This is a genomic window from Diaphorobacter caeni (assembly GCF_015354245.1).
GTDB classification, from domain to species: domain Bacteria; phylum Pseudomonadota; class Gammaproteobacteria; order Burkholderiales; family Burkholderiaceae_C; genus Diaphorobacter_A; species Diaphorobacter_A caeni.
Map to the genome: position 1 here is coordinate 685,674 of NZ_JADKYZ010000001.1, position 56,915 is coordinate 742,588.

Annotated in this window: 53 protein-coding genes (2 of these 53 cut by a window edge); 36 read left to right on the forward strand and 17 right to left on the reverse strand. The window is 64.5% G+C overall.

Going from position 1 to position 56,915, the window contains the following annotated elements; all coding sequences use genetic code 11:
• The 3 genes from ISG32_RS02980 to ISG32_RS02990 form a co-directional block, all read right to left on the reverse strand.
• A protein-coding gene (locus tag ISG32_RS02980; RefSeq protein WP_194769504.1) for a BPSS1780 family membrane protein crosses the window boundary here: on the reverse strand, positions 1–123 show its beginning. It extends 708 nt beyond the left edge of the window; 123 of the gene's 831 nt are visible here — the first part of the coding sequence; the start codon lies at positions 121–123; its stop codon lies beyond the left edge, outside the window.
• A 184-nt stretch (positions 124–307) separates the two neighbouring features.
• Positions 308–1,258, reverse strand: a complete 951-nt coding sequence (locus tag ISG32_RS02985; protein WP_194769505.1) for a homoserine kinase — start codon at positions 1,256–1,258, stop codon at positions 308–310.
• A 150-nt stretch (positions 1,259–1,408) separates the two neighbouring features.
• Positions 1,409–1,798: a hypothetical protein gene (locus ISG32_RS02990; RefSeq protein ID WP_194769506.1), complete on the reverse strand. Its 390-nt coding sequence runs from the start codon at positions 1,796–1,798 to the stop codon at positions 1,409–1,411.
• Positions 1,799–1,910: 112 nt separating this feature from the next.
• Here ISG32_RS02990 and polA point away from each other — a divergent pair, with 112 nt between their 5' ends.
• The 6 genes from polA to ISG32_RS03020 all read left to right on the forward strand — a co-directional run bounded on the left by polA (position 1,911) and on the right by ISG32_RS03020 (position 8,803).
• Complete coding sequence (gene polA / locus ISG32_RS02995; RefSeq protein ID WP_194769507.1) at positions 1,911–4,718, forward strand: DNA polymerase I; 2,808 nt, start codon at positions 1,911–1,913, stop codon at positions 4,716–4,718.
• Between the two features lie 36 nt (positions 4,719–4,754).
• Positions 4,755–5,057: a hypothetical protein gene (locus tag ISG32_RS03000; protein ID WP_194769508.1), complete on the forward strand. Its 303-nt coding sequence runs from the start codon at positions 4,755–4,757 to the stop codon at positions 5,055–5,057.
• A 19-nt stretch (positions 5,058–5,076) separates the two neighbouring features.
• Positions 5,077–5,604: a carboxymuconolactone decarboxylase family protein gene (locus tag ISG32_RS03005; RefSeq protein WP_194769509.1), complete on the forward strand. Its 528-nt coding sequence runs from the start codon at positions 5,077–5,079 to the stop codon at positions 5,602–5,604.
• A 75-nt stretch (positions 5,605–5,679) separates the two neighbouring features.
• Positions 5,680–6,762: a hypothetical protein gene (locus tag ISG32_RS03010; RefSeq protein WP_194769510.1), complete on the forward strand. Its 1,083-nt coding sequence runs from the start codon at positions 5,680–5,682 to the stop codon at positions 6,760–6,762.
• 100 nt (positions 6,763–6,862) lie between these two features.
• A complete protein-coding gene (locus ISG32_RS03015) occupies positions 6,863–7,759 on the forward strand; it encodes a dienelactone hydrolase family protein (RefSeq protein ID WP_194769511.1) in 897 nt (298 codons plus the stop codon).
• 189 nt (positions 7,760–7,948) lie between these two features.
• Positions 7,949–8,803 carry a ZIP family metal transporter gene (locus ISG32_RS03020; protein WP_194769512.1) on the forward strand — a complete coding sequence of 285 codons (855 nt, stop codon included), beginning with the start codon at positions 7,949–7,951 and terminating at the stop codon, positions 8,801–8,803.
• A 183-nt stretch (positions 8,804–8,986) separates the two neighbouring features.
• Here ISG32_RS03020 and ISG32_RS03025 read toward each other — a convergent pair whose 3' ends face one another.
• On the reverse strand, positions 8,987–9,733 hold the full coding sequence (locus ISG32_RS03025; protein ID WP_194769513.1) for a LytR/AlgR family response regulator transcription factor: 747 nt from the start codon (positions 9,731–9,733) through the stop codon (positions 8,987–8,989).
• A 14-nt stretch (positions 9,734–9,747) separates the two neighbouring features.
• Positions 9,748–10,827: a sensor histidine kinase gene (locus ISG32_RS03030; RefSeq protein ID WP_194769514.1), complete on the reverse strand. Its 1,080-nt coding sequence runs from the start codon at positions 10,825–10,827 to the stop codon at positions 9,748–9,750.
• 52 nt (positions 10,828–10,879) lie between these two features.
• Between ISG32_RS03030 and argH the strand changes: the two genes are divergently transcribed.
• Positions 10,880–12,337: an argininosuccinate lyase gene (gene argH / locus ISG32_RS03035; protein WP_194769515.1), complete on the forward strand. Its 1,458-nt coding sequence runs from the start codon at positions 10,880–10,882 to the stop codon at positions 12,335–12,337.
• Positions 12,338–12,565: 228 nt separating this feature from the next.
• The gene (locus ISG32_RS03040) at positions 12,566–13,543 is read left to right on the forward strand and encodes a Bug family tripartite tricarboxylate transporter substrate binding protein (RefSeq protein WP_194769516.1); all 978 of its coding nucleotides are present in this window, start codon (positions 12,566–12,568) and stop codon (positions 13,541–13,543) included.
• A 32-nt stretch (positions 13,544–13,575) separates the two neighbouring features.
• Here ISG32_RS03040 and ISG32_RS03045 read toward each other — a convergent pair whose 3' ends face one another.
• A complete protein-coding gene (locus tag ISG32_RS03045) occupies positions 13,576–13,983 on the reverse strand; it encodes a hypothetical protein (RefSeq protein ID WP_194769517.1) in 408 nt (135 codons plus the stop codon).
• 275 nt (positions 13,984–14,258) lie between these two features.
• Here ISG32_RS03045 and ISG32_RS03050 point away from each other — a divergent pair, with 275 nt between their 5' ends.
• The gene (locus ISG32_RS03050) at positions 14,259–20,258 is read left to right on the forward strand and encodes an alpha-2-macroglobulin family protein (protein WP_194769518.1); all 6,000 of its coding nucleotides are present in this window, start codon (positions 14,259–14,261) and stop codon (positions 20,256–20,258) included.
• 555 nt (positions 20,259–20,813) lie between these two features.
• Complete coding sequence (locus tag ISG32_RS03055; protein WP_194769519.1) at positions 20,814–22,106, forward strand: tetratricopeptide repeat protein; 1,293 nt, start codon at positions 20,814–20,816, stop codon at positions 22,104–22,106.
• Between the two features lie 20 nt (positions 22,107–22,126).
• On the opposite strand, the gene ISG32_RS03060 is transcribed toward ISG32_RS03055, so the two are convergent.
• Genes ISG32_RS03060 through ISG32_RS03075 form a run of 4 tightly spaced genes read right to left on the reverse strand, consistent with a single transcriptional unit; the run spans position 22,127 to position 25,734 of the window.
• Positions 22,127–22,795 carry a GntR family transcriptional regulator gene (locus ISG32_RS03060; protein ID WP_228529544.1) on the reverse strand — a complete coding sequence of 223 codons (669 nt, stop codon included), beginning with the start codon at positions 22,793–22,795 and terminating at the stop codon, positions 22,127–22,129.
• Positions 22,796–22,820: 25 nt separating this feature from the next.
• Positions 22,821–24,425 (reverse strand): gamma-glutamyltransferase family protein, encoded by a 1,605-nt coding sequence (locus tag ISG32_RS03065; protein WP_194769520.1) that lies wholly within the window; start codon positions 24,423–24,425, stop codon positions 22,821–22,823.
• 39 nt (positions 24,426–24,464) lie between these two features.
• Positions 24,465–25,508, reverse strand: coding sequence for a Bug family tripartite tricarboxylate transporter substrate binding protein (locus tag ISG32_RS03070; protein WP_194769521.1), 1,044 nt, complete (start codon positions 25,506–25,508; stop codon positions 24,465–24,467).
• Positions 25,498–25,734, reverse strand: a complete 237-nt coding sequence (locus ISG32_RS03075) for a hypothetical protein (RefSeq protein WP_194769522.1) — start codon at positions 25,732–25,734, stop codon at positions 25,498–25,500. Before ISG32_RS03075 ends, ISG32_RS03070 begins: the two co-directional genes overlap by 11 nt.
• Before the next feature lie 160 nt (positions 25,735–25,894).
• Between ISG32_RS03075 and ISG32_RS03080 the strand changes: the two genes are divergently transcribed.
• The 6 genes from ISG32_RS03080 to ISG32_RS03105 all read left to right on the forward strand — a co-directional run bounded on the left by ISG32_RS03080 (position 25,895) and on the right by ISG32_RS03105 (position 33,225).
• Positions 25,895–26,770, forward strand: coding sequence for a methylglyoxal synthase (locus tag ISG32_RS03080; RefSeq protein ID WP_194769523.1), 876 nt, complete (start codon positions 25,895–25,897; stop codon positions 26,768–26,770).
• A 303-nt stretch (positions 26,771–27,073) separates the two neighbouring features.
• Positions 27,074–27,253, forward strand: coding sequence for a hypothetical protein (locus tag ISG32_RS03085; protein WP_194769524.1), 180 nt, complete (start codon positions 27,074–27,076; stop codon positions 27,251–27,253).
• Positions 27,250–29,574: a penicillin-binding protein 1C gene (pbpC, locus tag ISG32_RS03090; protein WP_194769525.1), complete on the forward strand. Its 2,325-nt coding sequence runs from the start codon at positions 27,250–27,252 to the stop codon at positions 29,572–29,574. The genes ISG32_RS03085 and pbpC overlap by 4 nt, the downstream gene beginning before the upstream one ends.
• Before the next feature lie 122 nt (positions 29,575–29,696).
• Complete coding sequence (locus tag ISG32_RS03095; protein WP_194769730.1) at positions 29,697–30,554, forward strand: DMT family transporter; 858 nt, start codon at positions 29,697–29,699, stop codon at positions 30,552–30,554.
• 119 nt (positions 30,555–30,673) lie between these two features.
• On the forward strand, positions 30,674–31,852 hold the full coding sequence (locus ISG32_RS03100) for an alpha-hydroxy acid oxidase (RefSeq protein ID WP_194769526.1): 1,179 nt from the start codon (positions 30,674–30,676) through the stop codon (positions 31,850–31,852).
• A 260-nt stretch (positions 31,853–32,112) separates the two neighbouring features.
• Positions 32,113–33,225, forward strand: a complete 1,113-nt coding sequence (locus tag ISG32_RS03105; RefSeq protein WP_194769527.1) for an OmpA family protein — start codon at positions 32,113–32,115, stop codon at positions 33,223–33,225.
• 86 nt (positions 33,226–33,311) lie between these two features.
• On the opposite strand, the gene ISG32_RS03110 is transcribed toward ISG32_RS03105, so the two are convergent.
• Positions 33,312–33,878, reverse strand: coding sequence for a TetR/AcrR family transcriptional regulator (locus ISG32_RS03110; RefSeq protein ID WP_194769528.1), 567 nt, complete (start codon positions 33,876–33,878; stop codon positions 33,312–33,314).
• Positions 33,879–33,998: 120 nt separating this feature from the next.
• Here ISG32_RS03110 and ISG32_RS03115 point away from each other — a divergent pair, with 120 nt between their 5' ends.
• The 3 genes from ISG32_RS03115 to dinB all read left to right on the forward strand — a co-directional run bounded on the left by ISG32_RS03115 (position 33,999) and on the right by dinB (position 36,816).
• Positions 33,999–34,463 (forward strand): MaoC family dehydratase, encoded by a 465-nt coding sequence (locus tag ISG32_RS03115; protein ID WP_194769529.1) that lies wholly within the window; start codon positions 33,999–34,001, stop codon positions 34,461–34,463.
• 132 nt (positions 34,464–34,595) lie between these two features.
• On the forward strand, positions 34,596–35,546 hold the full coding sequence (locus ISG32_RS03120) for a DMT family transporter (RefSeq protein WP_194769530.1): 951 nt from the start codon (positions 34,596–34,598) through the stop codon (positions 35,544–35,546).
• Positions 35,547–35,652: 106 nt separating this feature from the next.
• Positions 35,653–36,816, forward strand: coding sequence for a DNA polymerase IV (gene dinB, locus ISG32_RS03125; protein ID WP_194769731.1), 1,164 nt, complete (start codon positions 35,653–35,655; stop codon positions 36,814–36,816).
• A gap of 251 nt (positions 36,817–37,067) precedes the next feature.
• On the opposite strand, the gene queF is transcribed toward dinB, so the two are convergent.
• From queF to ISG32_RS03145, 4 genes are all read right to left on the reverse strand, one after another.
• Positions 37,068–37,934, reverse strand: coding sequence for an NADPH-dependent 7-cyano-7-deazaguanine reductase QueF (gene queF / locus ISG32_RS03130; RefSeq protein WP_194769531.1), 867 nt, complete (start codon positions 37,932–37,934; stop codon positions 37,068–37,070).
• Between the two features lie 48 nt (positions 37,935–37,982).
• On the reverse strand, positions 37,983–38,849 hold the full coding sequence (locus tag ISG32_RS03135) for a 2OG-Fe(II) oxygenase (RefSeq protein ID WP_194769532.1): 867 nt from the start codon (positions 38,847–38,849) through the stop codon (positions 37,983–37,985).
• Between the two features lie 41 nt (positions 38,850–38,890).
• A complete protein-coding gene (gene yaaA, locus ISG32_RS03140) occupies positions 38,891–39,673 on the reverse strand; it encodes a peroxide stress protein YaaA (RefSeq protein ID WP_194769533.1) in 783 nt (260 codons plus the stop codon).
• A 147-nt stretch (positions 39,674–39,820) separates the two neighbouring features.
• A complete protein-coding gene (locus tag ISG32_RS03145) occupies positions 39,821–42,973 on the reverse strand; it encodes an Rne/Rng family ribonuclease (RefSeq protein WP_194769534.1) in 3,153 nt (1,050 codons plus the stop codon).
• Between the two features lie 212 nt (positions 42,974–43,185).
• On the opposite strand from ISG32_RS03145, the gene ISG32_RS27745 reads away from it, so the two are divergent.
• The 5 genes from ISG32_RS27745 to ISG32_RS03165 all read left to right on the forward strand — a co-directional run bounded on the left by ISG32_RS27745 (position 43,186) and on the right by ISG32_RS03165 (position 46,712).
• A complete protein-coding gene (locus ISG32_RS27745; protein ID WP_267254013.1) occupies positions 43,186–43,311 on the forward strand; it encodes a hypothetical protein in 126 nt (41 codons plus the stop codon).
• Positions 43,312–43,577: 266 nt separating this feature from the next.
• Complete coding sequence (locus ISG32_RS03150) at positions 43,578–44,603, forward strand: RluA family pseudouridine synthase (protein ID WP_194769535.1); 1,026 nt, start codon at positions 43,578–43,580, stop codon at positions 44,601–44,603.
• Positions 44,596–45,264, forward strand: coding sequence for an HAD-IIIA family hydrolase (locus tag ISG32_RS03155; protein ID WP_194769536.1), 669 nt, complete (start codon positions 44,596–44,598; stop codon positions 45,262–45,264). Before ISG32_RS03150 ends, ISG32_RS03155 begins: the two co-directional genes overlap by 8 nt.
• Before the next feature lie 18 nt (positions 45,265–45,282).
• Entirely contained in the window at positions 45,283–45,666 is a 384-nt protein-coding gene (locus tag ISG32_RS03160) for a Rieske (2Fe-2S) protein (protein WP_194769537.1), read from the forward strand.
• Complete coding sequence (locus ISG32_RS03165) at positions 45,666–46,712, forward strand: S49 family peptidase (RefSeq protein WP_194769538.1); 1,047 nt, start codon at positions 45,666–45,668, stop codon at positions 46,710–46,712. The genes ISG32_RS03160 and ISG32_RS03165 overlap by 1 nt, the downstream gene beginning before the upstream one ends.
• A gap of 122 nt (positions 46,713–46,834) precedes the next feature.
• On the opposite strand, the gene ISG32_RS03170 is transcribed toward ISG32_RS03165, so the two are convergent.
• Complete coding sequence (locus ISG32_RS03170; RefSeq protein ID WP_194769539.1) at positions 46,835–47,623, reverse strand: SAM-dependent methyltransferase; 789 nt, start codon at positions 47,621–47,623, stop codon at positions 46,835–46,837.
• Entirely contained in the window at positions 47,620–48,219 is a 600-nt protein-coding gene (locus ISG32_RS03175) for a Maf family nucleotide pyrophosphatase (protein WP_194769540.1), read from the reverse strand. Before ISG32_RS03175 ends, ISG32_RS03170 begins: the two co-directional genes overlap by 4 nt.
• 25 nt (positions 48,220–48,244) lie before the next feature.
• Here ISG32_RS03175 and ISG32_RS03180 point away from each other — a divergent pair, with 25 nt between their 5' ends.
• The 12 genes from ISG32_RS03180 to ISG32_RS03235 form a co-directional block, all read left to right on the forward strand.
• Positions 48,245–48,799 carry a YceD family protein gene (locus tag ISG32_RS03180; protein ID WP_194769541.1) on the forward strand — a complete coding sequence of 185 codons (555 nt, stop codon included), beginning with the start codon at positions 48,245–48,247 and terminating at the stop codon, positions 48,797–48,799.
• A gap of 159 nt (positions 48,800–48,958) precedes the next feature.
• Positions 48,959–49,141: a 50S ribosomal protein L32 gene (gene rpmF, locus ISG32_RS03185; protein ID WP_013519991.1), complete on the forward strand. Its 183-nt coding sequence runs from the start codon at positions 48,959–48,961 to the stop codon at positions 49,139–49,141.
• A gap of 119 nt (positions 49,142–49,260) precedes the next feature.
• On the forward strand, positions 49,261–50,292 hold the full coding sequence (gene plsX / locus ISG32_RS03190) for a phosphate acyltransferase PlsX (protein ID WP_194769542.1): 1,032 nt from the start codon (positions 49,261–49,263) through the stop codon (positions 50,290–50,292).
• A 32-nt stretch (positions 50,293–50,324) separates the two neighbouring features.
• On the forward strand, positions 50,325–51,302 hold the full coding sequence (locus ISG32_RS03195; RefSeq protein ID WP_194769543.1) for a beta-ketoacyl-ACP synthase III: 978 nt from the start codon (positions 50,325–50,327) through the stop codon (positions 51,300–51,302).
• An 81-nt stretch (positions 51,303–51,383) separates the two neighbouring features.
• On the forward strand, positions 51,384–52,337 hold the full coding sequence (fabD, locus tag ISG32_RS03200; RefSeq protein WP_194769544.1) for an ACP S-malonyltransferase: 954 nt from the start codon (positions 51,384–51,386) through the stop codon (positions 52,335–52,337).
• Positions 52,334–53,080 (forward strand): 3-oxoacyl-ACP reductase FabG, encoded by a 747-nt coding sequence (gene fabG / locus ISG32_RS03205; protein WP_194769545.1) that lies wholly within the window; start codon positions 52,334–52,336, stop codon positions 53,078–53,080. Before fabD ends, fabG begins: the two co-directional genes overlap by 4 nt.
• 103 nt (positions 53,081–53,183) lie before the next feature.
• On the forward strand, positions 53,184–53,423 hold the full coding sequence (gene acpP / locus ISG32_RS03210; RefSeq protein ID WP_003058049.1) for an acyl carrier protein: 240 nt from the start codon (positions 53,184–53,186) through the stop codon (positions 53,421–53,423).
• Positions 53,424–53,460: 37 nt separating this feature from the next.
• Positions 53,461–54,705 (forward strand): beta-ketoacyl-ACP synthase II, encoded by a 1,245-nt coding sequence (gene fabF / locus ISG32_RS03215; RefSeq protein ID WP_194769546.1) that lies wholly within the window; start codon positions 53,461–53,463, stop codon positions 54,703–54,705.
• 83 nt (positions 54,706–54,788) lie between these two features.
• Complete coding sequence (locus tag ISG32_RS03220) at positions 54,789–55,268, forward strand: hypothetical protein (RefSeq protein ID WP_194769547.1); 480 nt, start codon at positions 54,789–54,791, stop codon at positions 55,266–55,268.
• Between the two features lie 58 nt (positions 55,269–55,326).
• On the forward strand, positions 55,327–55,959 hold the full coding sequence (rpoE, locus tag ISG32_RS03225) for an RNA polymerase sigma factor RpoE (RefSeq protein WP_194769548.1): 633 nt from the start codon (positions 55,327–55,329) through the stop codon (positions 55,957–55,959).
• Positions 55,960–56,000: 41 nt separating this feature from the next.
• Positions 56,001–56,693, forward strand: coding sequence for a sigma-E factor negative regulatory protein (locus tag ISG32_RS03230; protein ID WP_194769549.1), 693 nt, complete (start codon positions 56,001–56,003; stop codon positions 56,691–56,693).
• Between the two features lie 146 nt (positions 56,694–56,839).
• On the forward strand, positions 56,840–56,915 hold the 5' portion of the coding sequence (locus ISG32_RS03235) for a MucB/RseB C-terminal domain-containing protein (protein ID WP_228529545.1). Its footprint extends 923 nt past the window's final position; 76 of the gene's 999 nt are visible here — the first part of the coding sequence; its start codon is at positions 56,840–56,842; the stop codon falls past the right edge of the window.

The window sequence follows — 56,915 nt, forward strand, 5'->3', positions numbered from 1 at the left end:
CGACATGGCCGCCGTGGTCGTGAAGAACAGCAGGGTGAGCGCCAGCGGCTGGCGCCAGAAGACGCGTATGCCCTGACGAACCCAATCAACGCCAGTGCGAGCCGGAACAATATGCAGTTTCATGGGAAAACGTGGATGTGTGCGTGCGTCTGGGCCACGTCATGACGGTGGCTTGGGATCGCCGAGGGGACGTTGGCAGCCTGTGGGCACGTTCAGGCAGGGACTGTACCCCAAGTCGCCACGCCCCGTGGCAATTCAGGGCTATGGCGGATTGCCTGTCTATCGAGTCAAGCGCCTCAGGATAGCGTCACGGAACAATCGGATGCGCGATGCGTTCGCGCAGCACGCGTTCGAAGTGCGTGGGGTCGTGCGGCGTGAGCATCGACGCCTCGCGCGGCAGGTAGAAGTCCCACAGGCGCGAGATCCAGAAACGCAGCGCGCCCGCACGCAGCATTGCGGGCAGCAGGGTGCGTTCGGCCGCAGTCAGTGGGCGCACGGACTGGTAGGCGTCGAGCATGGCCTTGGCGCGTGCGGCGTCGTGCACGCCGGTGGGCAGGTCGATGCACCAGTCGTTCAGGCACACCGAGAGGTCGAACAGCCAGGTGTCCACGCCCGCGAAATAGAAGTCAAAGAAGCCGGTGAGCTCCTCGCCGTCGAACATCACGTTGTCTCGGAACAGGTCGGCATGCACCGGACCACGCGGCAGGGCGGTGTATTCCGAGGATTCCGCGATGTGGTTCTGGTAGGCCAGTTCGGACTGCAGCAGTTGCTTCTGCTCCTCGCCGATGTGCGGCAGCACGACCGGCACGGTCTCGTTCCACCAGGGCAGGCTGCGGAGATTGGGTTGGACGCGGTCGTAGTCGCGGCCCGCCAGATGCATGCGCGCAAGCGTCGCGCCAACGGCAGCGCAGTGCACGGCCTCGGGGGCGAGCTGGCTCTTGCCGCGCAGCTTGTTGACCACGGCGGCAGGCTTGCCCGCCACGCTGTGCAGGATGTCGCCGCTCTTGTTGGCCGCAGGGTCGGGCACGGGAATGCCGCCGTGCGCCAGATGTTTCATCAGGTGCAGGTAGAACGGCAGTTGCTCCGCCGTGAGGCGCTCGAACAGCGTGAGCACGAACTCACCCTGATCCGAGGTGAGAAAGTAGTTGGTGTTCTCGATGCCGCCCTCGATGCCACGCAGCTCCTTCAACGTGCCCAGTTGCAACCGGCGCAGCAATTCGCGCGCCTCTTTGTTGGAGACTTCGGTGAAGACGGCCATGGATCAGCAGGAATACAGAGGTGAGATGAAGAAACCGCGAAACCGGCACAGGGCCCGAAGGCCAGCCTGCATCGCGCAAAACCCGCTATTGTGCCGTCAGTCGGCCAAATCTGAGTGCAGGGCCACGGAATTTGCCCCTATGAAGCGCGATCAGAATTTGCGCAGTGTCCAGACGCGGGGTGCCTGGAACGAGTCTGCACCGGCCTTGCTCGGGCCGGCATCACGCACGCCGTTGTTGGGAATCACCTCGTATTCGGGGATGCCACCTTCGGCGGACTTGGGCTTGACCGTGATGCTCTTGGTCTGACCGCCCACGCGCAGTTCATCGACGCGGCTGCCGCCGTCTTCCACGGTGAGGCGTTCGATGCGCTGGTTCTTGCGGCCTTCCGCCTGTTCTTCCTGAGCCTCCTGCCGGGAGAGCGACTCCACCTGCGCGGGGCTGAGTTCTGCGGGCGCCGCAGACGGGGTCTGGGCGAGGGCGGCTCCGCTGGCCAGAACGGTCAGCAGCAGGGCGAAGGAGGTGACTTTGGCGGCGCTCATAGGCGCAATTGTAGAGCGGGCGCTCACCGATTTGTCATTTTTTGTGCCGTGATGGCTGTGCGGGCTCAACCGGGCCCTGCGCCAGACGGCCATGGCGCGGCACAATGGCGACATGAGCAATTCCAAGACACTGGTGCTGGTCGACGGTTCCAGCTACCTTTATCGCGCCTTCCACGCCATGCCCGACCTGCGTGCCGTGCCGGGCGATCCGACGAGCGCGGCTACCGGCGCGATTCGCGGCATGATCAACATGATGCAGGCGCTGCGCAAAGAAGTGACGGCCGACTACGCGGTCTGCGTGTTCGACGCGAGCGGCCCGACCTTTCGCGACGAGATCTACACCGAATACAAGGCGCAGCGCGCGCCCATGCCCGATGACTTGCGCTCGCAGATCGATCCGATCCACGACGTGGTGCGGATGCTCGGCTGGAAGGTCGTGGCGGTGCCCAAGGTCGAGGCCGACGACGTGATCGCCACGCTCGCGCGCATTGCCGCCGAGCAGGGCATCGACGTGGTGGTCTCGAGCGGCGACAAGGACCTGTCGCAGCTGGTCAACGAGCGCATCACCATCATCGACACCATGAACGGCAAGAAGCGCGACGTGGCGGGCGTGACCGAGGAGTTCGGCGTGCCGCCCTCGCTGATGATCGACTTTCAGGCGCTGGTCGGCGACACCGTGGACAACGTGCCCGGCGTCACCAAGGTCGGCCCCAAGACGGCATCGAAGTGGCTGCTCGAATACGGCTCGCTCGACAAGCTGATCGAGAACGCCGCCGACATCAAGGGCGTGGCGGGGCAGAACCTGCGCGACGCCATCGCCTCCGGCCAGCTCGCGCTCAGCCGCCAGTTGGTCACGATGAAGACGGATTGCGAGCTGGAAGACTACGTTGCCGGCCTGCCGGCGCTTGACGCGATCACGCTGGGCGAGCCCGACGGTGCGCAGTTGCTGCCGTTCTACGAAAAATACGGCTTCAAGGGCCTCGCGCGCGCGCTCGGCGCGGTGGACAAGCCAGCGTCTTCAACGAAGCAGGCCAAGCAGGCGGCGGATGATGGGCAGAATGATCTCTTCTCGACCGAAGACGCCATCACCACCGAGATCGCCGTGCAGGCCCAGCACCGCGACGTGGTCTACGAAACGCTGCTGACCGAAGCGGAACTTGACCGCTGGATCGCGAAGATCGACGCCGCCAGGCTCACGGCCATCGATACCGAAACCACCTCGCTCGACGAGCAGCAGGCGCGCATCGTCGGCATCAGCTTCAGCGTGGAGCCGGGCACGGCGGCCTATGTGCCGGTGGCGCATGACGGCCCCGACGCGCCCGAGCAACTGGCGCTCGATCTGGTGCTCGCCAGGCTCAAGCCCTGGCTCGAAGACGAGTCGAAGAAGAAGCTCGGTCAGCACATCAAGTACGACCGCCACGTGTTCGCCAATGAGGGCATCGACGTGCGCGGATATCAGCACGACACCATGCTCGAAAGCTATGTGCTCGAGGTGCACAAGCCGCACGGTCTTTCCAGCCTGGCCGACCGCCACACGGGCCGCAGCGGCATCACGTATGAAGACCTGTGCGGCAAGGGCGCCAAGCAGATTCCGTTCTCGCAGGTGCCGGTGGAGAAGGCGGCTGCGTATTCGTGCGAAGACTCGGACCAGACGCTCGACGTGCACAGCGTGCTGTGGCCGCAGCTCGAAGCCGACGACAAGCTGCGCGGCATCTATGAGCTGGAAATGCAGACCAGCGAAGTGCTGTTCCGCATCGAGCGCAATGGTGTGCTGATCGACGCGGCCGAGCTTGCCAGGCAGAGCAACGACCTTGGTCAGCGCATCGTGCAGCTTGAATCCGAAGCCTACGAGATCGCGGGCCAGCCCTTCAATCTGGCCAGCCCCAAGCAGCTCGGCGAAATCTTCTTTGACAAGCTCGGCATGCCGGTCGTGAAGAAGACCGCCACCGGCGCGCGTTCGACCGACGAGGAAGTGCTGGAAAAGCTGGCCGAGGATTATCCGCTGCCCGCCAAGCTGCTCGAGCACCGCAGCCTCAGCAAACTGAAAGGCACCTACACCGACAAGATCGCGCAGCTCGCCGATGCCAGGGGCCGCGTGCACACACACTATGCGCAGGCCGTGGCGGTGACGGGGCGTCTGTCGAGCAACGATCCGAACCTGCAGAACATTCCCGTGCGCACACCCGAAGGCCGCCGCGTGCGCGAGGCCTTCGTCGCGCCCGAAGGCCGCGTGATCGCCAGCGCCGACTACAGCCAGATCGAGCTGCGCATCATGGCGCACATCAGCGGCGACGAGTCGCTCCTGCGCGCCTTCCACGACGGCATCGACGTGCACAAGGCGACCGCCGCGGAGGTGTTCGGCGTCAGCGTCGATCAGGTCACGAGCGAACAGCGCCGCTATGCCAAGGTCATCAACTTCGGCCTCATCTACGGCATGAGCAGCTTCGGTCTCGCCAAGAACCTCGGCATCGAAACCAAGGCCGCGGCAGCCTACATCGACCGCTACTTCCAGCGCTATCCCGGCGTGAAGCAGTACATGGACGAAACCAAGCTGCAGGCCAAGGCGCAGGGCTATGTGGAGACGGTCTTCGGCCGCCGCCTGTACCTCCCCGAGATCAACTCGCCCAACGGCCCGCGCCGCGCCGGTGCCGAGCGCGCCGCCATCAACGCGCCCATGCAGGGCACGGCGGCCGACCTCATCAAGATGGCGATGGTCGCGGTGCAGAAGGAACTTGACGCGAAGAAGCCCGGCGTGCTGATGATCATGCAGGTGCACGACGAACTGGTGTTCGAGCTGCCCGAGTCGGAAGTCGACTGGGTGCGCACCGAGGTGCCGCGCATGATGGCCGACATCGCCCAGCTCAAGGTGCCGCTGCTCGCGGAAGTGGGCTTTGGGCCGAATTGGGAGAAGGCGCACTGAGGCGCTGCCGTCACAAGATGACAACCTGCTGAACTCATGCGATTCCTGCGTTTTGTTGCTTGGTATTTCGCGTTCAGTGGGTTGGCCGTTCTTTGCTGGCTTGTGATGAATTGGCCCAGACATCCGAGCAATGCGGACGATTGGCTGATGCTTGCCGTGGGCGCGTTGCCAGTCACCTTGTTGGGGGAGGGGCGGGGTACGTTGTTGTTCGGCATTCAGCGGCCTGGAACGAGATCACGATTTTCACCGCTTCGCGTACTGGTGGGGGTGGTGCTTCTTGCAGCAGTGGTCGTGCTGACTCTTGCCATCGTGATTTGGATGAATACAGCACTGGGTTGATTCAAGGAGCACAGAAACCATGGCACGCATTCCCTACGCCGATCCCGCCAACCCTGCCGTCAAGCCGCTGGCCGACCGCATCATCGCCGAGCGCGGGGGCATCCTGCATCTCTATCAGATGCTGCTCAACAGCCCGTCGGTCGCGGAAGGCTGGCTCAGCTATCTGACCGCGATCCGCCAGAAGTCCACGCTTGATGGCGCCCTGCGCGAGATGGTGATCATGCGCGTGGCCCATCTCAACCGAGCGCCCTACGAGGCCGATCAGCACGCTCCCATCGCGCTCAAGGAGGGGATGACGCAGGCGCAGCTTGATGCGCTCTCCGACTGGTCAACACATGCCGCGCTGTTCAGCGATTCGGAGCGCTCGGTGCTCGCCTATACGGACGCGATGACGCGCGACGTGCAGGTGACGGACGATGTGTTCGCCGCGGTTTCAAGCCATTTCGCACCGCAGCAGATGGTGGAGCTGACCGCCACCGTGGCGGCCTACAACATGGTGTCGCGGTTTCTGGAGGCGCTGCAGATTCATTCGCACGACGCGCGCTGACGGGCAAGGCGGCTGGCGGGTTGATACGATGCACGGAACATTTCCCGCATTCAACGCGCATCGACGCCTGATTTCATGTTCCAGAAATTGCTTGGCCGGCTGCTGCCTTCCGCAGCGTCGGCGCCAACCACAGACAAGGCCGAGGCCGACAGCGCGGCCGAGCTGCCGCGCATGATCGAGGCGGCAGGCGTGTCGCCGCTCGATTTCGAAAAGTTGCTGATTGTCGAGCAGGGCCTGCCGGTGCCCGATTGGGACGCGGTGCTGGAATGGACCGCCGGGATTCGGGATGCGGCCGAGCGTGATCGGGTCTGGGGCGAGATCGAGGTGGCGTGGCTGGTGCATCTGCGCGCGGCGCTTGGGCCCCATTACCGGCTGGTGCGGCGCGGCAGTGCGATTGTGCTGTCGAGCCTGGAGGGCGTGGTGGCAGTGGCTGCGGCGCAGTTCATCAATGCGGCGCAGCAGCGCATCGTCACGGTGCTCGACGGTGTGGCCGAAGCGCCCGGGGAGTGTGGCTACGACATTCTGGTGGTCTTCGATGACGAGGAGACCTACTACGACTATGTCTCACGCTACTACCCGCAGGAGGGCGAGTTCGCGTTCAGCGCAGGCATGTTCATCAATGACGGCTGCGGGCATTTCGTGACGCGCAAGGCCAATGATCTCAAAGACATCGAGCCGACCATCGTGCACGAACTGACGCATGCCAGCCTCACGCATCTGTCGATTCCGCTGTGGCTCAATGAAGGTCTTGCGGTGAACACCGAGGCTCACCTGAGCGGGGGACCGAACCAGCGGCATACATCCAGGCAGCGCGACGCCATGCACCGCAAGTTCTGGAACGAGCGCACGATCCAGGAGTTCTGGGCCGGGCATTCGTTTCATCGGCCTGATGAGGGCAACATGCTGTCCTACGATCTGGCGCAGTTGCTGGTCAGGCACCTGTCCGCCGACTGGCCGCAGTTCGCGCGGTTCGCGAATGCGGCCGACGCACTCGATGGCGGCGACGCGGCAGCGCGTGAGGCGCTCGGCGTGGATCTGGGCGAGCTGGTGAAGGCGCTGTTTGAAGTGGAGAGCGGTGAACCACAGGGCAGACCAACGCGCTGGAGCCCTGATCCGTCCTCCTGGGGCGGTGACGGAGCGGTCACGGAAACGTCGTGAAATAGCCAGAGCTCGCGGGGCCAAACATCCGGCCCGTCGTGCGGGAATGTAGACTGATCCACATCGCATCCACCACGTTCACTTCCTCAGGAGACAGAGCATGAATCATGATGACATGAAGCGCGACTTCGACGCGTTGTTGCCCGGCCAATCCAGCGAAGCGGGCGCGTCGCGCCGCACGGCGCTGAAAGTGGCGCTGGGCGTGGGGTATGCGGCGGCGGTGGTGCCGGTCTGTGCGCAGACGGCGATCAAGACGTCGGCGGAGGGCCTCACCGTGGGCGACGTGCAGTTCGACGTGAACGGCTTTCAGGTCAACGCCTACCGCGCCGCGCCCAAGGACAAGAAGAACGCGCCGGTGATTCTGGTGATCTCCGAGATCTTCGGGGTGCACGACTACATCGCCGACACCTGCCGCCGTTTCGCGAAGGAAGGCTACATGGCGATCGCGCCCGATCTGTTCGCGCGGCAGGGTGATCCGATGTCCTACGGCGAGATCGCGAAGATCCAGAGCGAGGTGATCTCCAAGGTGCCCGATGCGCAGGTCATGGCGGATCTGGACGCGACGGTGAAATGGGCCGCAGCCAATGGCGGCGACATCGGCAAGCTCGGCATCACGGGCTTCTGCTGGGGTGGGCGCATCACCTGGCTGTACTCGGCGCATGGCCCGGTCAAGGCGGGCGTGGCGTGGTACGGGCGTCTGGTGGGCGACTCCACGCAGAACACGCCCAAGCACGCGGTGGACATCGCTCCCATTCTCAAGGCACCGGTGCTGGGGCTGTATGGTGAAAAAGATGGCGGCATACCCCTTGACACGGTTGATAAGATGAAAGCGGCTCTCAAAGAGGGCTCTTCTGCGGCCAAGGCATCCGAATTCGTGATCTACCCGGATGCGCCGCACGCTTTCCACGCCGACTACCGCGCCAGTTTCCGCAAGGAGGCAGCTGAGGACGGCTGGAAGCGCGCCTTGGCCTGGTTCAGGACGCATGGGGTGAGTTGAGGACGGAGGTCTGCATTCAACGATCTCCCAGCGGCTGTCGGGGTCTGCCAAAACGAGGACAATGTGCCCCTTTGGTAGCTCCCCAGCTCAGCCAGCATCCAGCCAAGCAGGAGGAAGCAAAGCCCTACGGGGCTTTTTTTGTTGATGGAAGAAAACCATGCGGGTGCTGTCCGCCTGCGGAAATAAGCTATGCAATTAGTAGCAATTTTGATCGCCACACTGGCTGCTGGCATTGGGAGTGTCTGGATCGCGGCGTTGCTGATGCGCTTTGGGCTGGGCAACGGAAATCGCGTGGGCACGCAGCACCTGCTGAGCCTGGCTGCCGGGGCATTGCTGGCCACGGCCTTCATGCATCTGCTGCCCGAGGCCTTCGAGGAAGGTCATGCGCATGCGCACGAGCTGTTCCCGATTCTGCTGGTGGGGCTGGTGTTCTTCTTTCTGCTCGACAAGGCGGAGCTCTGGCATCACGGGCACGAGCACTACGATGCGCATCGCCAGGAAGCAAGCGCTCACAAGCACGATGCCGTGCATGAACATCACGGCCATGAACATCATGGGCACGACCATGGCCATGCGCATTCGCACGGCAAGCAAGGCGGCGGCTGGTCGATCCTCACGGGCGACAGCGTTCACTGCTTTGGCGACGGCGTGCTGATCGCCTCGGCCTTCATGGCCGACATGCGGCTGGGCATCGTCGCGGCGGTGTCGGTGCTGGCGCACGAAGTGCCGCACCATATCGGCGATCTGGTGGTCATGAGCCAGGGCAGCCTGGACCGCCGCATGGCGCTGATCAAGGTGTCTCTGGCGGGCGCGGTGACCGCTTTGGGTGGCCTGGCGGGCTATTTCCTGCTCAACCAGCTGCACGATGGCCTGATGTACCTGCTGGTGATCGCTTCCGCCAGCTTCATCTACGTGGCGCTGGCCGACCTGATCCCGCAACTGCAAAAGCGCCTGTCAGCGGCGGAGACCTTCGCGCAGATCGCGTGGCTCGTGGCCGGCATTCTGATCGTCACGTTTGTGAGCAAGGCCGCTCACGTTCATTGACAAGAAACAGCCCCCTGAGTCGCTTCGCGCCTTTCCCCGCTCTCGACACGCTTTGCGTTTCGGGCAGGGGACACAGCCAGCGCGGCGCGGCGGCCCTTGCGCGGCCGCTCTCTCATAGGATGCGCCAGTTTCGTGCGCTGTGCACCGGGCTGGTTGCGTTGAGAGCCTGTTTTTGGGCGAAGCTCACTGCAGGGTGAGCGCCTCGCGCACGGCCGACACCTGCCTGCGCGAGACCGGCAGCAGCTCGGCCAGGCCCTGCAGGCGCACGGCCCAGCCTTCGCCCTCTTCGGCGTCGTAGTGCTTTTCAATCGAGCGCAGGGCGCGGCGTGCCACCAGCATGCTGCGGTGCACGCGCATGAAATGCTCGGCGTAGCGAGCTTCGAGCTCCGAGAGCGAGCCGTCCAGAATGTAGCTGCGCGCGAAGGTGCGCACGGTCACGTATTTCTGCTCGGCCTTCAGATACAGCACCTCGGCCATCGGAATGCGCACCGTGCGGCCGCGCTCCTGAATGACGATGGAGGCCTCGTTGTCCGCCACGGGCGGCGTCACGGTGCCCTGCGCGCGCGGCAGGCGCTGCACCTTCGCCAAGGCCTGCTGCAGCCGCGCGAGGCGCACCGGCTTGGTCAGATAGTCGGTCGCGTCGAGTTCGAACGCGCTCACCGCGTGGTCCACGTGCGCCGTCACGAAGACGATGGCGGGCGGGTTGGGCATCTGCTGGATGGTCTGGGCAAGCGACAGGCCGTCCTGGCCGGGCATGTGGATGTCCAGCAGCACCAGATCGATGTCCGCGCCCGTGCGCTGCTGCAGCACGGTCAGGGCCTCGGCGGCGTGCGCGGCCTCCTGCACGTTGTAGTCCGCATGGCAGTCGGAGAGCAGGGTGCGAAGCCGGCTGCGGGCCAGCGCTTCATCATCGACGATCAGGATGTTCATTCCGCGATAAGTGGCTAGGGTGTGTGGGGTTGGGAGGCGGGCAGGGCGATGCGCACCCGATACAGGCCATTTTGCATGCCTGCGCTGAAGTCGCAATCCACGTCGTGCAGCAAACGCAACCGCTCGCGCACATTGGCCAGCGCGATGCCATGCCCGCGCGTGGCATTGGCCTCGCCCTCGGCGGTGTCGGGCAGGGTGTTGGTGATCTGCAGGATCACGCGGCGGTTGCGCAGTTCGGTGCTGATGCGCAGCTTGCCGCCCCGCGCGCAGGGCTCGATCCCGTGTTTGACCGCGTTTTCCACCAGCGGCTGCAGCAGAAGCGGCGGCAGCGTGGACTGCATCGCGTCGGGGTCGAGGTGCCATTGCACGCGCATGCGCTCGCCAAAGCGCACCTGTTCGATGTCGAGATAGCGCTGGGCCAGGGTGATTTCCTCCTCCAGCGTGGACGAGGTGCCTTGCTCCATCAGCGCGTGGCGGAACAGGTCGCTCAGGTCTTCAAGCAGGGCCTCGGCCTTGGCGGGCTCTTCGCGCACGAGCGCCACGGCGCTGTTGAGCGTGTTGAAAAGAAAGTGCGGCCGGATGCGGGCCTGCAGCTCGGTCAGCCGCGCGGTGGTGGCCGCAGGCGTGCGGCCACGCGCGCGCATCTGCAGCGCCGCCACCAGCGCCAGCGCCATCAGCCCGCCCGCAAAGCCGCTGGCAAGCTGCGGCCATTCCCCCGCGTCGGACAGCACCCATACCAAAAGTTTGCAGGTGCTCACTCCCGCTATGAATCCCAGCATGGTGCCAAGCAGGTACTGCATGGCGGTCGGCAGCCGCTGCAGCTGGCTCTTGAGCGCACAGGTGCACAGCAGCCAGCCGAGCGTCGAGGGCAGGGCGCCGCCGGTGACCAGCGCCAGCCGCGAAAGCCAGTCCACGGGCGTGCTGGCGTGGAACATCACGCCCACCGCGAGCACCACTTCCACGAACAGAACGGCGCGCAGCACCACGCCGATGTGACAGGCGTCAAACACCTGCATCCGCTCCTCCTGGAAGGGGCGTTCGGGCGGTTTTTGGCCGAGGGGCGGAAGGGTCGATAAAATTTCGGTATCTTGCATTGCGGCATCCGGCTTTCTCGGGTGTCGGAACAAACCGGATTATTGCCCTCTCATGTCAACTTCTGCAGCATCGCAACCATCAAAAGACCAACTCGCCACCAAAGCGGAGGCATGGTCGGCCCTGTTCTCCGAGCCCATGAGCGACCTGGTCAAGCGCTATACGTCAAGCGTGTTCTTCGACAAGCGCATGTGGCAGGCGGACATTCAGGGCTCGCTGGCGCACGCGGAGATGCTGGCGGCGCAGGGCATCATCGGTGCGGACGATCTGGCATCCATCCAGAAGGGCATGGCGCAGATCACGCAGGAAATCGAATCCGGCGCGTTCGAATGGAAGCTCGATCTGGAAGACGTGCACCTGAACATCGAGGCGCGCCTCACGCAGCTCGTGGGCGATGCGGGCAAGCGCCTGCACACCGGCCGCAGCCGCAATGACCAGGTCGCCACCGACGTGCGCCTGTGGCTGCGCGGCGAGATCGACCTGATCGAAGGCCTGCTGAGCGAGCTGCAGCTCTCGCTCGTCGAAGTGGCAGAGCAGAACGTCGAGGTGATCCTGCCGGGCTTCACCCACCTGCAGGTGGCCCAGCCGGTGAGCTTTGCGCACCATTTGCTCGCCTATGTGGAAATGTTCAAGCGCGACGCAGACCGCATGCTCGACGTGAGGAAGCGCGTCAACGTGCTGCCGCTGGGCTCGGCCGCGCTGGCCGGCACGACCTACCCGCTCGACCGTGAACGCGTCGCGAAGACGCTGGGCATGGACGCCGTGTCGCAGAACAGCCTCGACGGCGTGAGCGACCGTGACTTCGCCATCGAATTCACCGCCGCCGCGAGCCTGTGCATGGTGCACGTGAGCCGCCTGTCGGAAGAGCTGATCATCTGGATGAGCCAGAACTTCGGCTTCATCCGCATCGCCGACCGCTTCACCACCGGCTCGTCGATCATGCCGCAGAAGAAGAACCCCGACGTGCCAGAACTCGCGCGCGGCAAGACCGGCCGCGTCGTCGGCCATCTGATGGGCCTGATCACGCTGATGAAGGGCCAGCCACTGGCCTACAACAAGGACAACCAGGAAGACAAGGAACCGCTGTTCGACACCGTGGACACCTTGAAGGACACGCTGCGCATCTTCGCCGAGATGATCGGCGGCCAGATCAACCCGGCGACCGGCAAGAAGGAAGGCGGCATCACCGTGAACGCCGCCAACATGCGCGCCGCCGCGCAAAAGGGCTACGCCACGGCCACCGATCTGGCCGACTACCTCGTCAAGAAGGGCCTGCCCTTCCGCGATGCCCACGAGACCGTCGCGCACGCAGTGAAGCTGGCGCAGCAGCAGGGCGTGGACCTGAGCGAGCTGCCGCTCGCCGAGCTGCAGGCGTTCAATCCGAACATCGAAGCGGACGTGTTCGAGGCGCTGAGCCTTGAAGGCTCGCTCAACGCGCGCAACACGCTGGGTGGCACGGCCCCTGCGCAAGTGCGTCAGCAGATCGCCAAGAACCGCGCTCGTCTGGTTTGAGAGGAAGCCCCCCTGAGTCGCTTCGCGCCTTCCCCCGCTCTCGAAACGCGTTGCGTTTCGGGCAGGGGACGCAGCCAGCGCGGCGGGGCGGCCTTTGCGCGGCTGCCCTCGTGCGGGCCGCGTCGGTTTCGTGCGCTGTGGGAGGTGCGACGTGCGAAGTGCCATGAATCACGTATTCTTGGCTTGATATGTGCGGACTAGGTCTGTCTGCTTACCTCGGAGTTTTCCATGCGCATTTCCCGCCGCCGCGTTCTTCAGTTCTCATTGGCTGCCACGGCGGCGAGCCATGCGCCATGGAGCCTTGCCGAGGGGAGCAGGACGATCAGGCTGCTGGTCGGCTTTCCGCCCGGCGGCGGCACTGATGCGATCGCGCGCCTGCTGGCTGAGAAACTCAAGGACCAGCTCGGCGAGAACGTCATCGTGGACAACCGCCCCGGTGCCGGTGGGCAGATCGCGGCGCAGGTGCTCAAGGCCTCGCCTGCGGACGGCAGCACGCTGTTCGTCACGCACGACCACACGATCTCCATCCTTCCCCAGGTCGTGAAGAAGCCGGGTTTCGATCCCGACAAGGATTTCATTCCCGCAGGCGGTTTTGCGAATTTCGTGAACTGCTTCGCGGTCTCGGCCCACACGCCAGCCAAGAGCTTTTCGGAGTACGTGAGCTGGGTGAAAAGCCACGGCCATGGCAAGAGTGCCGTGGGCATTCCTGCGCCGGCATCGACGCCCGAATTTCTGGTGCAGTTGCTTGGCAAGCGCTACCAGCTCGACCTGTTGGCCGCGCCGTACCGAGGCAGCGCGCCGATGATTGCGGACATGCTGGCCAACCAGATCCCTGCGGGCATTGGCTCGGTGCAGGACTTTCTCGAAAACCACAAGGCCGGCAAGCTGCGCGTGCTGGCCGTGCTCGGCGGCAAGCGCCAGTCCGCGCTGCCCGATGTGCCGACGTTCTCCGAGCTCGGCCTCAAGGGCTTCGAGGACCTGCCTTACTACGGCATCTACGCACCCACCGGCACGCCGGCCACGTTCATCGAGCGCTTCACGCAGGCGCTCGCCAAGGTCGTCGCCATGCCCGATGTGCGCGATCAGCTCACCGGCATGGGCATCAATGTCGATTACATGACTCCCGCACAACTCGCCACGCGCGAGCATGCCTACGCCCAGGTCTGGACAAAGATCATTCGCGAGAGCGGATTCCAGCCACAGTGATCTCAGAGCGTGTGAAGGTCGTGAACGCGCTCTCAGATCGAGCTCGAATCAACATCACCTTCGAATATCGCTGAATGGGTCGGCGCGTCCCAAACAAAGTGCACTTCCAATCCGAGATAGTCGCGATCAGGGGTGGGCACATATTCCTGCTTTTCAAGGCAATGAGCCAGAATGCTGAAGCGGTGCACGGGCGTTCCCGTCTCCGATGCATGAAGGTGGAATGAGAGATCGCCTGCGTAGAACTCGCCGGTCATGCGTTCTTTGAGCGGGAAAAGGCCATCATCGGGCGTTTCATCCAGATACGTCTGCACTGCGCGCTGCAGTTGCTCCAGCACCACCGGAAGGTGCTTGAGAATCTGTTCAACCATGGCGGGCTCGAAATCGGCATCGACCGCATGGATGGCCGCTCGGCTCCAGTTCGGGGGCTCGATGAGGCGCATTGAAAGCTGTGTCATGCTTGTTTGTGAATATAGGTAACTAGCGTGTCTTTTGGAGCGAACCCTTGCGCATGGGGCTGACGCATTTTCAGACTATATTCGTCGCAAGCAATTGAGTGTGTGCGGTCTGGCGCTGCGCAAGTGGTGCGCACCGTGACCCGAGAAGGGTGGGTGGGCGCGGAGGCGCTCGTAGCAGAATCACGCAAAACGCTCGCAATGCCGCGTGCAGACAGGAGGAGGTCTGCAGCGGCATTCCTTCGGATTTTCGAGAATTCCATATGACAACAGGCACGATTCGCTTTCGCGGAGCACTCCTGACGCTGGCGCTCATGGCGAGCGGCGCGGCGCAGGCATTGACCATCACCAGTCTGTCACCGCAGGGCGAGGTATCGCGCGTGCGGCAACTGGTGGCCAAGTTCGACAGCGCGGCCGTGCGCTTCGGTGATCCCAAGGCGGCCGCGCCGCTCTCGGTGTCGTGCGATGACGCCGATGCCGGCAAGGGCACGGGCCGCTGGACCGGCGACCGCGAATGGGTCTACGACTTTGTCAAGGATCTGCCGCCCGGCGTGCGCTGCACGGCGACGCTGAAATCGGGCTTCAAGTCGCCAAGCGATGCCGAGATCAGCGGCCAGAAAAGCTACGCGTTCAGCACCGGCGGTCCGTTCGTGCGCTACATCCAGCCCGGCACGTATCAGGCCATCGACGAGGAGCAGTACTTCACGCTCACGCTCAACGGCGGCGCGACGCTGGACAGCATCCGGCAGAACGTCTGGTGCGTCGCAAGCGGCGTCGGCGAGCGCATTCCGGTGCGGCTCATCGAGGGCAAGCAGCGTGAAGAGCTGCTGAAGGCGCAGGGCCTCGAGAAGGACGCCGCGCGCGCGCCGCTGTCCTATGTGACGCTGTCGTGCAACCGCCGCCTGTCGTCGGGCTCGGACATGCAGATCGTTTTCGGCAAGGGCGTTGCCACGCCAAGCGGCGTAGCCAACACGCAGGAAAAGCGCTTCTCGTACAAGGTGCGCGAGCCCTTCCATGCGGATTTCTCCTGCGAGCGCGAGAGCGCGCAGTCGGGCTGTCTGCCGATCCGTCCGATGCTGCTCAACTTCAATGCGCCGGTCTCGCGCAAGCTGGCCGACGGCATTCGCCTCAAGTCTTCGGCTGGTTCGGTCAAGCCCAACCTCGGAAACGAAGCGGCCGATGCCGATTCGGTGCTGGGCAGCGTGCAGTTCGATCCACCGTTCACGCCAGGCGCCAAGTTCACCATCGAGCTGCCCAAGGGTTTCCAGGACGCCTCGGGTCGCACGCTGGACAACGCGGCGGGCTTTCCGCTCGCGGTCTCCGCAGGCCAGATGCCGCCGCTCGCCAAGTTCGCGGCGGGGACGTTCGGCATTGTCGAGCGCTTTGCGGAAGGCCCCGAAGGTCCGGCGCTGCTGCCGGTCACGCTGCGCAATGTGGAGCAGGCGCTGCAGGTCAGCGGTCTTGACGCGGCCACGGCCGCAAAGACGGCGCAGAGCCAGCCGCCCAAGGTCAGCACCTTCAAACCCGGCACGGATGCGGAGATCATCCGCTGGTACCGCAAGGTGCAGCAGTACAACGAGTGGTCCGTCTCGCGCAAGACCGCAGCCAAGGACGTGAAGGGCGCGCTGCCCAAGCTGCTCGGGGGCGAGGGCAACGAGCGCGATTCGATCGTGCAGACGCGTGCGCTCTCGCTGCTCGGCGGCCAGAGCAACGTGAAGACGCTCGATGTGCCCAAGACCAACAGCACCGATCCACGCCCGTTTGAAGTGGTGGGCATTCCGCTGCCGGTGGGCTTTCATGTGGTCGAGATCGCGTCGCCGATGCTCGGCAAGGCGCTGCTCAGCGAAGAGCTCGGCGCAGGGCGCACGATGTATGTGCGCACCTCGGCGCTGGTGACCAATCTGGCCGTGCACTTCAAGCTCGGGCGCGAGAACTCCGAGGCCTGGGTGACCACGCTCGACAAGGGCCAGGTGGTGCCGGGTGCCGTCGTGCGCGTCTCGAGCTGCAGCGGCGCCGAAGTGGCCCGCGCGACCACCGACGCCAAGGGCATCGCGAAGTTCGACACGCTGCTGCCCCAGGCCGAAGCCTGCAGCAGCGAGGACGACTACAGCCACGCCTACTTCGTGAGCGCCCGCGCCAAGGGCGCGGACGGCGTGGAGGACATGGCCTTCACCTGGAGCGACTGGCAGCGCGGCATCGAGCCGTGGCGCTTCAACGTGCCCACGAGCAGCGAGACCGACCCCGATCAGGTGGCGCATACCGTGTTCGACCGCACGCTGCTGCGCGCGGGCGAGACCGTGTCGATGAAGCACTATCTGCGCACGCAGAACATGAAGGGCTTCAGTCTGCCGGATGTGACGCCGGGCACGCTGGTCATCACCCATCTGGGCAGCGGCCAGCAGTTCAGCGAAGCGCTGCAGTGGCGCAAGACCGCGACCGGTGGCCTGAGCGCCGAGAGCAGCTTCAAGATTCCGCCCGCCGCCAAGCTCGGCGAATACGGCGTCGAACTCAAGGACCAGGCGCAGAGCAGCGAACGCAGCTTCGGCTCGGGGAGCTTCCGCGTGGAAGAGTTCCGCCTGCCGGTGTTCGACGGCCGCATCACGCCGACCGACAAGAAGCCGCTGGTGCGTCCCCGCAGCGTGCCGGTCGACGTGCAGATCAACTACGTCTCGGGCGGCCCGGCCGCGCGCCTGCCGGTGCGCGTGTCGTCGATGGTGCGCGGCAGGAGCATGAACTTTTCGGATTTCGAGATGTTCAGCTTCCAGCCGCCGCGCCAGCGCGATGCGAACCCGGGCGGCCACAGCGACAACGAGGAAGCCACTTCCTCGGAGGACAACCGCGTCATCGCCGACAAGCTGCCGGTGACGCTCGACGCCAAGGGCGCGGGCACGGTCACCATCGACAAGGTGCCGCAGTCGCGCGCGCCGCAGGACATGGTGCTCGAGGCGACCTACGCCGATCCGAACGGCGAAGTGCAGACGCTGCGCAGCACGCAGACGCTCTGGCCGGCCGGCGTGATCGCGGGCATCAAGACCGAGGGCTGGGTGTCGGCTTCGAGCAAGATGAAGTACCAGGCGCTGACGCTGGGACTGGACGGCAAGCCGCAGACCGGCGTGCCGGTCGAGGTGCAGGCCGTGGCCCGCATCACCACCACCAGCCGCAAGCGCATGGTGGGCGGCTTCTACAGCTATGACAACAAGACCGAGACCAGGGATCTGGGCATCATCTGCACGGGCAAGACCGACAGCCGTGGTCTGGTGCTCTGCGAGTCGAAGATGTCCGAGGCCGGCGAGGTCGAACTGATCGCCAAGGCGCGCGACAAGGACGGCAACGAATCGCTTGCGGCCGCGACCGTCTGGGTCACGCGTCAGGGTGAGCTGTGGTTCGGCGGTGAGGACCACGACCGCATCGACGTGCTGCCCGAAAAGAAGAGCTACCAGCCCGGCGAGACCGCCCAGTTGCAGGTGCGCATGCCGTTCCGCTACGCCACCGCGCTGGTGACGGTGGAGCGCGAGGGCATTCTGAGCTCCGAGGTCGTGCAGCTCAACGGCCAGGACCCGACGGTGAACGTGAAGATCCAGGAGGCCTGGGGCCCGAACGTCTACGTGAGCGTGTTCGTGTTGCGCGGGCGTCTGCGCGAGGTGCCGTGGTACAGCTTTTTCACCTGGGGCTTCAAGGCACCGCGTGAATGGTGGAATGCCTTCTGGTACGAGGGCAAGGAATACGTCGCGCCGACCGCGATGGTCGATCTGTCCAAGCCCGCCTACCGCTTCGGCATGACCGAGCTGCGCGTGGGCACCAAAGGCCATCAGATCGACGTGAAGGTGGCGGCGGACAAGGAAAGCTACCCGGTGCGCGGCAAGGCGCAGGTGACGATCTCGGCCACGCTGCCCGACGGCAAGCCCGCAGCCGGTGCGGAAATCGCGCTGGCCGCGGTGGACAAGGCGCTTCTGGCGCTCAAGCCCAACACCAGCTGGAATCTGCTGGAGGCGATGCTGCAGCGCCGCTCCTGGGGCGTGGAGACATCGACCGCGCAGATGGAGATCATCGGCCGCAGACACTACGGCAAGAAGGCCGTGCCCGCAGGCGGTGGCGGCGGCAATCTTCAGGCGCGCGAGCTGCTCGACACCCTGCTGGTGTGGAAGCCCTCGATCAAGCTCGACGCCAACGGTCAGGCGAAGGTCGAGGTGCCGCTCAACGATGCGCTGACCACCTTCAAGATCGTGGCCGTGGCCGATGCGGGCGTGAGCCTGTTCGGCACCGGAAGCACCGAAATCCGCGCCACGCAGGACCTGCAGATCATCAGCGGCCTGCCGCCGCTGGTGCGCGAGGACGACCAGTTCCGCGCGATGCTCACGCTGCGCAACACCACCGCGAATGCGATGAAGGTCGAGGTCACGCCGCGCGCCGCGCTGCTCACGCTCGACAAGCAGACCGTGGACATTCCCGCGAACGATTCCCGCGAAGTGACCTGGGACGTGACCGCGCCAGCGCAGCTCGCGCAGACGCGTGCGCAGGCGCTGATGTGGGAGATCGAGGCCAAGGACCTCACCGCCGGTGCGCGCGATGCGCTCAAGGTGACGCAGAAGCTGATCCCCGCGATTCCGCTGACCGTGCAGCAGGGCACCTTGATGCAGGTGGACGGCAGCGTCGCGATGAGCGTGGCGCCGCCCGCCGACGCGATCGCCGGACGCGGTGGCCTCAAGCTCGCGCTGCAGCCGAGGCTCGCCGAAGGCCTGCCCGCAGTACGCGACTGGTGGAACAACTATCCGTTCCTCTGTCTTGAGCAGAAGACCAGCAAGGCAGTCGGCATGCGCGATGGCGTGATGTGGCAATCGGTGATGTCCCAGCTGCCGACCTATCTGGACGGCGACGGTCTCGCGATGTATTTCCCGCCACGCGCCGGCGACGTCAACATGGGCAGTGACACACTCACGGCCTATCTGCTGTCCGCGTCCAACGAGGCGTCGGGGCTGCATCCCGAATTCACGCTGCCGCCCGAGGCCTTCGACACCATGGTGAGCGGCCTCACCGCGTTCGTCGAGGGGCGCATCCAGCGCAGCTTCTGGAGCCCGCGCAAGGATCTGGACATGCGCAAGATGGCGGCGGTCGAGGCGCTCTCGCGCTACGGCAAGGCCACGCCGCGCATGCTCACCAGCATCCAGATCACGCCCAACCAGTGGCCCACGCACTCGGTGATCGACTGGTTCATGGTGCTCAAGCGCATGAAGGACATTCCCGAGCGCGACCAGAAGATCGCGGAGGCCACGCAGATCCTGCGCGCACGCCTGTCGTTCCAGGGCACCAAGGTGCTCTTCAGCACCGAGAAGGACGACTACTGGTGGTGGCTGATGCAGAACGGCGACGTCAACATGGCACGCCTGCTGATCGCGGTGATGAACGATCCCGCCTGGAAGGACGACATCGGCCGCATCGCCAACGGCTTCATCCAGCGGCAGCAGAACGGCGCGTGGCACACCACCTCGGCCAACTTCTGGGGCGGTCTGGCACTTGAGAAATTCAGCGCGGTGCATGAGTCCATTCCTGTGGCGGGCTTCACCAAGGCCACGCTGGGAGCGAACTCGGCACTGGTGGACTGGAGCAAGGTCGAGCGCGTGAAGACCACCGATGCGGGCGGCGCGCCAAACCAGACGACATGGTTCGGTGCACCCGCATCGCCGGGCAGCTTCAAGAACAACACCATGTTCCTGCCGTGGACGCCCGCGCCCGAGAGTCTGAACGTCACCCAGGTCGGCAGCGGCAAGCCGTGGCTTACCGTGCAGTCGGTCGCGGCCATTCGCCTGAAGGAACCGTTCGCGGCGGGTTATGCGATCAAGAAGACGGTCACGCCGCTCGAGCAGGCCGACAAGTCTTTGCCCGCCAATACTTACTCACGCGGCGATGTGCTGCGCGTGAAGCTCGAGGTGAACGCGAGCGCCGACATGACCTGGGTGGCGATCACCGATCCGATTCCGGCAGGGGCCACCATCCTCGGCGGCGGACTGGGCCGCGATTCGGAGATCGCGACCAAGGGCGAAAAGCGCGAGGGCTGGGCCTGGCCAGCGTTTGAGGAACGCAGCTTCGAGTCCTTCCGCAGTTACTATCAGTACATCCCCAAGGGCTCGATCAGTATGGAGTACACCGTGCGCCTGAACAACGCGGGCGAGTTCTCGATGCCGCCGAGTCGCGTGGAGGCGCTCTACGCGCCGGAGATGTTTGGTGAATCGCCGAATACGAACGTGAAGGTGGTGGGCGGTAAGTAAGCCCGCAGTCCGCGCTTCAACGAAGGCCGATCCGGACCGCTGCCGACAAGGCAGCCCGTCTGGGTCTGCTTTTTTGATTCTTCACGGAATATCGGGGGGCGGCCAGATGCGGTGCCGCTTTTTTTCTGCGCGCGGGCTTCGATTGCGACGTCGCCTTCGGCAGCGTTTGGTCAGTCGTTCGAAGGCGGCGAAATGGGCCATATCGCGTCGTTGCGAAGCCTTGCCGTACGCTTGTACTGATCTGCGGCTTCGACGCCTGGCGCTATGACCCATTTCGCCGTTGCGGTGCTTGTACAAATGCTCGGCGAGCTTCGTTGGCCCGCTCCTGCATACGGAGAACTCCTCACCAAACTGCGATGAGCCTTTCTTTTTTCGCGCGGAAACTTGTGACTTTTGATGATTCTCAGTGGATATGGAGATTGCTTGTCGGTGATCGTGTTTGCCTCGGCCGGGTTGATGTGACCATACTCGTCAGGGGACGTCGCTGCACGCATGACCACATGATGGAGGGTGTGGCGACGTCGAGGAGTTGTGATCGAACCAGACGAACGAACCATGAAAAAAACCAGTGCCTACGCTCGCCGCAAGAATGCCTCGCTTGGCGACCATTCCAGGACCTATCTGGAGTTGATGCGGTTGTTGGACTATCCAGGTGCTTACCGGCACATGCTCAAGGTGCATGCTCAGGTGCCGGGCCGCGCCCCGGTGCTCATGGACCTGGCCTACAGTGCGCTGCGCTGCGGCCTGCATGAGGAGGCCTTGCGCCACTATCGCAAGGCCATCGAGGCCAGTGGCGCCAGCGTCAACACCAACATCTACGACGGCCTTGCCGAGGTCTGCCACTATCTGAAGAACGAGGAAGAGTTGCGCAAATACGCAGGACTGGCGCTGCAGTCCAAGCGCGATCAGGTGGCGGGCGAGCCACGGGTGGCGAGCATCGAGGGCGCACCTCCCGCTTTCGATCCGGGAAAGCGCAGCGAGAACGTGATCGCCTACTCGCTGTTCGGCGGTCTGCCGCGCTACTGCGAGACTTCGCTGATCAATGTCGATCTCGCGAAGGACATCTATCCCGAATGGACCTGCCGCTTTTATGTGGACGACACCGTGCCCGCTGCGGTCGTTCAGAAACTCAAGGGCAAAGGCGCCGACGTGGTGCAGGTGAGCGCTCGGCAGAAGGAACTCTCGGGCCTTTACTGGCGCTTCTTCGTGATGGACGATCCCACGGTCAAGCGCTTTCTGATCCGCGACGCCGACTCTCTCGTCTCGCACCGCGAGCGAGCCGCCGTCGATGAATGGCTTGCGAGCGGCCAATGGTTCCACACCATGCGCGACCGTTATTCACATACCGAGCTGATCCTCGCGGGCATGTGGGGCGGCGCGCAGGGCGTGTTCAAGAATGTCGAGCAGTTGATCCGCGACTTCGTGAAGACCGGCCGCTTCATGAATGCGCGGGTCATGGATCAGCACTTTCTGCGCTTCGTCGTCTGGCCCTTGCTGTCGCAGAGCGTCTGCGCACACGACAGTCAGGGGTTCGAGCCCGGCGCACGCGTTTTTCCCACGCCCGCAAAGCAGGCCGAGTTCGAACACGGCGCCGACTTCCACGTCGGCATGAATGAGGGCTCCGCCGTGTTTTCCATCGCGATTGGTGACGCGAGCGCTGGCCATGCGCGCTGGGAGCTGCTCGACGAGCATGGCGCTGTCGTGTGCGCGTACGAGACGGCCGTTCCCGCATCGCGCGAGATTCGGGTCGATGTGCCGAGGCTCTACGGGCGCCGGGTGCAGGCGGGGGAGTGGCGCGTGAATGTGCACTCCTGCCGCGCTGCAGGAGGGGCTGCAGGGGCTGCATGACGGCAAGCGGCGACGCCGCATCAACCCGCCGTTTTCTCGAACGACAGCGCCCGCAGCCCCGAGGCCGCATCGTGGGCGTGATGCACATGCGCGCGCATCTGCCGGTACGCGTTGGCCGCGTCATAGGCGAGCAGCGCCTCGACGATGCCGCAGTGTTCTTCATACGATGCCGCCACGCGCGCGATCTGCATGAACTGGTTGCGGCGGTAGGCGTTCGCGCGCTTCTGCAGGTTCTGCGTCACCTCGATCAGCTCGGGGTTGTGCGAGCCGTGCAGGATCACGTCGTGCAGCTGGCTGTTGAGCTCGTGGTAGCGCTGCACATTGCGCGCCTGCATGGCGGCGAAGCCTTCGGCGTGAACGTCGCGCAGCTGCGTGCGCTGGGCCTCGGTCATGCGCATCGCCGCGTAGCGCGCACAGGCGGCCTCCAGATCGCCGATGGACTCGAACAGGTGCGTGAGCCGGTCCTCGGTGATCAGCGCCACCGTGGCGCTGCGGTTGGGCCGCAGCTCGATGAGGCCGAGCGTCGCCAGTTGGCGCAGCGCCTCGCGGATCGGCGTGCGTGAGACGCCGAGCCGTTCCGCGAGCATGGCTTCCTCCATGCGCGTGCCGGGCGGGAAGTGGCCGAGCACGATCTCGTCCGCGATGCGTTGGCAGACGTCGTTGGACATGCGGCCGCGATGGACTGTCATGGCGATGCTGCGTGCTCGTTGCGCTTCAGCAGCCGACGGCCTGACCGTCGCGCCGATGATCCGAGCCGGCGACGTAGACGGCATCGGTGGTGCCGCTGATGTCCGCATCGAGGCGCGCCACCAGTTGAGCGCTGCCGAATTCGAGATTGCCCGGGGGCATGATCTTCGGGTCATGTCCCATGCACCGCAGTCCTTCCACCACGGTCTGCGGCACGGTGGGCTCGAGGATCAGCTGCCCCGCGTCGTCGATGCGCCAGCGCGGTGCGTCGGAGGCGGCCTGCGGATTCCAGCCTTCCACCACACAGCGCATGACCATCTGCAGATGGCCCTGCGCCTGCATGTTGCCGCCCATCACGCCAAACGCCATGAGGGGCTGTCCGCCGCGCGTGACAAACGCCGGGATGATGCTGTGCAGCGGCCGTTTGCCCCCCGCGACCTGATTGACATGGCCGGGCGTGGTGACGAATCCGAGGGCACGGTTGTGCAGCGCGATGCCGGTTCCGGGAACCACGACGCCCGAGCCGAAGCCCTTGTAGTTGGACTGGATGAACGACACCATGCGGCCCTGCGCATCGGCTGCGCACAGGTACACGGTGCCGCCGGACGGAGGTTGCCCGGGGCCGTACTGACCCGCGCGATCGGGGTCGATCAACCGGGCGCGCTCGCGCAGGTAGGCGGGGGCGAGCAGCTGTTCCTGGGTCACGCGCATGTGCTCGGCGTCGGCGAGGTGCGTGTGCGCATCGGCGAACGCGAGGCGCATGGCTTCGATCTCCAGATGCATGCGCTGCGCGGAGCCCGGAGCGGTTTTCTCATACGGCAGATGGTCGATCACGCCAATGGCGATGAGCGCTGCCATGCCGATGCCGTTCGGCGGAATCTCATGGACCTCGTGCCCCTGGAACGCGACGGACACGGGGTCCACCCATTCCGCCTGGTGTGCGGCAAGGTCCGAGAGGCTGAGCGCAGCGCCATGTTCCGCAGCGAACGCCGCAATCTTCTGCGCGAGCGCGCCGCGATAGAAGCTCTCGCCCCGGGTGCGGGCGATCTCTTCGAGCGTATCGGCCTGCGCGGCGAACTTCCAGATTTCACCCGTGCGCGGCGCGCGACCCTGGGGGATGAATTCGTTGAAGCCCGGCTGCATGTGCAGATCTTTGGCGGCCTGTGCCCACTGCTGCGAGATCACGGGGCTGACGGGGAAGCCGTCGCGCGCATGGCGCACGGCATCACGGAACAGCTCTTCGAAGGGCAGTTGGCCGAAGCGTTCGGACAGCGCGTGCCACGCGGCCACGCAGCCGGGCACGGTGACGCTGTCCCACCCGCGCGCGGGCATGGCGGCGAGACCGGCGAAGCGCTCGGGTGTCCAGCTCGCGGGGGAGCGCCCCGAGGAGTTCAGGCCATGCAAGGCCGCACCATCCCACACCAGCGCGAAGGCGTCGCCGCCGATGCCGTTCATCGTCGGTTCGACAACGGTCAGCGTGATGGCTGCGGCGAGGGCAGCGTCGATGGCATTGCCTCCGCGCGCGAACGCCTGGGCGCCCGCCTGCGCGGCGAGGGGTTGGGAGGTGGCGACCACATTGCGCGCCACCACAGGCTGGCGTGCGGAAGGGAAAGGAAGGTTCCAGTTCGTCATGTTTCGGTGCTCGTGAAAATCAGCGGAAAGCCGTGTGGTTCAAAGCGTGATGTTGGCCGTCTTGATGACAGAGCCCCATTTGGCCCGGTCACTGGCGGTCACTGCAGCCAAGCGTTGCGCGTTGTCGAAGTGGACCACAAATCCCTTCTGCAAAAGGCCTTCGGTCAACGCGGCTTCGGCCAGTGCTTTCTGCACCGCTTCGGACAGGCGATCGCGGATGTCCGGCGGAGTGCCCTTGGGAACGTACAGGCCGAACCAGTTGTCGGCGTTGTAGCCCTTGACGCCGGCTTCCTCCACGGTGGGCAGATCGGGGTAGACGGGAATGCGCTGGCCGGACGTCACGGCGAGCGCGCGCAGCTGACCCGTCTTGATGAAGGGCTGCGATGCCGCGACGCTGTCGAACATGAACATCACGCTGCCCGCAATCAGGTCCGGCAGCGCCTGCGAGCTGCCGCGATACGGCACGTGCACGGCCCGCACGCCCAGCGTCTGCAGCAGCAGCTCGGCCTCGAGATGCGAGAGCGTGCCGTTGCCCTGCGACGCGTAGTTGATCTTGCCGTCGCTGGCCTTCAGCCAGGCCACGAACTCGGTCATGTTCTTTGCGGGAACGGAAGGGTGCACGTTCAGCACATGCGCGCCGTTGGCGAGCAGCGCGACGGGATCGAAATCGCGCGTGATGTCCGACGTGGCCTTGGGGTAGAGATGTCCCGCGATGGCCTGATTGGTGAGCGCGCACAGGAACAGGTTGTAGCCGTTGGGCGCGGATTTGGCACCGGCCTCGAGGCCGATCATGCCGCCCGCGCCGGGCTTGTTTTCCACCACCACGGACTGCTTGAGATAGTTGCCCATGGATTGACTCAGCAGGCGCGCGAGGATGTCCGTGGCGCCGCCCGCCGGGAAGGCGACGACCATGCGCAGCGGGCGATCCGGAAAGGCCGCAGGCTGCGCCCATGTGGAGAGACCGGTGCCCATCAACCCACTGCCGGCGGCGAGGCCGAGCGCGTTGCGGAGCAGGGTCCTGCGAGCGCCGTTTGTGGGCAGATCAGCAGGGGCTGGAGAGAGGCTGGTGAGGTCACTGTGCATACAAGTCTCCTGATTTCGCGGGTATTTGGCAAAACGTGCATGCAATATTGGCGATGATTTCTGGCGTTTGGTATGTATTTGCGAAAACCGCATGAACGCGGGCTTTGCGGAGGTTTGTATTTGGTCCTGCATCGACCTGTTCGGGATTGCCCGATGCGGGATTTCCCCTGTTTTTGGGGTTTTGAGGCGTGAAGCCTTCGCGGCGGAAATCGGAAGCGCGGTGCATGCAGGGCTTGGGATGGGACGGTGCGCGGAACCGGGGTGCGGACCTCGACGTCACGGGGCAATGTGGTCAATGAGGCCAATGAGGCCAATGAGACATTCCCCTTCACGGGATTGCATACATGTTCCAATGGCGCATTTCCAACTGTCCCGGACGCTTTGCCATGCTGATCGGTCTCGCCGCCAACCGTTTGCACCACCAGAACATTGAAGGTGCGCTGTTTGAATTTCTGCGCCATGCCGAGTCGGGGATTCGGGAGTTGGGGATCGGGTTCCATGCCGTGGGACGCACCTACGACGCGATTGCGCAGGCGGGCCTGCTCGCGGACTACGCGCCGCTCACGCGCTATCCACGCGGCAGCCGGGGCGGGCTCATGAAGCTCGTCGCCGAGGTGGTGGGCATGCCGGAGGAGGGGCGCACGCTGGATGGAGCGATCTATCTGATCGATCCGGTGGATCCTTCGTCGATCTTTCCCGAGGCGCTGGCGCTCAAGCGGCAGTGTCTGATCCATTCCAAGCCGTTTCTCTCGACCGTGGCGAGCGCGCGCGACTGGCTGGAGATGGAGCGCATCCATGCGGGTCTGCCGCGCGATCCGGCTGCGGATCGCCTGCATGATTTCGAGAAACAGACCGTCGCGCTGATCGCCCACGATGCGCTGAAACCGACCATGCTGGAGTTTGCGGATCGCAACTTCGATCTGCTCTCGCGCTTTGGCCGCCGCGTGGGCACGGGGACCACCGGGCAGCGGCTCAACGAACTTGCATGGAGCAAGGGCTGGCCAGCGGATCGGGAGTGGGTGCATCGCTTCAACAGCGGACCGCTCGGCGGCGATGCGCAGATCGCCGATCTGGTGCTGGACCGCCGCTGCCAGCGCGCGATCTTTTTTGAAGACCCGCATGTCGCCCGCCAGCACGAGGCCGACATCCAGCTGCTCGAGCGCGCGGTGACGACGGTGACGCACGAGACCGTCTGCGTGACCGCGCCGCACATCGCGCAGCGCTGGTGCGACGCGGCCCTGCTGCGCGCCGGAAGGAAGTAGTTCTTCGATACATTTCGGGGCGCTTCGTGTCACGCAACCGTCATGCGCACGGGCTACATTGATGGGGCTGAAGCGAAGCAACGCAAGCACCTGACACTCGGTGACTGCCACATGCCCCGCATCGGCGCTGAAGTTCCAGTGCGTTGCGCATTGGGCCAATCGCGGGAGCGCCAGCGCCGGTTCGAGGGGAACAGTCCAGCCGCTCGATGGTGATGCAACGCTCCGGTCTCGATACGACGTGATGGACATGGGTATCAGGGACGGGCGTCGCGCCTTTGCGGAGCCGGCCGAATACGTGGCGGTGTGATCAGTGATGATCCGGTCACCGTATCCGGTGCCTTCAGCGGCCGAGGGGGCAAGCGCGTGGTTGCAATGACCATGCAGGATAATTTCCCCCACAGCATTCAAAGCAAACGCACGACCATGGTCGGCGGTTTGCCGGTGGATGAATGCGATGGCAGCTTTCTTCTTTCTCCCTCATGAATTTCTGGCTTGCAGTTTTCTCGCATGACTCGGCGTGCCGACGTGCCCCCGTGTCGGCGCTGCTCGCCTTTGGGGCGCTGACATTCGCCCAGCAGGCGAGCGCCTTGCCGAGCTATGACGAGGTGCGCCAGAACTTCCGTTCATCCGAGACGCTGATCCTGTCGCGTGAGGGCGAGGCGGTTCAGCGCATCCGTACCGACGCGACCGTGCGGCGCGGGCAGTGGATCGCGCTCACGGACGTGTCGCCCGCGCTGCGCACGGCGCTGGTGCTGAGCGAGGACAAGCGGTTCTTTGAACACAGCGGCGTGGACTGGGGCGCCGTGTCGTCCGCCGCCTGGGGCAATCTCTGGAACCAGCGCACGCGTGGCGCGAGCACCATCACCATGCAGCTGGCGGGCCTGCTCGATGGCGACTGGCGGCAGGGGCCGGGTGGGCGCACGGTGGTGCAGAAGGCGGGGCAGGCGGTGGCGGCACAGGTGCTGGACCGGCGCTGGCGCAAGGACCAGATTCTGGAGGCCTATCTCAATCTCGTGCCGTTTCGCGGGGAGCTGGTGGGCATCGACGCGCTGTCGCGCACGCTGTTCGACAAGGCGCCCCGTGGCCTTGACGAGCGCGAGGCGGCCGTGGCGGCGGCGCTGGTGCGCGCCCCCAATGCCCGGCCCGCGCAAGTGGCGGAGCGCGCCTGCGGCGTGCTCAAGGACATGCGCAAGTCGCAGGCCACGAGCTGCGACGCGCTCGATCTGTTCACGGCGGGGGCGCTTCAGCGTCGCGCCTTCGATCCGAGCGAGGGCATCGCGCCGCATTTTTCGCGGCAGTTGTTGGCGCAGCTGCGCAGTCAAGGCACGGACGTGAAGGCGCCCGAGGTGCGCTCGACGCTCAGCGCGCCACTGCAGCGCGTGGCGGTGGAGTCGCTCGCGCGCCATCTGCGCGAACTGCGCGGCCGCAATGTGGAGGACGGCGCCATCGTCGTGCTCGACAACGCCACGGGCGAGGTGCTGGCCTGGGTGGGCTCGTCGGGCATGCTGAGCCAGGCGTCGGAGGTGGACGGCGTGCTCGCGTGGCGGCAGCCGGGCTCGACGCTCAAGCCGTTTCTCTACGCCGAAGCGATTGCCGAAAAGCGGCTCACGGCGGCTTCTCTCATCGAGGATTCGCCCGCCTACATTCCGACTGCGAACGGGCTCTACATTCCGCAGAACTACGACCGCAACTTCAAGGGCTGGGTTTCGGCGCGCACCGCGCTGGCCGCGTCGCTCAACGTGCCGGCCGTGCGCACGCTGGTGATGGTGGGCACCGACCGTTTTCATGAACAGCTCAAGGCGCTGGGCATGCCGCTGCGCGAATCGGGCGGTTACTACGGCTACAGTCTGGCGCTGGGCAGCGCGGAGATCCCGCTGCTGCATCTCACCAACGGCTACCGCACGCTCGCCAACGGCGGACGCTGGTCCGGCGTGATGATGCAGCCTGCGGCAGCGGCCAAAGGCAAGGGCGCTCCGCCGCCCGCGCCGAAGCAGGCGCTGGATGAGGGCGCGGCCTTCATCGTCGGCGACATGCTCAGCGACCCGAATGCGCGGGTGCGCACCTTCGGCACCGACAGCGTGCTCAACACCCGTTTCTGGACGGCGGTGAAGACGGGCACCAGCAAGGACATGCGCGACAACTGGGCGCTGGGCTGGTCGCAGCGCTACACCGTGGGCGTGTGGGTGGGCAACGCGAGCGGCGCGCCCATGCACGACGTGAGCGGCACCAGCGGCGCGGCGCCGATCTGGGCGGAGCTCATGGTCTGGCTGCACCGCAACGAGCGCAACCGCCTACCCAAGCCGCCCGCCAACGTGGTGAAGGCCGCCGTGCAGTTTGGCGCGCTCGATACCGCAGGCAACTGGCTGGAGAGTCCGCGCGAGGAGTGGTTTCTGCGCGGCACGGAGCAGAAGCTGTTCGCCATTGACTCGGTGGAAGCCGCAGCGCAGGCGGCGCGCACGCATTCAGCGGCCGCGTCACCATCCGGCGCGTCGCGTGGCAAGAAGGCCGCGACGCCGAGTGTTGTCCAGAGCATGCCTGCACGGATTCTCTCGCCGGTCTCGGGCACCATCGTTGCGCTGGACCCGGACATTCCGCCCGCGCGCCAGCGTGTGCAGTTCATCGCGACCGATGCGCCCGACGGCGTGCGCTGGCTGTTCAACGGCAAGGAGCAAGGACGCGGCGCGCGCTGGGGCTGGCTGCCCTGGCCGGGGCGCTACAAGGTCGAACTGGTCGACGCCAAGGGCCAGGTGCTCGACGAAACGGCGGTGGAAGTGCGCGGCGCGGGCGTGCGTCAGCAGAAGTAGCGCGAAGTCTGTACCATCGGCTGCATTCCGGTGAGCGCTCTGGCGTTCGGGAGCGGCCCGCTTCTGGTGTGCATCGCCGCGAACGCATTGTCCGCATCCCGCCAACAATTCAACGCTCCGTGCTGCATACCTTCGCTCCGCTTCTGTTCGTGCTGATCTGGTCGTCCGGCTTTCTGGTCGGGCGGGGCGTGGCCTCCCATGCCGATCCGTTCTGGTTTCTGGCGCTGCGCTTTTCTCTGGTGTGCGTGGTGTTCACCGCCGCCGCGTGGTGGGCGCGCGTCGCGTGGCCGCGCGGTGCCAAGCGCGTCGGGCTGCACCTGCTGGCTGGTGCGCTCATGAGCGGCTTCTACCTGGGCCCAAGCTGGTGGGCCATGTCGCAGGGCATGCCTGCGGGCATCATGGCGCTGATCGGCGCGCTGCAGCCCCTGTTCACCGCGCTGATCGCCGTGCTGGTGCTGCACAAGCGCCTGTCGGGCACGACGTGGCTGGGTCTGGCGCTCGGTTTTGGCGGCGTGGCGTTGGTGCTCTGGCCCCGGCTGGCTGCTGCGGACGCGTCGGCGCTTTCGTTGCCGGTGGTGCTGATCGCGGCGGGCAGCATCCTGTCGTTGACGGTCGGATCGATGGTGCAGAAATCGCCACTCGCGGCCCACGATCTGCGCAGTGCAGGCGCGGTCCAGAACATCGGTGCGGTGATCGTGCTGATCGTGATGGCGCTCGTGTTCGGCAAGCCGCACTGGGACAACTCACCGCTGCTCTGGGGCTACTTGGCCTATGCCGTGCTGGTGCTGTCGGTGGCCGGCACCACGCTGCTCATTTGGCTGATGCGCCGAGGCGAGGCCACGCGCACCACGGCGCTGCTGCTGGCCGTGCCGCCGTTGTCGGCGCTGCAGGGCTGGCTGATCTTCGGCGAGACCATGGTGGCCATGCAGATCGTCGGCTTTCTGGTGGCGATCGCCGGTGTGGCGCTGGCGCGGCGCTGAAAAAAATTCAAACGCCCCACAGCAGGCTTCAAACCCGCGCGCATTGCGCAGCGCTACCATTGCCGGATTCCAGATTAGACCCACCCGTGGCGCCTTGCGGCGCGCCGAGGAATACCGCCATGCCTGAACTCTCCAAAATGACCTGTATCGAGGACCTGCGCCAAGTCGCGGAGCAGCGCGTGCCGCGCATGTTCTACGACTACGCGGATTCCGGCTCGTGGACCGAGACCACCTACCGCGCCAACAGTGACGACTTCCAGAAGATCAAGTTGCGCCAGCGCGTGGCGGTGAACATGGAAGGTCGCAGCACGGAAGTGTCGATGGTCGGCCAGAAGGCGAAGATGCCGGTGGCGATCGCGCCCGTGGGCCTGACCGGCATGCAGCATGCCGATGGCGAGATCCACGCCGCGCGCGCGGCGGAGAAGTTCGGCATTCCCTTCACGCTGTCCACCATGAGCATCTGCTCCATCGAGGACATTGCGGAGAGCACGACGGCACCGTTCTGGTTTCAGCTCTACATGATGCGAGACCGCGAAGCCATGTCGCGCATGATCGAGCGCGCACGTGTCGCCAAGTGCAGCGCGCTGGTGCTCACGCTTGATCTGCAGGTGATCGGTCAGCGCCACAAGGACATCAAGAACGGCCTGACCGCGCCGCCCAGGCCCACCATCCCGAACATCATCAACCTGATGACCAAGCCGCGCTGGTGCCTTGGGATGGCGGGCACCAAGCGCCACACCTTCCGCAATCTCGTGGGCCATGTGAAGGGCGTGAGCGACATGAATTCGCTGGCCGCCTGGACCAATGAGCAGTTCGATCCGCGCCTGTCCTGGGAGGACGTGGCCTGGGTGCGCAAGCAGTGGGACGGTCCGCTGATTCTCAAGGGCATCATGGATGTGGAAGATGCGCGCCTTGCCGTGCAAAGCGGCTCCGACGCCATCGTGGTGAGCAACCACGGCGGTCGCCAGCTCGACGGCGCGCCCTCGTCGATCCACGCGCTGCCCGCCATCGTCGATGCGGTGGGCAAGCAGATCGAGGTCTGGATGGACGGCGGCATCCGCGGTGGTCAGGATGTGCTCAAGGCCTGGGCGATGGGCGCACGCGGCACCATGATCGGCCGCGCCATGGCCTACAGCCTGGGGGCTTTCGGCGAGGCGGGCGTGAGCAAGGCGCTGCAGCTTCTGCACAAGGAGCTCGACGTGAGCATGGCGTTCTGCGGCCACACCAGCATCCAGAACGTGGACACGGCAATCCTGCTGCCCGGCACCTTCCCGACCAAGGACACGCCCCAGTACTGAGGCATCCGGCCAAGGAAGCCGCGCTGCCGCGCCATTGTGCGCGGCCCATCTTTCAACGCGTTCAACATCGGCCGCATGTGGCTTTTGCGCGCCTGAGATGTGTCATTGTGTTATTCCCCTCGCGGGAAATTTGCATTGATTTACGCTGCTGCAGGTCCACAAGTGGATGTCCTACAGGCAGGCCGTTTTTCTGATTCCAAACTCCAGCGATCCGTCAGGCCACGCCCGGCGGCTTCCAAACCAAACATAGGAGTGCGGACATGCTGGACAACCTGATTCGAGAGATTGGCACACGCTTCGGCCTCGGCGGAGACCAGGCGCGATCCATCGCGCAAATGCTGCTGGCCTTCATCACCAACCCGGCTTCGGGCGGCATCACGGGATTTCTGTCGCGGCTGCGCAGCGATGGTCTGGAGGGCATGGTGCAGAGCTGGCTTGGCAATTCGTCCACGCCCCAAGTGCCCAGCGGCGCGCAGGTGGAGTCGATGTTCGGTGCCGGTGGTGCAGGCGGCGGTCTGCTGTCCACCATCGTCTCGCGCCTTGATCTGCCGCGCGACAAGGTGGTCGGCGTGGTGGGTGCGCTGCTGCCCAAGCTTCTTTCGTATCTGACGCCCGGCGGTTCCGTGCCCTCCGTGCTGCCTGCGGAAATCACATCGCTTGCGGAAGGCGGGCGAGGGTTGCTGGGCTCGGCGTTGGCCGGGACTGCGGCTGCAGCCAGTGCAGGAGCGGCGAGCGTTTCGTCGGCTGCATCGCAAACCGCCGCTGCGGCCAGCAGCGCGGGCGGTGGCCTCGGAAAATGGATTCCATGGATCATCGGCGCACTGATCGTCATCTTCGGCATCAACTACTGCAGCAAGAAGAAAACCGATCTGGATGCGCCACCGCCCACCCCCACGGCCGCGCCGGCGACACCTGAGGCACCTGCGGCACCCGTCGCTTCGGCACCTGCCGAGCCCGCATCGGTGGCGGCTGCACCGGCTTCTGCACCTGCCGCAAGCGACGCGGCACCGGCCGTTCCCACGGGCGCTGCGGTGCTCGACAGCATGGCGCAGGATCTGCCGATGCTGCGTGTGTTCTTCGACACCGGCAAGACCGACGTTGCCGCCGAGTTCAATGACAAGTCCAAGGCCTTTGTCGATTACCTGAAGGCCAATGCCGATGCGAAGGCGGTCGTCTCGGGCTTCAACGATCCGACGGGCGATCCGGTCAAGAACGCGGAGCTCTCCAAGCAGCGTGCGCAGGCCGTGCAGTCCGCGCTGGTGGCGGCAGGTGTTCCTGCCGATCGCACGGTGCTGGAAAAGCCTGCCGAGACCAGCGATACCGGCGCGACCAACGCCGCATCGCGCCGCGTGGACGTGGTCGTTCGCAAGTAACGTGACGCGCTGACCACACCTGGTCTACCCAAAGCCGCCCGCGCATGTGTGGCGGCTTTGTCATTTTCGAAGGCTCGCAGCGGGGCTCAGTCAGGCTGCGCCAGCAACTGGCTTTTCACCGTGTTCAAAAGCTCGTTGGCCAACTGCGGTCTGTTGACCGCGCGGGCCAGCGTCAGCGCGCCGACGGCGGTGGAGAGCAGGGTGATGGAGTGCTCGCGTGCATGCTCATCAGTCCAGTCAAAGGACTCGGTCATCCTCTCGATCATGGTTTCCAGCGCCTCGGTGAAACTGTCCTGCAGCGCATCACTGCGCGCGACTTCGGGGGCGAGCGAGACCAGCGGGCAGCCGTCGCCCGGATCGTTCAGGTGCGCGCGGTTCAGATAGCGCTCCACGAAGCGCTGCTTGAGGTCGTCATCCGCATGGCGCTTGCGGAACAGGCGCCGCTCGGAGTGGGCGAAGGCGCGTGACAGGGCCTCCGAGGCCAGCGCCTCTTTCGATGAGAAATGCGCGTAGAACGCACCATGCGTGAGGCCAGCGGCCTGCATGATCTCGGCCACCCCCACGCGGTCGAAACCACGCTCGCGAAACAGGCGGGCGGCTTCATCAAGAATGCGTTCGCGCTTCTGCGCGGTTTCACTGGCGGGATAGCGCATGGCGGATTGGCTGGGTTGGGATGGATGCGAGTGTAGTCCGAGTTGTGGATGGAATGATGATCATCATGTATTGAAGTATGATGGTCATCATGAATCAACGGCATTCAGGAGCCATCTTCCATGAGCGAAAAGCTTTACCTTGACGATCTCGTCGTCGGTCAGAAATTCAAGAGCCGCGAGTATCCGCTGGATGCGCAGCAGATCATGGCCTACGCGCGGGAGTTCGATCCGCAGCCATTCCACACCGATCCTGAACAGGCGAAGGACACCTTTTTCCAGGGGCTGGCGGCGAGTGGCTGGCACACCGCATCGATCACAATGAAGCTGGTGGTGGAGAGCCTGCCGATGTCGGCGGGCGTGATCGGCGCGGGCGTGGAGGAGCTGAGCTGGCCGCTGCCGACGCGCCCCGGCGACGTGCTGCATCTTGAATCCGAGGTGCTGGAAATCATTCCCTCGCGCTCCAAGCCTGATCGCGCCATCGTGCGCATCCGCTGCGAAACCCGAAATCAGAACGGTGACGTGGTGCAGAGCTTCATTCCCAAGCTGCTCGCGTTCAAACGTCCAGCCGCGAGCCCCGCCGCCTGACATCGCTGGCCGGGGCGGCTGCCGTCGTCAAACGGTGCGACGCGGTGGGTCGGCGCGCGGCTATGCTTGCAGGCATTGGCATGTGCCGGATCCGGCGCATGTCGCAATGTTTCCTGAAGCCCGTTCCCGTCCATGTCCACAGCCCAGCAAGCCACCTCCACCCTGATCGATTACGCATGGCTGTGGGTGCCCGTCGTGCTGTTCGCGGCGCTGGCGCAGACCGTGCGCAACTCGGCGCAGCGCTCGCTCACGCAGGAGCTGGGCACGCTGTCGGCCACGCTGGTGCGCTTTCTCTACGGTCTCCCGTTCGCGGCGGTCTGGCTGGCGCTCCTGTATCTGTGGCCCGAGAAGACGCCGTCGATTCCGCACATGAGCGGTGCCTATTTCGCTTGGATCGGGCTCGGCGCTTTCTTTCAGGTGGCGGCCACGGCGGCCTTGCTGCTCGCGATGAAGGAGCGCAACTTCGCGGTCGCGATCACGCTGTCCAAGACCGAGGTGCTGCAGGTCGCGCTGTTCGGCGCGGTGTTTCTGCATGAACTGCCGACGCCATGGGCGCTGTTCGCGATGGTGCTTGCGACGCTGGGCGTGTTCCTTCTGTCGCTGCCGCCGCGCGGGCAACTGTTTTCTCTGTCGGCGTGGTTCAGCAAATCAGCCTTGTATGGCATGGCGTGCGGTGCCTGCTTCGCGATAGCGTCCATCGGCTTTCGCGGTGCGGCCATCGAGCTTCATGCCGAAACGCCGTGGCTCTCGGGTGCATGGGGCGTGCTGTTCGCGCAGGCCATGCAGACGCTCGGATTGGGGCTCTGGGTGCAGTTCAGAACCGAGCGCGGCCTCGCGCCGCTGTTTCGCGCGTGGAAGCTGTCGATGGTGGCGGGCTCGATGGGGGCCGCCGCTTCGCTCGCCTGGTTCACCGCCTATGCGATGCAAAGCGCAGCGTCGGTCAGGACCCTCGGCATGGTGGAGGTGGTGTTCAGCTACATCGTCTCGCGCAAGGTGTTCAGCGAGTCGTTCTCGCGCCCGGAGAAGATCGGCATCTCGCTGGTGCTCGTCGGTCTTGTGCTGATCTGCGCGTTCGGGAGCTGAATCCCCCGACGTGCAAGTCGGCCGCGGTTGCGGCAACAATAGCGAGGTGACCGTCTCCAGCAGCGCTTCATCGCCGACCCTCATCCGCCGCATCGCCCATCTCGACATGGACGCGTTCTACGCCTCCGTCGAACTGCTGCGCTACCCGCAGCTCAAGGGCCTGCCCGTGGTCATCGGCGGCGGTCGTCGCTCGGAAGACGAAGCGCTGGTCGCCAAATATGGTGACCGGCTCGCCGACATTCCCCTGGCAGAATTTCCGCTGCTCAAGGACTATGTGGGACGCGGCGTCATTACCACGGCGACCTATCCTGCCCGGCAGTTTGGCGTGGGCTCGGCCATGGGCATGATGAAGGCGGCGCGGCTGTGCCCGCAGGCCATCATGCTGCCGGTGGACTTCGTGCAATACCGCAGGTTTTCGCGGCAGTTCAAGGACATCATTCTCTCGATTGCCCCGCGCATGGAGGATCGCGGCGTGGACGAGGTCTACATCGACTTCACCGACGTCCCCGGCGGCCAGCGCGAAGGCGGGCGGGTGCTTGCAAGGCTGATGCAGAAGACCATCTTCGAAGCGACGGGCCTGACCTGCTCGATCGGCGTGGCTCCGAACAAGCAGATCGCCAAGATGGCGAGCGAATTCAACAAGCCCAACGGCATCTCCATCGTCCACGAGAGCGATTTCGAGACGATGATCTGGCCGCTCGCCTGCCGCAAGATCAACGGCGTGGGCCCCAAGGCGGATGCGAAGCTCAAGAGCCACGGCATAGAGACCATCGGCCAGCTGGCCGCCAAACCACGCGACTGGCTGATTGCCCACTTCGGCAAAAGCTACGGCGCCTGGCTCCACGCGGCAGCCCACGGCCGCGACGACCGCCCGGTGGTGACCGAAAGCGAACCCGTCTCCATGAGCCGCGAAACCACTTTTGACCGCGACCTCCACGCTGTCCACGACAAGGCGGAACTGGGCCGCATCTTCACCGAACTCTGCGTGCAGGTGGCGGCAGACCTGAAACGCAAGGGCTACGCAGGAAAAACCATAGGCATCAAGCTGCGCTACGACGATTTCAAGATCGCCACACGCGACCAGACCATCGACGACTACACGCAGGACGCAGCGACGATCCGCCGATTCGCAGGCTTGTGCCTCAAACGCGTGCCGCTCCACAAACGCCTGCGGCTGCTCGGCGTGAGAGTGGGCAACCTGTTGCCGCAAGATGACGTGGAGCAAGCCAAGGCCGAGCAAAGAAGCGGCGAGAGCGCGTCGCTTTTCTAAAGCCGGCACGAGCAAAGCGAAGTGCCGCGCGCACCTCTGTCCAACTGACTTCCGGCGGTTTTCCGAACGGAGCGACGCAGTCGCGCAGTGAGTTCTGCCGGAGGTATTCAAAGCGCGTTTTGGGTTACCTTTTGCGCGCAAGCAAAAGGTGACTCCGCCGCCGGGCGGAACTCCCGGCCTCAAACCTCAAACCTCAAATCCAAACCCAAACCCAAACCCTCAACCCCTTCAGCAACCGCTGAAAAAAGAACTCACTGCCGCGCATTCCGAAGATTCCGAGGCAACGCCTGCGGATGGCTCGTGCGCAGCGGGTTGATATCCAGTCCCCCCCGCCGCGTATACCGCGCATACACCGCCAACTTGATCGGCCGGCAGCGCGTCCAGATGTCCATGAAGATCCGCTCCACGCACTGCTCATGGAACTCGTTGTGGTTGCGGAAGCTCACGATGTACTTGAGCAGACCTTCCTGATCGATCTGCGCGCCGCTGTAGCTGATCTGCACGCTGCCCCAATCCGGCTGCCCGGTCACGAGGCAATTGCTCTTGAGCAGATGGCTCACGAACTCTTCGCTGACCGGCGCCTCGCCGTGATTTGCGGTGAGCAGCGTCGGATCGGGCGTGTACTGGTCGCAGTCGATGTCGAGGCGGTCCAGCAGCAGGCCCTGAAGTTCGCCCATCCGTTCCTGCTCGAAGTTCTCGGCCAGCACCAGCTTGAGGCCGATGGCGCGCGGCGAGTCGCTGCCGCGCCAGACGGCTTCGCTCACGTCGGCGCGGATGGCGTCGCGCACTTCTTCGACGCCGGTGAAGCGGCTGTTGTTGAAGCTGTTGAGGTAGAGCTTGAATGACTTGCTCTCGACGATGTTCGGGCTCTCGCAGGGAATCGTGAAGTGCGCGAGCGCGACCTGAGGCTTGCCCTTGGCGTTGAGCCAGGAGACTTCATACGCGGTCCACAGATCGGCGCCGAAGAAGGGCGGGGCCTTGTCGTCGACGCCGATTTCAGCACGCTTGGTCGCGCGTGGGATGGGGAACAGCAGCGTGGCGTCGTACTGGTCGGCGTAGGCAGAGGACTTGCCGAGCGGGGATTGCTCCGGCGAGTCGGGAGAGGAGGATACGGTCATTCGCAAAAAAGGCGTGGATAAATGAATGGATGTGGCAGGGGATGTGCGTCAGACGAATTCGCCCTGACGCAGCCACTTGGTGGCAATCCACTTCTCGCCCTCGATCACCGGAGAGCCGCCGTGCAGCGTCTTGGTGCTGGCGTGCGGACGGTCGTAGCTGAAGAAGACGGCATTGCCCTGACGCGGACCGACCTCGAGGTGGATGTCGGGGAACACCGTGCCGCCGCCCTTGACGGGGTTGTTCAGATAAACCACGAGCGTGCCGACGCGCTGGCCGCCGCGTTTGATGATGGTGGAGGTGCCGGGCTCCGCCGGGTCGAAATAGTCGTAGTGCGGCTTGTATTCCGCTCCGGGGCCATAGCGCAGGATCTGCAGGCCTTCTCCGTTTTCGAGCGGCCAGTTCACGAGCCTGGCGATGCGTGCCTCGAGCTTCTTGACGATGTCGTTCTCGCCGCGCTGAAAGAACATGCCTTCGCTGGTGCGGCTCGCGTTGACCTCCTCGCCACCGGTCTTGGTCTCCACCGTCTTGGAGCGCGCCATGCGCGGCTTGGCGGCATCGATGAGCGTCTCGCACTCCTCGCGCGAGAGCAGGTTGCCGAACAGCACGATGCGCGGGCTGGCCACCTCGAGCAGCACTTCGACCTGGCGGTCCCCCACATCGACGAACAGCGGGGATTCCTCCAGCAGCGGCTCGGGCACCGGGCTGGCTTCGGGCAGACCGCTCTGCACGGCGACGGTGTTGAGGTGTTCGCGCAGCACCACTTCCAGCGCATCGATGGCGACGTCCTCGCTCCAGCCCGAATCGGTCATCGACTTGAGCAGGGAAGGCGCGGTGAATCCCGCCTGTGCCTGCGCAATGATCCACTGGCGCAATTCGGGCGTGATGGGCTGCTGCTTGCTGGTGCTGGTCGGCATGGTGCTGAAATTCCTTTGCCTGTGTGTGGCGGTCTGCTTGCTCAATTCTCCGCGAGCTTGCGGCGAAACACCAGACGCTCGGGCGAGGACGATGTGGCGTGAAACGCATAGCCGTCGACATCGAAAGCCTCGAGCTGGTGCGGCGTGACGACGCGGTGCTCGATGGCGTAGCGGGCCATGAGGCCGCGCGCGCGCTTGGCGTAGAAGCTGATGATCTTGTACTGGCCGCCCTTGAAGTCCTCGAACACGCATTCGATCACGCGTGCCTTGAGCGTCTTCAGGTCCACGGACTTGAAGTACTCCTGCGAGGCGAGATTCACGACGACCGGCGTGGTGTCCGCCTGCAGGCGCTTGTTCAGGTGCTCGGCGATGCGCTTGCCCCAGAACTTGTAGAGCGTGGCCCCCGCGCTCGTCTCGAGGCGCGTGCCCATCTCGAGTCGATAGGGCTGCATGCGGTCAAGCGGACGCAGCACGCCATACAGGCCGCTCAGGATCGCCACATGGCTTTGCGCCCAGGCGAGATCGTCGGCGGACAGGCTCTGGGCCTGCAGGCCTTCGTACACGTCGCCATTGAAGGCCATCACCGCCTGGCGCGAATTCTTGGCGGTGAACTTGGGGCTCCAGGTCGCGTAGCGGGCGACGTTCAGGCCCGCCAGCGTGTCGCTGATGCTCATCAGCGAGGCAATTTCCTGCGGCGACTTCTGCTTGAGCACATCGATGAGCTGCTGCGAGTCCGGCACGAACTGGGGCAGCGTGTGCGGCAGATCGGGCGGCAGGGGGGTGTCGTAATCCAGTGACTTGGCGGGGGAGAGGAGAAACAGCATGGGGTGATTTTCGCCTGCAATCGGATTTCGTCATGGAACGTCGGGTTGAATTCAGCCTGCACCCAAAAAAACACCCCGCAACGCAAAGGCGTTCGGGGTGTTCCGTCGTGCAGCCCGGATGGCGTGCATCCGGGACGCGGCGCAGTCTTACTGCTGTTGCTGTTGCTCCTGATCGAACGGCAGGCGCAGTTCGCTCAGGTCGCGGCGGGTTTCCACCAGCACCAGTGGGCCTTCATCGAGCACCACGACAGGCGGGCGCTCTCGCGGCACATGCACCGGCTTGGGCTCGGCGGCGATGGCGGCCTGCACGGCGGCGATCTTGTCGGCGTCGGAGTTCACCCATTGCAGGCCGGAGGCGTTCGCCAGATCGTTCAGCGATTGCATCGGCAGCTCGTAGCTGCGCACGCGCGGCATGCCGACTTCCTGCGCTACTTCGGCCACGCTCTCGGCGATCTTTGCGACCACGACAGGCTGGGCTGCGGGAACCACGATGGCTTCTGCGGATGGCGAGACCACGACGGTCGGCGCTGGCGCGGCTTCCGCAACCGGCGCGGGGGCTGGAGCCGGAGCGGGCGCGACTTCGGGAGCCGGTGCGGGCGCTGCCACGGCGGCGGCTGCCACGGCGGTGCTCTGCGAGAAGTAGCTGCGGCGCACTGGCTCGTCGCTCGCGGTCACGGTTTCCGTGGGCGAGGATGCGCCGTTCGCGTCGGCCGGCATTTCGGCGGCGGGGGCTTGCGCCTCCATGCCGGAATCGGCGCCGGTGCCTGCTTCGCCATTGCCGTTGTTGCGGCCACGACGGTCGCGGCCGTAGCGGTCGCGCGAGCGGCGTTCGCGGCGTTCGCCTTCGGGGGCGTTTGGCGCGCCTTCGGCATTGACGCCGTCGGTGCCCGCGTCGGCATTGCCGCCCAGCGACAGGTCGATGTCGGGCATGGGCATCAGCGGCAGATTGTCCGCCACGGGTGCCGCAGCGTTCGCGTCGATGGTGCGCGGAGTGCGCTCACCACGCTCGCGGCGCTCGCCACGCTGGCCGCGCTCGCCACGTTCACGACGTGGACGGTCACCGTTGTTCACCGCATTTGCGTCATCCGCCGGCATGCCTGCGGAAGCGGATGCATCGAATGCCACGTTCGCGTTGCGCTGCTCGTTGCTGTTGCGGTCACGGCCATTGCGTGGCTCGCGGCGGTTTTCACCTTCCGCGCGTTCGCCACGGTCGTTGCGGCGGTCATTGTTGCGACCTTCCGCGCCCTCGCGTGGTTGGCGCTGTTCGCCGTTGCGCTCGTTGCGACGACCGTTGCGGCCCTCGCCACGGTTCTCCGCGTTCGCGCCCTCCGCACGGCCACCTTCGCGGCTGCCGTCACGGTTCGCGTCGCGGGCGCCGTCACGGTTACCGCCGCGGCGACGGTCGTTGTTGCCACGGCCTTCACGGCGTGGCTCCCGGGCTTCGGCTGCGGGTGCTGCAGCAGGGGCCGCCACGGGAGCGGGTGCGGCAACGGGCGCGGCGGCCGGGCCGAAGCCGAACAGGCTCTTGAGCCAGGCGATGAAGCCCATTTCCTGTGGACGCGCCGGCGCAGCTGGTGCGGGAGCCGGTGCCGGTGGCGTCGCAGGAGCGGCCGAGCCGGTTCGCTGCGACTGCTGGCCGTTGGCACGGGCGGCGGCGCGGGCAGCGGCGTCGGGACGTGGCTCGACCTGCGGAGCGGGGGCATCGGGCAGCACGCCCTTGATGACCGGGGTCTGCTTGTTGGTCGGCTCCTGCGAGCGGCGCGTCACCTTGGTCTGGTCTTCGACTTCTTCGACCAGCTGGTAGCTCGACTGCAGGTCTTCCAGACGCGGATCGTCATGCTTCAGGCGCTCGAGCTTGTAGTGCGGCGTGTCGAGCGACTTGTTCGGGATCATCATCACGTTCACGCGCTGCTTGAGCTCGATCTTCGCGATTTCGGTGCGCTTTTCGTTGAGCAGGAACGAGGCCACTTCCACCGGCACCTGGCAGTGCACGGCGGCGGTGTTGTCCTTCATCGACTCTTCCTGGATGATGCGCAGGATCTGCAGCGCCGAGCTTTCCGTGTCGCGGATGTGGCCGGAGCCGCCGCAGCGCGGGCAGTTGATGTGCGCGCCTTCGGAGAGGGCGGGCTTCAGGCGCTGGCGGCTCATCTCCATGAGGCCGAACTTGCTGATCGAGCCGAACTGCACGCGGGCACGGTCCTGGCGCAGCGCGTCGCGCAGGCGGTTTTCGACTTCGCGGCGGTTCTTGGACTCTTCCATGTCGATGAAGTCGATCACGATCAGTCCGCCGAGGTCCCGCAGACGCATCTGGCGAGCCACTTCGTCAGCCGCTTCCAGATTGGTGCGGGTGGCGGTTTCTTCGATGTCGCCACCTTTGATGGCGCGCGCCGAGTTCACGTCCACCGACACCAGTGCTTCGGTGTGGTCGATCACGATGGCGCCGCCCGAGGGCAGGGTCACCACGCGCGAGTAGGCGGATTCGATCTGGTGCTCGATCTGGAAGCGGCTGAACAGCGGCGCGTCGTCGCGGTAGCGCTTGACCTTGTTCGCGTGCTCGGGCATCACGTGCGACATGAACTGGTGGGCCTGTTCATAGATGTCGTCGGTGTCGATCAGGATGTCGCCGATGTCGCCGTTGAAATAGTCACGGATCGCGCGGATCACGAGGCTGGATTCCTGGTAGATCAGGAACGCGCCACGGGCCGACTTGGCGGCGCCGTCGATGGCGCTCCAGAGCTTGAGCAGGTAGTTCAGGTCCCACTGCAGTTCGGGCGCGGTGCGGCCGATGCCGGCGGTGCGCGCGATGATGGACATGCCCTTGGGGTACGCAAGCTGGTCCATCGCCTCCTTGAGCTCGGCGCGGTCTTCGCCCTCGATGCGGCGCGAAACGCCACCGCCGCGCGGGTTGTTGGGCATCAGCACGACATAACGGCCGGCCAGCGAGATGAAAGTGGTGAGGGCTGCGCCCTTGTTGCCGCGCTCTTCCTTTTCGACCTGGACGATGAGTTCCTGGCCTTCCTTGATCACGTCTTGGATCTTGGCCTGGCTGGGCGAGACGCCTTCGGCAAAATATTGCTTGGAGATTTCCTTGAAGGGCAGGAAGCCGTGGCGGTCTTCGCCGTAGTCCACGAAGCAGGCCTCGAGCGACGGCTCGACGCGCGTCACGACCGCCTTGTAGATGTTGCCCTTGCGTTGTTCGCGTCCCTCGATCTCGATCTCGTAGTCCAGCAGTTTCTGGCCGTCGACGATGGCCAGGCGGCGTTCTTCAGGCTGCGTGGCGTTGATGAGCATCCGTTTCATGATGCGTTTCCTTTTCGTTGTTGTATGCGGGCCGACGCACTGCGTGATCGCAGTTGCTCGCCCCGCCAAAGTTCCATGACAAAAACAGGCTCACACAGAGCCGCCAATGCCTGGCCAACGCAGAGAAACGAAAGGAATTGCCGGAAGTACCTACTGTGGCTGACGCGTCAAAGTGATTTCAATGACAGACGCGTCAGGTGCAAAGGTGGGGCATGGATGAAGGCGAAGCGGATTGCGCGCTGCTTTACCGTGAAGAAAACAGCCTTGGGCGCGATCCGAATGAAAGATTGCGGCGCAGGCAATGCCACGGCCAAAGGCTTGAACCTTTGACTCAGTGACATGATCCAGGCCGTCAAAATCCACATAGTTGTTATCGCTTTGTCCGTCGGTCACCGCGCCTCACAATATCCAGGCCGGGACCAACTCAGATTCCGTATTCAGTGTTTCAATGTGTTAGCCACTGGCGTCCAACGGGTCAAAAACGGGCAATCGCCAGCAATTTTTGTGCGCAAGACGCCTATGGGCATCAACCATGCTGCACGACTCACTGGGCTGGGTGGACTAAACTCCAGACAAATCAACCACTTACACATTCGTCGCGCAGGTGAAACACATTATAGAGGGCAAACAGGCAAAACCCGCCGCCCCAATATCCACATCCACAGTACGCATCGTTGAAGTCGATGCGGAATTCGCTGGGCAGCGACTGGATAACTTTCTGATACGCGAGCTCAAGGGCGTTCCCAAAACCCATGTCTACCGCATCATCCGCAGTGGTGAAGTGCGCGTGAACAAGGGCCGCGCCAGCGCCGATACCCGGGTCGAAGCGGGGGATCTGGTGCGCGTGCCGCCGGTGCGGATTTCCGACAAGGTCGCCGAAAAGGCCGATCGCCCCGCGCCGCCGAGGGAATTTCCCGTGTTGCTGGAAGACGACCAATTGATCGCCATCGACAAGCCGGCCGGTGTTGCCGTGCACGGCGGCAGCGGGGTGAGCTTCGGCGTGATCGAGCAGCTGCGCCAGGCGCGGCCAGCGGCCAAGTTCCTCGAACTCGTGCATCGGCTGGACCGCGAGACGTCGGGCATTCTGCTGGTGGCCAAGCGTCGCTCGTCGCTCGTCGCGCTGCAGGACCAGTTCCGTGAGCGCGAGACCGGCAAGACCTATCTGGCGCTCGTGACCGGCACCTGGCCGGCCAAGCTCAAGGTGATCGACACGCCTCTGCACAAATATCTGCAGGAAGACGGCGAGCGCCGGGTGCGCACGACCACCAAGGAAGACCCGGACGGCATGCGCTCGATCACGCTGGTGAAGGTGCGCTCGACCTGTCCTCCGCGTCCCATGCAGGGGCTGCCCGCGATGAGTCTGCTCGAGGTCACCATCAAGACCGGGCGCACCCACCAGATCCGGGTGCACCTGTCGAGCCAGGGGCATCCGATTGCCGGGGATGACAAATACGGTGACTTCGATCTGAACAAGCGACTGCAGAAGCAGGGGCTCAAACGCATGTTTCTTCATGCATGGCGGCTACAGTTCAACCATCCGGCGACCAGCGAGCGTTGCGAACTGCGCGCCGAACTGCCGCCCGAACTGGCCGATTTTCTGACCACCGAACCCGCTTCTCCCCATGTCTGACAACCCTATCCGCCGTTTCGACCTGATCGCCTTCGACTGGGACGGCACGCTGTACGACTCCACCGCCTGCATCGTGCAGAGCATTCAGGAGGCGGTGCGCGACGTCGGCGGCACGGTGCCGAGTGACGAGGACGCCGCCTGGGTGATCGGCATGGCGCTCGAGCCCGCGCTCGCCAAGGCCGCGCCCGATGTGCCGGTGGAGAAATACCCCGAGCTCGCCAACCGCTACCGCTATCACTATCTGAAGCACCACGACGATCTGAACCTGTTCGACGGCGTGATGCCGATGCTGGACGACCTGCGCAGGCGCGGCCATCTGTTGGCCGTGGCGACCGGCAAGAGCCGGCGCGGGCTCGACCATGTGCTCGAATCCAAAGAGCTGCACGGCGTGTTCGACGGCTCGCGCACGGCCGACGAGACGGCGGGCAAGCCGCATCCGCAGATGCTCAACGAGCTGATGGAGCAGTGGGGCATCGAGCCCGAGCGCACGCTGATGATCGGCGACACCACGCATGATCTGCAGATGGCCGTGCTTGCGGGCTGCGCGAGCGTCGGCGTGGCCTACGGCGCGCATGACACCGCGGGATTTGCGGAATTCCACCCACTGTATGTCGCTGAAACTGTTGCAAATTTGCATCAGTGGCTGCTTGGCAATGCATGATCACTCGGTGAATACAGCATGAACACCACTGAAGGCAATTCCGGCATTGAGCTTTGCGCCAGCGCCGAACTGGTGGATGGCGGCCGCGCCGTCTCGTTCGATGTGCGCTTCGCGGGCGAGAACTGCCGGGCGTTCGCGATCCGCTTCGAGGGGCGGGTGCACGCGTTTCTCAACCGCTGCACCCATGTGTCCATGGAAATGGACTACCAGCCGGATCAGTTTTTCGACGACACTGGGCAATGGCTGCTGTGCGCCACCCATGGCGCGGCCTATCGGCCCGACACGGGGGAATGCGGCGGCGGCCCGTGCCGTGGCGGTCTGGTGAAGATTCCGCTCAGCGAGGCGGACGGCATCGTTCGCTGGCACACCGCAGACAACTTGCAACCAATAGAGTTTGATTGATGACCGATCCCACACGTCCAGATTTCCCCGGGTCACAGAGCGCAGAGCCCGCAGCCCCGGACCTGTGGGGCGGAGCGACGCCCGCGGGAGTGCCTTCTCACGCCAATGCGTCCGGCACTCCGGGTTGGGAGCGTGAGGTGCTTGAGAAGCTGGTGTTGTCGACGCTCAAGGAGCAGCGCTCGGCACGCCGCTGGCGCAATTTCATGCGGCTGGCCTGGCTGCTGGTGATCATCACGATAGCGGTGATCCTGTTCTCCAAGGAGGCCGGCACCGCGAGCAAGACCACGCCGCACACCGCCGTGGTGGACATCAAGGGCGAGATCGCCTCGGGCAACGAGGCCAGCGCCGAATTCGTCGTGGCCGCCATGCGCAGCGCGTTCGAGGATTCGGGGGCGCAGGCCGTGGTGCTGCTCATCAACTCGCCCGGCGGCAGCCCGGTGCAGGCGGGCATCATCAACGACGAGATCGTGCGCCTGAAGGCCAAGCACAAGAAGCCGGTCTACGCGGTGGTGGAAGAAACCTGCGCGTCGGCGGCCTATTACATCGCCGCGGCGGCCGACGAGATCTTCGTGGACAAGGCCAGCATCGTCGGCAGCATCGGTGTGCTGATGGATGGCTTCGGCTTCACCGGCACCATGGAGAAGCTCGGCGTGGAACGTCGCCTGCTGACGGCCGGCGAGAACAAGGGCTTCCTCGACCCGTTCAGCCCCCAGACCGAACACCAGCGTGAATATGCGCAGCAGATGCTCAACCAGATCCATCAGCAGTTCATCTCGGTGGTGAAGACCGGCCGTGGCGACCGCCTGAAGGAGGCGCCCGACACGTTCAGCGGACTGTTCTGGACCGGCCAGCAGGCGGTGGAGATGGGGCTGGCCGACAAGCTGGGCAATCTCGACTATGTCGCCCGCGAGGTGGTCAAGGCCGAGGAGGTGGTGGACTATACCCGCAAGGACAACGTGGCCGAGCGTCTGGTCAAGCGCTTCGGTGCCGCGATGGGCGCGGGCGCGGCGAAGTCGCTGCAGTCATCGGCGCTGCAATTGCGCTGAAACACCGGCTGGAATGAAAAACGGCGCGGCCTGTGAAGGTCGCGCCGTTCTGCTTTTTGCTTTTTGCGTTTTGCTTTTTGCTTTTTGCGTTTTGCTTTGGGCGTTGCTTGTGCTTCCGTGCTTCACGCGCCGATCAGAAACACGGTCGGAGTGCGGTTGTCCACGGGGCAGGGCAGGTCGCGCCAGCGCTGGACCGGGCGGCTCTGGATGTTGGCCGTGGCAAGCGTCAGGCCGCTGGCGATCGCAAGGCGCGTGTTGGGCTGAAGGCCCTGTACAAGCGCCTGCCAGATGGCGGCGTTGCGGTAGGGTGTTTCGATGAAGAGCTGGCTCTGGCCGTGCTTGACGGCCAGCGTCTCCAGGTCCTTGAGGCGCTTGGCGCGCTCGGCGTTGTCTTGGGGCAGATATCCGACAAAGGCGAAATTCTGTCCGTTGAGTCCGCTGGCGGCAATGGCCAGCAGCAGCGACACAGGGCCCACGAGCGGCACGACGGGGATGCCGAGATCGTGCGCCGCGCGCACGACGGAGCTGCCCGGATCGGCCACCGCCGGCATGCCGGCCTCGCTGATGAGGCCGATGTCCTCGCCCGCGAGTGCCGCAGCGAGCATCGGCTTGGCGTCGAACTGCGCGTTGCCGCGTCCGCCGTGATCACCTTTCTTGTGGACTTCGCGCGGCAGCTCGGTGATCGTCTGTTCCTGCAGGACCTTCGCGAGCGGATGGATGGCGTCCACGCGTTTCAGATAGGCGCGGGTGCTCTTGGCGTTCTCGCAGATCCAGTGCGTGAGACCAGCGGCTTGCCTGAGCGTGCCCTCGGGCAGCGCGTCGGTGAGCGGCGCCTGGCTGTCGCAGCCGAAATCGAGCGGCGCGGGCACGAGATAAAGCGTGCCCTTGGGTGTGGATGCGTTGCCACTCATGGCAGCACCAGCCCGGCGGCGCGCAGCATGCGGCAGGTGCGGATCAGTGGCAGGCCGATCAGCGAGGTCGGGTCATCGCTGTCGATGGCGTCGAGCAGGGAGATGCCGAGGCCCTCGCTCTTGGCGCTGCCCGCGCAATCGTAGGGTTGCTCGGCCCGCAGGTAGCGCTCGATCTCGTCGTCGCTCAGATCACGAAAACGCACATGCACGGGCGCGACATCGATGGCGCTGAAGCCGGTCTCGAGGCAGACCACGGACACGGCGGTGTGAAAAACAATGGCATGGCCGCGCATTTCCTTCAGTTGGGCGACGGCGCGCTCGTGGATTTCGGGCTTGCCGAGCGGCTTGCCGTTGAGATCGGCCACCTGATCGGAGCCAATCACCACGGCGCCAGGAAATTGCTGGGCCACGGCCTGTGCCTTGGCGGCGGCCAGACGCAAGGCCAGATCGCGCGGGGTTTCTCCGGGCTGTGGCGTTTCGTCGACATGAGGGGCGGCGGTCTCGAACGGGATGCGCAGTCGCTCGAGCAGTTCGCGGCGATAGCGCGATGTGGAGCCCAAAATCAGCGGACGGGACGGGAAAGTGGATTGCTGCATGCCCCGATTCTCTTACACTGCACGTATGACAAAGGAACACTCCCCAGATCGGCTGGACATCAAGGCCTTCGCTCAGGCCGGTGGACACCTGTCCCGCCACGATTCGCTGCTCAAGTACAAGCGCCTCGCGGAAGAGTCCAAGGGGTTGCATCCGGATCTGATGGTCGACTGGACGGCCGACGGCGAAATCCGCACCGTGGCCGGACTCGGTGCGCAGGTGTGGATGCATCTGGTCGTGCACGCGACCGTGCCGATGCAGTGCCAGCGCTGCCTGGGGCCGGTTGATGTTCCCCTCGATATTGATCGGGAATTTCGCTTCGTGGCGGATGAAGCCACGGCCGAGGCGCTCGATGATGAATGCGAGGAAGACTTGCTGGTCATCAGCCGCGAGTTCGATTTGCGTCAGCTCATTGAAGACGAGCTGCTCATGGAGTTGCCGGTCGTGCCGCGCCACGATGAATGCCCCACGCCCGTGACGCTCGAGTCCAGCGACGAGGACTTCGAAGAGGCCAGCGCCCAGAAGCCCAATCCGTTCGCTGCCCTTGCCAGCCTGCGCAGGGACGACGGCAAGAAGCACTGATCGGAATGCCGATCGCGGCCTCCCGCATCGGTGTTCGGACAAGAAATTGAGCGGCGCTTCCGTTTCCGCTATAATCAATGGTTTCGCGCGAATCCCACACGTGTCTTTAATGGGCTGATCGCGTTTTTTACCAACCCTTTTCAGACCGTAGGAGCCACCATGGCTGTTCAGCAAAACAAGAAGTCCCCATCCAAGCGCGGTATGCACCGCTCGCACAATGCCCTGACTACTCCGGGCACTGCTGTGGAACCCACCACTGGTGAAACGCACCTGCGTCACCACATCAGCCCCAACGGTTTCTACCGTGGCCGTCAAGTGCTGAAGAACAAGTCCGAAGCCTGATCTTCGAGGCTTTCGGTACTTCGAAGCCCGCTGCTACAAGCCGGTAGCGCGGGCTTTTGTCGTTTTTGTCATCCGTATTTTTTCTTTCGGACGGTTTTGCCGTCTGACAATTCGCCTAAATGATCACACTGGCTGTCGACTGCATGGGGGGCGATCATGGCCCAAGCGTCACGCTTCCCGCGTGCCGCCAATTTCTCGAGCAACATTCCGATGCCCGCCTGCTTCTGGTGGGGCAGGAGGCCAGTCTGCGGGATTTCAAACACGAGCGCATCACCGTCGTTGCCGCCACTGAAGTGGTGACGATGGAGGACTCGGTCGAGACGGCGCTGCGCCGCAAGAAGGATTCGTCCATGCGCGTGGCGATCCAGCAGGTCAAGGACGGTGCGGCCCAGGTGGCCGTGTCGGCCGGTAATACCGGCGCGCTGATGGCGATTGCCCGCTACCTGCTCAAGACGCTTGACGGCATCGACCGTCCCGCCATTGCCACCCAGATGCCCAACGAAAAAGGGGGCGCCACGACGGTGCTCGATCTGGGCGCGAACGTGGACTGCACGGCCGAGCATCTGCTGCAGTTCGCGGTGATGGGCTCCGCGCTGGTGTCGGTGCTGCAGGACTGCGAGCAGCCCAAGGTGGGGCTGCTCAACATCGGTGAGGAAGTCATCAAGGGCAACGAGGTCATCAAACAGACCGGCGAGCTGCTTCGCCGCGCGGGTGCGCAGGGTGACCTGAACTTCTACGGCAACGTGGAAGGCAATGACATTTTCAAGGGCGTCGTGGACATCGTGGTCTGCGACGGCTTCGTGGGCAACGTCGCGCTCAAGGCGACCGAGGGTGTCGCCTCGATGATCGTGGGCGGTCTGAAGACCGAGTTCAAGCGAAACATCTTCACGAAAATGGCTGCCATCGTGGCCTATCCGGTGCTATCTGCGCTGATGAAGCGCATGGATCACCGCCGCTACAACGGCGCGGCGCTGCTGGGTCTGCGCGGGCTGGTGTTCAAGAGCCATGGCTCTGCCGACGCGGTGGGCTTCGAGCATGCGCTCAACCGGGCGTATGATGCGGCACGCAACAATCTGCTTGACCGCGTCCGGACCAAGGTCGCCCATGCGGCTCCGCTGCTGGCGACCGGTGCGGCATCTGCATCTGTTTAGTTAGTTCGATACACAACGTCGGCCACATATTAATGAGACGCTATTCACGTATTACGGGCACGGGCAGCTATCTGCCTCCGCGCCGTGTGACCAACGATGACTTCGTGGCCCAGCTGGCCGAAAAAGGCATCGAGACATCCGATCAATGGATCGTCGAACGTACCGGCATCCGCGCACGCCATTTCGCCGAACGCGACGTGGCCAGCAGCGATCTGGCGCTGGAAGCCGCGCGCAAGGCCCTCGAGGCCGCCGGCATCACGGCCGAAGACATCGACCTCATCATCGTCGCGACCTCGACGCCCGACATGGTGTTCCCGTCCACCGCCGCGATCCTGCAGGGCAAGCTCGGCATCCACGGCTGCCCGGCATTCGACGTGCAGGCCGTGTGCAGCGGGTTCGTCTATGCGCTGACGGTGGCCGACTCGATGCTGAAGTCGGGTGTCGCCACGCGCGCGCTGGTCATTGGCGCCGAAGTGTTCAGCCGCATTCTGGACTACAGCGACCGCACGACCTGCGTGCTGTTCGGTGATGGCGCCGGCGCCGTGGTGCTCGAGGCCTCCGACGAGCCCGGCATCCTTGCGTGCGATCTGCATGCGGATGGCCGCCACGTGGACATTCTCTGTGTGCCGGGCAACGTCTATGGCGGTCAGATCCTGGGTGATCCGCTGCTCAAGATGGATGGTCAGGCGGTGTTCAAGCTGGCCGTGGGAGTGCTTGAAAAAGCCGCGCGCGCCACGCTGGAGAAGGCCAGCATGACGGAATCCGACATCGACTGGCTGATTCCGCACCAGGCCAATATCCGCATCATGCAAAGCACGGCGCGCAAGCTCAAGCTGCCGATGGAGAAGGTCATCGTCACCGTCGATCAGCATGGCAACACGTCGGCGGCATCGATTCCGCTGGCGCTCGACCACGGCGTGCGCGCGGGCCAGATCAAGCCCGGCCAGACGCTGCTGCTCGAAGGCGTGGGCGGTGGATTCGCATGGGGCGCCGTCCTGCTCAAGCTGTGAGCGCAAGGAGCCGCTGCAGACTCCCCGGTTCACGGTGAGCCTGCGGGCGGATTCGTACAACTACAAAAATACCGATTCAAGATGTCCAAAACCTTTGCATTTGTATTTCCGGGTCAGGGTTCGCAGTCCGTCGGCATGCTCGACGGCTGGGGCGACAACGCCATCGTGGCCGAGACGCTGCGCGAAGCCTCCGACGCCCTTGGCGAAGACGTCGCCAAGCTGATCCACGAAGGCCCCAAGGAAGCGCTGGCGCTCACCACCAACACCCAGCCCGTGATGCTGGTTGCCGGTGTCGCCGCTTGGCGCGTGTGGCGTGCCGAAGGCGGTGCGCTGCCCGTGGCGGTGGCCGGCCACTCGCTGGGTGAGTATTCGGCGCTGGTGGCTTCGGGCGTGCTGACGCTCGCGCAGGCCGCGCCGCTGGTGCGTCTGCGCGCCGCGGCGATGCAGGAGGCCGTGCCGGTCGGCGTCGGCGCGATGGCCGCGATTCTGGGGCTTGATTCCGCCAAGGTCGTGGCCGGGTGCGCGGAAGCCGCTGCGAGCTTCGGCACGGGTTCCACCGAGGTGGTGGAGGCTGTGAACTTCAATGATCCTGCGCAGACCGTGATCGCCGGCACCAAGGCCGGTGTCGACAAGGCCTGTGAAGTGCTCAAGGCTGCCGGTGCCAAGCGTGCGCTGCCGTTGCCGGTGTCGGCGCCATTCCATTCGAGCCTGATGAAGCCCGCCGCCGAAAAGCTGCGCGAGGCGCTTGCGGGCATTGAACTCGGAGCCCCGCAGATCCCCGTGCTCAACAACGTCGACGTGGCGGTGGAAACCGATCCCGCGAAGATCCGCGATGCGCTGTATCGTCAGGCCTTTGGCCCCGTGCGCTGGGTGGAATGTGTGCAAGCACTCAAGGCGCGCGGCGTTTCGCATATCATCGAATGTGGCCCGGGCAAGGTGCTGGCCGGTCTGACCAAGCGCATCGACGCTGAAATGGTCGGTGCTTCCATTTACGATGCGGCCACACTGGCGGAAACCAAAGAATTGCTGGCATGAGCGAAAACACAACTACAACTCCACAGATCGCGCTGGTCACGGGCGCGACGCGCGGCATCGGTGCCGCCATCGCCTCTGAACTGGCCGAGCGCGGCTATCGCGTGATCGGCACGGCCACGTCGGACGACGGTGCCGCGCGCATCAACGACGCGCTGGCTGCCAAGGGCGGCAAGGGCGTGAAGCTCGACGTGACCGACGGCGAGGCCGTGGACGCACTGATCGACGCCACCGTGAAGGAATTCGGCAGCCTGCATGTGCTCGTGAACAATGCTGGCATCACCCGCGACACGCTCGCCATGCGCATGAAGGACGGCGACTGGGATGCCGTCATCGACACGAATCTGAAAGCCGTATTCCGAGTAAGTCGTGCGGCTATTCGTCCGATGATGAAGCAGCGCTTCGGGCGCATCATCAGCATCACCAGCGTGGTGGGCGCTTCCGGCAATCCGGGGCAGGCCAATTACGCTGCCGCCAAGGCCGGTGTGGCGGGAATGACCCGTGCGCTTGCTAGGGAATTGGGAAGCCGTGGAATCACCGTGAATTGCGTGGCTCCGGGCTTCATCGCGACAGACATGACGGCAAGCCTGCCGGACGAGCAGAAGGCTGCTCTGAAATCGCAGATTGCCATGGGTGATCTGGGCCAGCCGAGCGACATCGCTCATGCGGTGGCCTATCTTGCATCCAAGGGTGCCGGCTATGTGACGGGGCAGGAGTTGCACGTCAATGGCGGCATGTACATGTAATTGAAAATTGGTTGGTGCCGCCTCGTCCGTACGGCTGGCTGTTAGGGTAATTGTCCGAAGCAGTTAAAATCGCGGATTCATTCACAACCCCCTGAGGGAAACCATGAGCGATATCGAAGCACGTGTCAAGAAAATCATTGCCGAACAACTCGGTGTGGAAGAGTCCCAAGTGACCAACGAAAAGGCCTTCGTGGCCGACCTGGGCGCTGACTCCCTGGACACGGTCGAACTGGTGATGGCTCTGGAAGATGAGTTCGGCATCGAGATTCCTGACGAAGACGCAGAGAAGATCACGACGGTGCAGAACGCCATCGACTACGCCAACACCCATCAAAAGGCCTGATCAGGTTTTTTGAAAGATCAGCAGAAAGTTTGAACGCATGAGCCGTCGTCGCGTTGTCGTGACCGGTCTGGGCTGCATCACTCCCGTAGGCAATACGGTGAACGAAGCCTGGGCCAACCTTCTCGCCGGACAATCCGGCATTGACCTCATCACGAAGTTCGATACCACGAATTTCTCCTGCAGGATTGCGGGTGAGGTCAAGGGTTTCGATGTGGAAAAGTACATGAGCGCCAAAGATGCGCGCACCATGGACAGCTTCATCCACTACGGCATTGCGGCTGCGGAGCAGGCGGTGCTGGATTCCGGTCTGCCGCTTGGCGAAGCCCTGTCGGAAGACCTGGCCACGCGCATCGGTTGCGTGATTGGCTCCGGCATCGGCGGACTTCCGCTGATCGAAAATACCCACGCAGAACTGGCTGCGCGCGGCCCACGCCGTGTGACGCCGTTCTTCGTTCCTGCCTCCATCATCAACATGGTGGCAGGCCATGTGTCCATGCGATTCGGGTTCAAGGGCCCCAATCTGTCGGTGGTGACTGCCTGCACAACAGGCCTGCATTGCATCGGCGAAGCAGGACGCATGATTGAATATGGCGACGCCGACGTGGTCATCGCTGGTGGTACGGAGTCCACCGTGTCTCCGCTGGGCGTGGGCGGCTTTGCCGCGATGCGCGCCCTGTCCACCCGCAATGATGACCCGAAGACGGCGTCGCGTCCCTGGGACAAGGACCGTGACGGTTTTGTTCTGGGTGAAGGTGCCGGCGTGATGGTGCTCGAAGAGTACGAACACGCCAAGGCGCGTGGTGCCAAGATCTACGCCGAACTGGCTGGATATGGCATGAGCGCCGATGCAGGTCACATGACCGCACCCAGCATGGATGGCCCGCGCCGCGCGATGCTCAATGCACTGCGCAATGCCGGCGTGAACGCAGATCAGGTCGATTATCTGAATGCGCACGGCACCTCCACGCCGCTGGGTGACATCAACGAAACGAATGCCATCAAGGCCGCGTTGGGCGAGCACGCGAAGAAGATGGTGGTGAGCTCGACGAAGTCCATGACCGGTCACCTGCTGGGTGGCGCGGGCGGAATCGAGAGCGTGTTCACCGTGCTGGCGCTGCGTGACCAGAAGGTTCCGCCGACCATCAACATCTTCGAGCAGGACCCCGAGTGCGATCTCGACTACTGCGCGAACACGGCCCGTGACATGAAGGTCGACATCGCCGTCAAGAACAACTTCGGCTTTGGCGGCACGAACGGCACTCTCGTGTTCAAGCGCGCCTGACGGCGCCTTGGTCACGTTTTGAACCAGCAGGGCCGCATGTCGACGCCGTCCCTTCACCTCTGCGGCCCGATGGCTGCGGGGAGATGAGCGCTTCGGCACGCGCGCGGCCCCATCTGCATGCTCCGGCGCTGCAGTTCAGGTTGCTGCGTTCGCCTCGGCTGGGCGGAGTACTCGCCGTTCTGTCCGTGCCGCAGCTGGTCTTGCTGCTGCTTTGGGCGCTGGGCGACGAATCCACCACGGCCGGTTTCAAGCTTTTCACCGCGATCACTCTGTGGTCGCTGACGACGGCCGCAGCCTTTCATTGGTGGTCCAATGCCCGCGAAGGCACGCTGCGCTGGGATGGCCTGCAATGGGAGTGGCGGTCTCCTTCTGGAGCGGCCGTGCTGCTGGAGAGTCTGTGCGTGACGCTCGATTTTCAGTCGACGCTGCTGGTGCAGGCGCGGCACTTCGGCTCGGCGCGCGGCATCCATCTGTGGCTGGAGCGCGAGAGCGACCCGCTGCATTGGCTGGCTCTGCGGCGTGCGGTATATTCGCGCGCCATCGGCGAACTTTCGCCGCGCTGACCGATCAGTTTGAACCAGGAAAGATGCCAGATTCATTCTGCGCGACAACGATCAGTACATGACCTCATCCCAAACCGAGCAGGCTCCCGAAACCAACAGCGATCTGCAGCTGGTCGAGCGTACGCTCGCGGGTGATCAGCGAGCCTACGAGATGCTGGTCGTGAAGTACCAGCGCCGCATCGAGCGCCTGATCGGGCGAATGGTGCGGGACGTGGACCTGATTCCGGACATCGCTCAGGAAACCTTTCTGCGCGCCTATCGTGCGCTGCACCAATTTCGGGGCGATGCGCAGTTCTACACTTGGCTTTACCGCATCGCGGTGAACACGGCCAAGAAGGCGCTGGTTGATCTCAAGCGCAATCCGATCATCACCGAGACCGCTTTGCGATCAAATGATGACGACGATGAAACTTCTGGCAATCCTTTTGAACTAACTACGGACGAGACCCCCGAAACCGTTCTGGCTGCTCAGGAAATTGCAGCAGCGGTGAACGCCGCCATGGAGGCGCTGCCCGAAGATTTGCGTCAGGCGGTGACTCTGCGGGAAATCGAGGGTCTGAGTTACGAGGAAATTGCCGAGGCCATGAATTGTCCGATCGGCACAGTGCGCTCCCGTATTTTTCGGGCGCGCGAAGCGATTTCGGTGCGCGTGCGACCGCTTCTGGAGAAGCAGTCGGGTAAGCGTTGGTGAGGCATATCTGAACAGGCAATGCAGTGAATGCGGGTGACACCATGAATGACGATGTTGTGATGCGTGAGCAGCTGTCGGCGATGGTCGATGGCGAGCTGGTGAGCGCGCAATGCGCGCAGGTCGTGGCCTATGTGGATTCCGAAGAGGGTCGTGCTTCGTGGCACGAGTTCCACCTCATCGGCGACGTGCTGCGCTCCTCGGAGCTGGCGCGCCCGGTGAGTTGCGACATGGTGTTGCGACTGCGTGCCCAATGGGCCGAAGAGGCCAAGTCCGCGCCGTTGCAAAACGGCGAGACAGTGCAGGTCGCGCCGACGCTCGCCGAGCCTGCCGCTCGCCCCGTGACGGGAACGAATCCATCGGCGGTGCCGGTGGCCGTGGAGCATCCGGTGGAGGCCGCCAACAGCGAAGTCTTCCGCTGGAAGATGGTGGCGGGCTTCGCCTCGCTGGCCGCGGTGGCGACGATCGGCTGGAACGCCTACAGCGGACTGTCCGCCACGCAACCCGGAGCGCAGGCAGGCATGCAGTTGGCTGCTGCGCCGGTGACCGCGACTCAGCCTGTCTCCAGTCCGGTGGCCGTGAGCCTGCCGGCGCAGGATGCGCAGGGTCCGGTGATGATCCGCGATCCACGCCTCGACGAACTGCTCGCGGCACACCGACAATACGGCAGCACATCCGCCTTGCAGATGCCTGCGGGCTTTCTGCGCAACGCGACCTTCGAGGCGCCTGCGCGCTGAACGGCGGGCAATCTGCCATCGCGCTGTGGATGATGGAGCCCTGAATTTTGAGAAGCATGAAGAGCGGTCAGTGGATGAGCCGGTGGACCCTGCATCGGCGGCGAGCCGAACGGCTGCTTGCAAGCGGCGTCTGTTTCGCTTGGTTCATGGCGCTTCCATTGGGCGCATCGGCGGCTTCTCCCGTCCAGACCCCGGAGTGCCAGCTGCAGAAGCTGTCGCACG

Coding starts and splice junctions, on each gene's coding strand:
- ISG32_RS02985 (WP_194769505.1), bottom strand. CDS start 1,258: ATGGCCGTCTTCACCGAAGTCTCCAACAAAGAGGCGCGCGAATTGCTG.
- ISG32_RS02990 (WP_194769506.1), bottom strand. CDS start 1,798: ATGAGCGCCGCCAAAGTCACCTCCTTCGCCCTGCTGCTGACCGTTCTG.
- polA (WP_194769507.1), top strand. CDS start 1,911: ATGAGCAATTCCAAGACACTGGTGCTGGTCGACGGTTCCAGCTACCTT.
- ISG32_RS03000 (WP_194769508.1), top strand. CDS start 4,755: ATGCGATTCCTGCGTTTTGTTGCTTGGTATTTCGCGTTCAGTGGGTTG.
- ISG32_RS03005 (WP_194769509.1), top strand. CDS start 5,077: ATGGCACGCATTCCCTACGCCGATCCCGCCAACCCTGCCGTCAAGCCG.
- ISG32_RS03010 (WP_194769510.1), top strand. CDS start 5,680: ATGTTCCAGAAATTGCTTGGCCGGCTGCTGCCTTCCGCAGCGTCGGCG.
- ISG32_RS03015 (WP_194769511.1), top strand. CDS start 6,863: ATGAATCATGATGACATGAAGCGCGACTTCGACGCGTTGTTGCCCGGC.
- ISG32_RS03020 (WP_194769512.1), top strand. CDS start 7,949: ATGCAATTAGTAGCAATTTTGATCGCCACACTGGCTGCTGGCATTGGG.
- ISG32_RS03025 (WP_194769513.1), bottom strand. CDS start 9,733: ATGAACATCCTGATCGTCGATGATGAAGCGCTGGCCCGCAGCCGGCTT.
- ISG32_RS03030 (WP_194769514.1), bottom strand. CDS start 10,827: ATGCAAGATACCGAAATTTTATCGACCCTTCCGCCCCTCGGCCAAAAA.
- argH (WP_194769515.1), top strand. CDS start 10,880: ATGTCAACTTCTGCAGCATCGCAACCATCAAAAGACCAACTCGCCACC.
- ISG32_RS03040 (WP_194769516.1), top strand. CDS start 12,566: ATGCGCATTTCCCGCCGCCGCGTTCTTCAGTTCTCATTGGCTGCCACG.
- ISG32_RS03045 (WP_194769517.1), bottom strand. CDS start 13,983: ATGCGCCTCATCGAGCCCCCGAACTGGAGCCGAGCGGCCATCCATGCG.
- ISG32_RS03050 (WP_194769518.1), top strand. CDS start 14,259: ATGACAACAGGCACGATTCGCTTTCGCGGAGCACTCCTGACGCTGGCG.
- ISG32_RS03055 (WP_194769519.1), top strand. CDS start 20,814: ATGAAAAAAACCAGTGCCTACGCTCGCCGCAAGAATGCCTCGCTTGGC.
- ISG32_RS03060 (WP_228529544.1), bottom strand. CDS start 22,795: ATGACAGTCCATCGCGGCCGCATGTCCAACGACGTCTGCCAACGCATC.
- ISG32_RS03065 (WP_194769520.1), bottom strand. CDS start 24,425: ATGACGAACTGGAACCTTCCTTTCCCTTCCGCACGCCAGCCTGTGGTG.
- ISG32_RS03070 (WP_194769521.1), bottom strand. CDS start 25,508: ATGCACAGTGACCTCACCAGCCTCTCTCCAGCCCCTGCTGATCTGCCC.
- ISG32_RS03075 (WP_194769522.1), bottom strand. CDS start 25,734: ATGCACCGCGCTTCCGATTTCCGCCGCGAAGGCTTCACGCCTCAAAAC.
- ISG32_RS03080 (WP_194769523.1), top strand. CDS start 25,895: ATGCTGATCGGTCTCGCCGCCAACCGTTTGCACCACCAGAACATTGAA.
- pbpC (WP_194769525.1), top strand. CDS start 27,250: ATGAATTTCTGGCTTGCAGTTTTCTCGCATGACTCGGCGTGCCGACGT.
- ISG32_RS03100 (WP_194769526.1), top strand. CDS start 30,674: ATGCCTGAACTCTCCAAAATGACCTGTATCGAGGACCTGCGCCAAGTC.
- ISG32_RS03105 (WP_194769527.1), top strand. CDS start 32,113: ATGCTGGACAACCTGATTCGAGAGATTGGCACACGCTTCGGCCTCGGC.
- ISG32_RS03110 (WP_194769528.1), bottom strand. CDS start 33,878: ATGCGCTATCCCGCCAGTGAAACCGCGCAGAAGCGCGAACGCATTCTT.
- ISG32_RS03115 (WP_194769529.1), top strand. CDS start 33,999: ATGAGCGAAAAGCTTTACCTTGACGATCTCGTCGTCGGTCAGAAATTC.
- ISG32_RS03120 (WP_194769530.1), top strand. CDS start 34,596: ATGTCCACAGCCCAGCAAGCCACCTCCACCCTGATCGATTACGCATGG.
- dinB (WP_194769731.1), top strand. CDS start 35,653: ATGGACGCGTTCTACGCCTCCGTCGAACTGCTGCGCTACCCGCAGCTC.
- queF (WP_194769531.1), bottom strand. CDS start 37,934: ATGACCGTATCCTCCTCTCCCGACTCGCCGGAGCAATCCCCGCTCGGC.
- ISG32_RS03135 (WP_194769532.1), bottom strand. CDS start 38,849: ATGCCGACCAGCACCAGCAAGCAGCAGCCCATCACGCCCGAATTGCGC.
- yaaA (WP_194769533.1), bottom strand. CDS start 39,673: ATGCTGTTTCTCCTCTCCCCCGCCAAGTCACTGGATTACGACACCCCC.
- ISG32_RS03145 (WP_194769534.1), bottom strand. CDS start 42,973: ATGAAACGGATGCTCATCAACGCCACGCAGCCTGAAGAACGCCGCCTG.
- ISG32_RS27745 (WP_267254013.1), top strand. CDS start 43,186: ATGGATGAAGGCGAAGCGGATTGCGCGCTGCTTTACCGTGAAGAAAAC.
- ISG32_RS03155 (WP_194769536.1), top strand. CDS start 44,596: ATGTCTGACAACCCTATCCGCCGTTTCGACCTGATCGCCTTCGACTGG.
- ISG32_RS03160 (WP_194769537.1), top strand. CDS start 45,283: ATGAACACCACTGAAGGCAATTCCGGCATTGAGCTTTGCGCCAGCGCC.
- ISG32_RS03165 (WP_194769538.1), top strand. CDS start 45,666: ATGACCGATCCCACACGTCCAGATTTCCCCGGGTCACAGAGCGCAGAG.
- ISG32_RS03170 (WP_194769539.1), bottom strand. CDS start 47,623: ATGAGTGGCAACGCATCCACACCCAAGGGCACGCTTTATCTCGTGCCC.
- ISG32_RS03175 (WP_194769540.1), bottom strand. CDS start 48,219: ATGCAGCAATCCACTTTCCCGTCCCGTCCGCTGATTTTGGGCTCCACA.
- ISG32_RS03180 (WP_194769541.1), top strand. CDS start 48,245: ATGACAAAGGAACACTCCCCAGATCGGCTGGACATCAAGGCCTTCGCT.
- rpmF (WP_013519991.1), top strand. CDS start 48,959: ATGGCTGTTCAGCAAAACAAGAAGTCCCCATCCAAGCGCGGTATGCAC.
- plsX (WP_194769542.1), top strand. CDS start 49,261: ATGATCACACTGGCTGTCGACTGCATGGGGGGCGATCATGGCCCAAGC.
- ISG32_RS03195 (WP_194769543.1), top strand. CDS start 50,325: ATGAGACGCTATTCACGTATTACGGGCACGGGCAGCTATCTGCCTCCG.
- fabD (WP_194769544.1), top strand. CDS start 51,384: ATGTCCAAAACCTTTGCATTTGTATTTCCGGGTCAGGGTTCGCAGTCC.
- fabG (WP_194769545.1), top strand. CDS start 52,334: ATGAGCGAAAACACAACTACAACTCCACAGATCGCGCTGGTCACGGGC.
- acpP (WP_003058049.1), top strand. CDS start 53,184: ATGAGCGATATCGAAGCACGTGTCAAGAAAATCATTGCCGAACAACTC.
- fabF (WP_194769546.1), top strand. CDS start 53,461: ATGAGCCGTCGTCGCGTTGTCGTGACCGGTCTGGGCTGCATCACTCCC.
- ISG32_RS03220 (WP_194769547.1), top strand. CDS start 54,789: ATGAGCGCTTCGGCACGCGCGCGGCCCCATCTGCATGCTCCGGCGCTG.
- rpoE (WP_194769548.1), top strand. CDS start 55,327: ATGACCTCATCCCAAACCGAGCAGGCTCCCGAAACCAACAGCGATCTG.
- ISG32_RS03230 (WP_194769549.1), top strand. CDS start 56,001: ATGAATGACGATGTTGTGATGCGTGAGCAGCTGTCGGCGATGGTCGAT.